Below are 57671 nucleotides of genomic sequence, written 5' to 3' on the forward strand. Positions count from 1 at the left end.
CGCCTTGCCCAGCTCGGTGACGAAGTCGCTGAACACCTGCCGGTCGCCGGCGCGCAGGTTCTCGTAGTCGATGTCGATGCCCGCGTAGTCCTCGCGCTTGACGAGCTCGACGATCTGGGCGATGTGGTCGCGCCGCTTCGCCGGGTCGTGCAGCATCCGGGCGACCGGCTCGTATGCCCAGATGCCGTCGGTGATGTTGGCGATCGACGGCACGATCGGGACGTCGGCCTCGCGCAGCTGCTCGATCCGCCTGGCGACCTCGGCGGTCTGCTCCGGCGGGTACTGGTTGGTCAGCCCGCCGTCCTGCCCCACCCCGTACATCCAGGGCGAGACCTCGTTGACCGCCTTCTGGTTCTGCACCACCATCGACGTGCCGTTGTCGAAGTTCCAGAACGGCAGCGACGCGACGACCAGCGAGCCGGCCGTCGGCGGCGCGCCGCGCGGCGTCACCGTCACCACGACCACCAGCACCGCCACCGCGATCAGCGCCAGGAACCACAGGGAGCCGCCGAGGTTCCTGAAGGTCCGGGTGCGGCGACCCGCGGCCGGAGGGTCCGAAGTGGACTTCCTGCGCTCGTCGCCGCGCTGCCGCGCGTTCCCCGCGGGCCGGACCCACTCGACGAGCCAGTGCTTCTTCTCAGTGCTCTGCTTCATCACGTTCTCGCCTCAAGCAGTCACGGCCTGTCCGGCCCGCATCTGTTCGTCGATCACATCTCGGACGATGTCGTCCAGCGTGCGCTGCGGCTGGAAGCCGATCAGCTCCAGCGCGCGGGTGCAGTCCGGCACCCGTCGCTGCATGTCCTCGTGGTCCGGCCCGTACGCCACCTCGTAGGGCACGTGGACGGTGCCGCTGGACGAGCCGGTCATCGCGATGATCCGGTCCGCGAGCTCCTCGATGGTCACCTGCTCGGTGCTGCCGAGGTTGATCGCCATGCCCTCCGCGCCGTCCAGCTGCACCAGCCGCACCAGCGCGGGCACCACGTCGGCCACGTGGCAGAAGCAGCGGATCTGCTTGCCGGTGCCGAAGATCGTCACCGGCCGCCCCTGCAACGCCTGCGCGACCAGCCGCGGGATGACCATGCCGTAGCGGCCGCTCTGCCGCGGCCCGACGGTGTTGAACAGCCGCACGATCACCGCCCGCAACCCGAGCTCCCGCACGTAGTTGAAGGTGATGCTCTCGTCGATGGCCTTGGCCTCGGAGTAGGTCCAGCGGGCCTTCAGCGGCGAGCCGATGATCCGGTCGTCGCCCTCGGACAGCCCGATCTTGCCGTTCTTGCCGTAGATCTCGCTGGTGGAGGCGACCAGCACCCGCGCGCCGTGCCGCAGGGCGGCGTCCAGCACGTTCTCGGTGCCGTGGACGTTGGTCAGCAGCCCCTGCAGGGTGCGTTCCTGGATGACGAACGCGCCGACCGCGGCGGCCAGGTGAAACACCACGTCGGCGCCGGCCATCGCCTCGTCCACCAGGGAGGCGTCCAGGATGGTGCCCGGGATCATCCGCAGGTTCGGGTCGCCGACCGGCAGGTTCGTGGTCCGGCCGGTGCTGAGGTCGTCGAGCCCGACCACCTCGTGGCCGTCCGCGAGCAGCCGTTCGACCAGGTGCGAGCCGATGAAACCGGCGGCGCCGGTGACCAGTGCGCGCATCACGGCCTCCCCGCGGGCACCGCGTGGCCGCGCCGCTGCCACAGCCTGCTGTACAGGTCGTCGATGCGGTCGGTGACGGCCTCGATGCCGTAGGCCCGGCGGATCGCGGGCTCGTCGGCGCGTGGCCGGGCCGCCAGGATCTCGGAGGCGATCTCCGCGCGCATCCGCTCCGCGTTGCCGGGCACCTGGCGGGCCCGGTCCGTCTCGATGCCTTCCAGGGCCGGGCAGGTGGTGTAGAGCACCGGGATGCCGTTGGCCATCGCCTCCAGCACCGACAGGCCGAAGGTCTCCTGCTCGGAGGAGGCGATGAACAGGTCCAGCGCGGACAGCATCGCGGCGACGTCGTGCCGCTGCCCGGCGAAGATCACGTGCTCGTCGACGCCGTGCTCGCGGGCCAGCGCCTCCAGCCGCGGCCGGTCCGGCCCGTCGCCGACGATCAGCAGCTTGGTCTCCTGGCCCAGCATCGGGGCCATCGCGTCGATCACCAGGTTGAAGCGCTTGTTCGGGTCCAGGCGGCCGAGCACGCCGACCACGTAGGCGCCGTCGCCGATCCCGTGCTCGAGGCGCACCCGGGCGCGCGCGGCCCCGTCGAACTCGACCCGGCCGAAGTCGACGCCGTTGGGGATGACGGTGATCTTGCGCGCCGGCATGCCCCAGTTGCGCAGCCGCTCGGCGACGGTGTCGGACACCGCGATCGTGGCGTCCGAGCACAGGTCGGTGCCCAGGTAGAGCGCCCGCACCCCGAGCGTCATGCGGCGGCGTTCCAGGTGGGTCTCGCCGATGGAGTGCTCGGTGGAGACCACCACCTTGGTGCCGGCCAGCCGGGCCGCGAGCCGCCCGTACACGCACGCCCGGTACAGGTGGGTGTGCACCACGTCGTAGCCGCCGTCGCGGATCACCTCGCGCAGCCGCAGGACGGCGCCGATCTGCGTGTTGCGGGTCATGCCGAGATCGCGCACCCGCACCCCGTCGCCGGTGATCATCCCGGCCACGTCGCCCGGGTTGTACAGCGAGACCACGTCGGCGTCGTGCCTGGTGTGCTGCAGGATCGACCGCAGCTGCAGCTCGGCTCCGCCGACGCCGAGCCCGGTGATCACGTGCAATACCTTCATCACGTTCCCCTCTTCGGATTTCCAGGTCATTTCCCGCACCGGTGCGCGCGCCGGAGGCCGGCCCGCAGGACGATCCCGGCCGTCCGGGCCACGATCACCGCGTCCCACCACGGCGACCAGTACTCGATGTACTGGTTGTCGAACCGCGCCCGGTCCGGGATGGAGGTGTCCCCGTGCAGGCCCTGCACCTGCGCCCAGCCGGTCATGCCGCCACGCGCCCGGTGCCGGTCCGCGTAGCGCGGGATCTCGCGGCCGAAGCGCACCGCGTAGTACGGCCGCTCCGGGCGCGGCCCGACCAGCGACATGTCGCCGCGCAGGACGTTGATCAGCTGCGGCAGCTCGTCGAGGTGCGTGCCGCGCAGCCAACGGCCGAGCGCGGTGCACTGGTCGGCGGTCACCGCCCAGGTCTCCCCGAGATCGCCGTCGACGGTGCGGAGCTTGATGACTTCGCTGATCCGGCCGGCCCGCGTCACCCGGAGCTGGCGGAAGAACGCCCGGTCCCGGCCGCCGAGCGCGACCAGCGCGGTCAGCACCAGCAGCAGCGGCCCGAACACCAGCAGCATCAGTCCACTGAGGACGAAGTCGGTGCCGCGCTTGACCAGCTCGCCCGCCCGGCCGTGGCCGAAGCGGCGCAACGGGATCAGCGGCACGCCCCAGATCTCGTCCAGCCCGGCGCGCGGCAGCGCCATGCCCAGCTCGTGCAGGCGCGGCACGACGCACACGTCCGCGGGCAGCGGGCGGGCGGCCCGGATCGCGGTGACCAGATCCGGGCCGTCGCCGCACACCAGCACCCGCGTGATGCGTTGCGCGGCAACGGCTTCCGCCAGCTCACCGGGCCGTTCCAGCAGTCGCGTCCGCAGCCCGAACTCCGGGTGCTCCGCGGCCATCTCGGCGATCTCCCCGGCCACCGGGTCCGATCCGACGATCAGCGTCGGCTCGCCCAGGATTCCGCGCTGGTACCCGCCGCGCAGCAGCGCGTACAGGCCGCCGCGCGCCACGGCCAGGCCCGCGAACGCCGAGGCGCCGGTCAGGAACACAGCGCCACCGGGCAGCCACGGCAGCAGCACCACCAATGGCGCCGCCGCCGCGACCGCGAGCTGCGGCAGCTGGTCCGACACCCGCAGGCAGATCCGCAGCCGGTGCTGGCCCTGCGCGGCCAGCCCGGCGAACGCCGCCAGCGCGTATCCCGCGTCGAGCAGCCAGTTCGCCCCGGCGACCGGGATCAGCAGCACCAGCGCGACGAGGTCGACCGCGGGCAGCACCCAGCCCCCGACCTGCCGCCGCACCCGCAGCCCGGGATTGCCGGCCGCGAGCGGCCACGGCTGCGCGACGGCGGGGTCGGTCATGCTCATCCGGCACCTCCGACGGCGATCGGGCGAGCCGTGGTCGCGACGAGCCGGTCGGTGATCATCCGCACCGCGTAGTCGGCGCCGTAGACGAACCGCATGACCGGACCGTGGCTCGGCGCCACCAGCGGCCCGGCGAAGTACAGGCCCGGCACCGACGACTCGAAGTCGCGGCCGACGCGCGGCGTGGCGTCGATGGTGCGGATCGCCGCGCGCAGCCCGGGCGAGAGCATCGGCAGCCTGCTGAGGTCCGGCGGATAACCGGTGGCGCTGATGACGTGGTCCGCGGTGAACTCGCGCACCCCGCCGCCGACCCGCACCCCGATCCGGACCTGGTCCCCGGTGGCCTTGGCCCAGTCCAGCCGGTGCCCGACGTGCACCGGGAAGCGGCCTTCGACCCGCTCCCGCAGCCACCAGCCGCCGGCCGGCCCGAGCGCGGTGCGCGCCCGGTAGATCCGGGTCGAGCGCGGCAGGTGCCGGAACAGCTTCGGGTGCTCGGAGTAGAACCAGGTCGACAGGCCCGAGCCCAGCCCGGCCTCCGGCTCGCGCATCCGGTTCAACAGTGGACGATCGGGCAGCAGCGGCTTGCCGTTCCACGCGATGCCCGGCGCGCGCGCCACCAGCCGCGCGTTGGCACCGCTTTCGTGCAGCAGCGCCGCGGTCTCCAGCGCCGACTGCCCGGCGCCCAGGACGATCACGTCCTGGCCGTCGAAGCCGCTCAGGTCGTCGTGCACCGAGCTGTGCGTGGAAATCTCGGCGGGCAGGTCCGCGAGCACGCCCGGAACCCGCGCGAAGTACTCCACGCCGACCGCGACGACCACCTGGCTCGCCTCGACGCGCTCCCCGTCGGCCAGCGTCAGCTCGAAGCGCCCCGGCCGCTGCTCGATGCCGGCGACCAGCTGCTCCTCCACGTCCAGGCCGCGGCCCTGCTGGAACCACTCGCCGTACTCGACGAAGTTCTCCAGCGACACCGGGATGCCGTAGTCCGCGTAGCGGCGCCCGGACTCCAGGCAGAAGTTGCGCAGCGTGTGGGTGCCGTCCGGGTCGGACAGGTTCGACGCGAAGCCCTGCGACTTCAGGTACATGCCGCGCGGCATGTGCGCGCGCCACAGGTTCATCGGCAACCCGAACTGCCGGAAGGACAGGCCGGTCCGACGCAGGTGTGCGGCCAGCGACAGGCCGTACGGCCCGGCGCCGACGATGGCCACATCGACGAGATCGCTCATCTGTACTCCTCGAACAGCCGCTTCTGGCGGCGTCTTGTCGATTTGCCCGGTGCGCAGTTGCGCCCGGGGACGTACTCGGGCCGGTGCAGCTCCGGATGGCGGGTCCGGCGGCGCCACGGCCGGGCCACCACCCGGCAGGCCATCCAGAGCCACATCAGCAAGAACGGCAGCAGGTCGTCGCGTGCGAACCAGGCGGTCTCGTCCACCCCGCGCACCGATGACGCCCACGACCGCAACCCGAGCTCGCCGCGCCGCCAGTACCGCACCGCGGCGATCGGGTCGTAGTTCTCCACCAGGAAGCGGCGGCCGACCGGCTGCCGGCCTGCCGGGATCCGCTGCCCGGAGAGGTCCAGGTAGGACGCGAGCGCGACGTCCATCCCCGCGCTGTCGCGGAAGAGCCGGAACTGGGCGCCCAGCCGCGGGTTGAAGTCCAGCAGCTTGTAGCGCCGGTCGCGGGCGTCCCAACGGAAGTCCAGGTCCACGATGCCGTTGAACGCCAACCGCTCCAGCAGCTTCGTGGCCTCCCCCTGCAGCTCCTCGTTCTCGGCGCAGGCGCCGAGGCTGGTCAGCCCGGCGTGCGCCGGGTAGGAGCGCTCCTTGACGCCGGTGAAGGCCGGCAGGCACACCGCGGCGGCGTCGCAGTAGCCGTGGAAGAACCAGTCATCGCCGGGCCCGCCCGGGATGAACTCCTGCAGCATCAGCCCGCCGACCGCGGCCTCCCCGCAGCGCTCGTAGAGCGCGGCCAGCTCGTCGGCGTCGCCCACGATCGTGGTGCTGCGCACCTTGCCCTTCGTCGTGACCCACGGCTCGGCGAGCTTCGCCACCAGCGGATATCCCACCCGGGCGGCGAAATCCTGCGCCTCGTCCCAGCTGCCGACCAGGCACGCGGCCGCGCACGGCACGTCCAGCTGCCTGCACAGCTCGTACATCGAGTACTTCCCGGCCAGCCGGCGCGGCAGATCCCGCGGCGGCTGGGCGAACCGGAAGTACGGCCGCAGCGGATCGCCGTGCTCGGCCAGGAAGATCGCGCCCGCGTCGTCGGTGGGGATCAGCACCGACGGCCGGCCGATCCGGTCGGCGAGCTCCACCAGCCCGGTGAGCAGCTCGTCGGTGTCCGCCGGGTCCGGGCTCCACAGCCAGCGCCCGCGCAGGTAGCGGGAATGCGCCGCCGGGGCGAGGGAATCCTCCTGCACCGCGTACACCGGGACCCCGACCCGGCCGAGGCTGCGGATCACCCCGAGCCCGCCGTGGTGCAGGACGTTCGGGTCGAGCTTGAAGACGACCGCGGGCATGGACGTGTCGAACACCGGCGCCGACCCCCTCACAGCACGCGCCGGTGCGGCACGGCGTCGAACTGGTAGGTCGCGTCGAGCACCTGCGGGCACTCCCGCGCCCAGCCGTAGTCGACGCCGGGGTGCACGGTGTGCAGCACCGCGACGTCCCAGTCGCGGCCGTGCGGCGCCGGCTCGCTGGTCATCCGGGTGCCGTCCGGCAGGGTGATCTCCGGCAGCAGCGGGTCGAAGTAGTGCACGTCGATCCCGATCCGCCGCAGCCCGGCGAGGATCGGCAGCGCGGGCGACTCGCGCAGGTCCCGCACGCCCGCCTTGTAGCTGACCCCGGCGACCAGCACCCGGGCGCCCGCGTGGTCGAGGCCCGCCTCGGCGAGCAGCTCCACCACCCGCTGCACCACCTGGCCCGGCCGCTGGTCGATCGACCGCATCGCCTGCTCGATGACCGGCGTCGAAAGCCCTTGCTGCCCCAGCTGCCACAGCAGGTAGTGCGGGTCGCACGGGATGCAGTGCCCGCCGACGCCCGGCCCCGGGAAGCTGCCCAGGAACCCGTACGGCTTGGTGCCGGCGGCGATGGTCACCTCGATCGGGTCCAGGCCCAGCACCGCGCACGCGTCGGCCATCTCGTTGGCCAGCGCCAGGTTCACGGCGCGGAAGATGTTCTCGTAGAGCTTGGTCAGCTCGGCGGCCTCCGGCGAACTCACCAGGTACACCGAATCGGTCATCCGCCGGACGACCTCGGCGGCCCGCTCGGCGCACTCCGCCGTGGCACCGCCGACGACGCGCGGCGTTTCCCGCTGCACGTGGTCGAAGTTGCCGGGGTCGATGCGCTCCGGGCTGAACGCCACGTGCACGTCGGTGCCCACCCGCAGGCCCCGCTGCGCCAGCGGCTCGACCAGCAGCTGCCGGGTGGTGCCGGCGAACGTCGTCGAGGTCAGGATGATCACCTGGCCGCGGCGCGCGAACGACACCACGGTCTCGCACGCCGCCCGCAAGGCGGCCAGGTCCGGCTTGTGCGCGGCGTCCACCGGCGTCGGCACGCACACGATCACGGCGTCCGCGTCGGCGAGCACCGACGGATCGCAGGACAGCTCCAGCATGCCCGCGGCCAGCGACGCCGACAGCGCGCGCCGCTCCGGCTCGGGCAGGTCCACCTCGCCGGTCTTGATGGCCCGCAGCCGGTCCTCGCTGATGTCGAAGCCGGTGACCTGCGCGGTCGGTGATTGCAGGGCGCACGCGGTGGGCAGGCCGACGTAGCCCAGCCCGACGACGACCACCGACTCGGCTCGTTCGGGCCGCCGCGGTTCGAACGCGATCAGCCGGTTCGCCAACAGGCGCTCGCGGCCGTTGACCGCCAATGCGAGCGGATGTTCAGTCACGGTTCCTCCCCCAGTTCGCCGTGCTGCTGGAAGAACCCTCGCATCCGATTACCGACGGGTTCTCCTACAGCGGGGGGAGCGCGCTTACCGAATCCGGACGAGCCCGCGCGATCTTTTCCGGCGAAACCCCTTTCGCCCCAACGAAACCTGCACGATCGGGGGCGTCACCCGTTCGCGGGGCGGGGTGGAGTCAACGGCCTGATCGCTGCGCTAGACGGGACGAACGGGCCGTTCACCTCGCCCGCTCGACCGGGGCCAGGCGCAGGCGGTCGCACCTCGACAGCGGAGGTCGCGCCAAGAGGAGGAATTCGGCTGGGGTCAGCGGTTGGCCGTCAGCGCGTGGCGCAGGCGCTTGGCCAGCAATCGCAGCCCACCGTCCCGGTCACCCACGTAGGTGCGCGGCAGGGCGTGCCGGCCGGAGATCGGGGAACGCCAGATGGCGCAGGCGTAGTCGTAACCGGCCGCCTCGACCGTGTTCCGCACCCGCAGGTCGACGTCGCCGTACGGGTAGCAGAACCCACCGACGTCCTGGCCGGTGAGGTCGCGCAGCCGCTCCCTGCTCTCGGCGATCTCGACGAGCAGCTCGTCATCGTCCAATTCGGACATCTGCTGGTGCAGCATCCCGTGCGAACCGACCTCCAGGCCGGCCGACACGATCCCGCGGACCTCCTCCGCGGTCACCAGCCGCTTGCGCGGTCCATCGGCGTCCCAGGCGTTGTGCCCGCCGAGCCGCCCGGCGATCACGAAGACGGTCGCGGTGCAGCCGTACTTCTCCAGCGACGGCCGTACATTGTGGACGAAGTCGGCGTAGCCGTCGTCGAAGGTCAACCCGACCAGGCCGCCGGCGTCCCCCTCCTGGCGCGCCTGCATCAGCTCGCGCATCGACACCCCGCGCAGCCCGTTGCGGCGCAGCCAGCGCAACTGCCGGTCGAAGCGCTGCGGATCGACCGTCACCAGGTACGGATCGCGGGAGTACGTGGCCACCGAGTGGTACATCAGGACGTACGGGAACGGGCGCTCGGTCTCGCTCCGGGCCCACCTGGTAACGGTCTGCGTCATGGCGTCGCCGCTTTCCTCGGCAGCAGTTCCTGCCAACGTAAGGACGCCGTACCCCATCCGGATCCGTCCGCTGCGGTAAGCCTGCTACCCCACTCGTACGATCCTCACCCGAAGGGCCCGCGATTCCGCGAGAAATTCACCGCCATCCGGGTGAACACCGCTTTCTCGCGAGATCACGCGCCACCCGCGCCTGGCGACAACGGAGCGTCACTACGTCCGCCACCCGGGTGAATGCGGCCTCACAGCGATCCGTACTCGCCGACGCGGCGGCCCGCCACCCAGGTCTGCAGGGTCCCGGTCTGCCAGCGAGCCCGGCCGGGCGGTGGCTCCAGCGGGTCCTGGTCGAGGATGACGAAGTCCGCCCACTTGCCCGGCTCCAGGCTGCCGAGCACCCGCTCCTGGTGCGCGGCGAACGCGGCGTCGAGGGTGAACGAGCGCAGCGCCTCGTGCGGGCTCATCGCCTGGTCCGGGTACCACCCGCCGACCGGCTGCCCGTCCCGGTCCGTGCGGGTCACCGCGGCGTGCAGGCCGTCGAAGGGATTCTCCGACGACACCGGGAAGTCCGAGCCGGAGGCGATGGTGATGCCCTGGTCGAGCATGGTCCGCCACGCGTACGCGCCCGCGATGCGCCGGTGCCCGACCCGCTTCTCGGCCATGTTCATGTCGTCGGTGGCGTGCACCGGTTGCATCGACGCGATGATGCCGTGCGCGCGCAGCCGCGGGATGTCCTCCACCGCGAGGACCTGCGCGTGCTCGATGCGGTGCCGCATGCCGCTTGCGGACTCCGCCGCGGCGGCCTCGTATGCGTCGAGCACCATCCGGTTCCCGGCGTCGCCGATGGCGTGCGTGGCGACCTGGAAGCCCTCCCGCATGACCTGCGAGACCCGGTTCCGCAGCTCGGCGGCGTCCAGCTGCGGCAGCCCCGAGTTGCCCGGATCGTCCTCGTAGGGCTGCAGCATCGCGGCGCCGTGGCTGCCGAGGGCGCCGTCGATGTAGAGCTTCACGGTGCGCACCCGGAGCATGTCGCCCGCCACCGAGTCGGTGCGGGCCTTCGCGCCGAGCTCGCGGAACGCGTCGTAGGTCAGGAACGAGTTGGTGCGGATGGTCAGCTCGCCGGAGCCCGCGAGCTGGTGCAGCACCGCGAGTTCGGCGGCGCTGGTGCCCGCGTCGCTGACCGAGGTGAGCCCGACCTCGTTGAGCTTGCGCTGCGCGGCGAGGAAGTTCTGCTTGAGGTCGTCGACCGTCGGCTTCGGCAGGTGCTGCTCGACGAGGTCCTGCGCCGCGTCGACGAAAGCACCGGTCGGCGCGCCGTCCGCGCCGCGCACGATCTCGCCGCCCGAGGGCGTCGGGGTGTCGCGGGTGACGCCGACCTGCCGCAGCGCGGCCGAGTTCGCCACCCCGGCATGCCCGTCGACCCGCACCAGCCACACCGGCCGGTCGGGCACCACCGCGTCCAGGTCGGCGGCCGAGGGCAACCGCCCGAGCCCCCAGATCACGTCGTTCCAGCCGCGCCCGAGGATCCACTGGCGCTCCGGGTGCTGCGCGGCGAAGGTCTTGAGCGCCTGCATCGCCTCCTGCAGGGACTTCGTCCCGGCGAGGTTGAGCTGCGAGACGTTGGCGCCGAGCTGCCCGAAGTGCCCGTGCGCGTCGTGCAGCCCGGGGATCAGCACCCGGCCCCGCCCGTCGATGCGCTCCGCGCCGCCGGCGCTGCCGACGTCGAGCCCGCCGACGCGGCCGTCCGCCTCGACCAGCAGGCTGCCGAACTCGCGCGGCCCGTCGGCGGTCAGCGTGAAGCCCCGCACGTTGTCGATCAGCTTCCGCCCGCCCGACTGCCCGGCTCCGGTGTCACCGCTCGCGCAACCGGCGGAGAAGGCCGCGCCCGCGGTGGCCAGCCCGACCAGCTTCAGGAACTGCGCCCGGGACATCCGAGGCTGCGGGGAAGGACGACAGCACTCCTGACACATCGCGGACCTCCGGTGGTCGCGCTCGGTTGATCATCTGTCAGGCAACGTAATTCGAAGTCCTTGATCGGTCAATCAACTGCCAGTGGGTAATGCGACCCCGATCCGCACACCTCCTTGCGCCGAGCCACAGCCCTGGTGCGCCTCGGAGATCACCGCCCTTGCGACCAATGCCGACCGAGGCTGGAGCATTCGGCGCAACTTCCGCCGAGGGGTAAACCGTTCCCGGTTCCGGCGGGTAACTGGCGTGAATCTTTTCTCCAAGGAGGCATTGGGTGAAGCATCTGGCAATCGCCGGGGCGGTGGGCGCCACCGCGCTGCTGCTCGGGCAGTCCGCGTCGGCCGCGGGGACCTGGGCGGAGGAGCCAATTCCGCCGCAGCAGTACCAGTCGTCCCTGCACACCGCCGCCGGCGGTGATGGCGTCACGTGGTCCTTCGGCATCGACTTCGACGGGCAGGAGTTCCGCACGCAGGCCTTCCGCCGCGGTCAGCAGGGGTGGGAGCAGGTGCCGGCACCCAACATCGGCCGGGTGAACACCGCCGCCGTGGTGAACCGTGACGACGTGTGGTCGGTCGGCGACGGCAGGTCGATGCACTGGAACGGCAAGCAGTGGCAGGAAGTGCCGCTCACGTCCCCACCGGGGACCTACACCCAGTACCACGGGACGAAGGTGTTCGGCGCCGCTGACGTGTGGGCCGCCGGATCGGCGACCGAGGCGACCGAAGCCTGGCGGCGGGGCTCGATCCAGCACTGGGATGGCAAGGCGTGGAACGAGGTTCCACTGCCGCTCGATCTCGGGGACTGGTGGAAGGTGTCCACGATCGACGGCAGTTCACCGAACGACCTGTGGGCGGTGGGCAGCAAGCACGTCACGGTCGACGGCAAGGGCAAGGTGGCCGGGCTGATCCTGCATTGGGACGGCGCGCAGTGGCAGGAACAGCCGCAGGTCGACGTGCCGGACTGGAGCGTGAGCCTGGAGGACGCGCTCGTGCTGGCGCCCGACGACGTGTGGGCGGTCGGCTTCCGGGACCAGGGCACCGTCGCCCGGCGTCCGGTCGCGCTGCATTGGGACGGCGAGCAGTGGTCGCCCGGGCAAGTGCCGGATGAACTGGGTGAGATCGACGACGTCGTCGCCGGCGAAGGCATGCTCTGGGCCGTCGGGTACGACTCGAACAGCCCGTACGTGCTGCGGTATGACGGCCGGAACTGGCAGAACGTGCCGGATCCGGTCCCGCCGCAGGGCAGGTCGGTGGTCACCTTCAGCGGGGTCGTGCTGGACGACGGAAAGCTGCTCGCCGTCGGTGCGGCGAACGCCGGCCAGGACGACGCGAAGCCCTACGCCGCGGTCTACGCCGGCTGAGGCCCGCGTGCGAAGCGCCATCCGAGTTCCGGGTGGCGCTTCGCGCACCTGGCGGAAACCCGGGTGCGCGCCGGGCGACCGCCGCGATAGGGTGACGGCACTCTGATCAGGTTCCCCAGGAGTGCGCCGCAGAACGGGAACCCGCTTGCGCGAAACGAGGGGGCGGCACAGGTGTTCACCCTGCCCTTTTCTGGAGGCGCAAGTCATGAAGATCGGTCTAGGCCTGCCCATCGCCGACCCCACCGCCCTGCTGACGTGGGCGCGACGGGCGGATGACGGCCCGTTCAGCACGCTCGGCCTGCTGGACCGCCTGGTGTACGACAACCCCGAACCCCTGGTGACCCTCGCGACGCTCGCCGGCGCGACGCGGCGCATCCGGGTCCAGACCGAGGTCCTGCTCGCCCCGCTGCGCCACGCCCCGCTGCTGGCCAAGCAGAGCGCGACGCTGGCCCAGCTGAGCGGAAACCGCTTCACGCTCGGCATCGGCGTCGGCGGCCGCGAGGACGACCACGTGGCCGCCGGCACGGACATCAAGCGCCGCGGCCGGATCCTCGACGAGCAGATGCAGCTCATGCACCGGCTCTGGGCCGGCGAGCCCTACGGCGACCAGGCGGGCCCGATCGGCCCGGCGGTCCGCCCGGAGGTCGTGTTCGGCGGCTTCGTCCCGGCGGCGATCGACCGGGTCGGCCGCTGGGGTGACGGTTTTCTGGCTGCGGGCCCGCTGGAGTACATGGAAACGACCTTCGGCCTGGCCGAGAAGTCCTGGCAGGCCCACGACCGGCCGGGCAGGCCTCGCCTGATCGGCCAGCTGAACGCGGCGATCGGCCCGGATGCGGTGGCCGACGAAGCGCGGGCGGAAATGACGGAGTACTACGGGAATCCGGGCTTCGCCAACGCCATGGTCACCACCACCGCCGACCTGAAGGCCCAGCTGCGGCACCTCGAAGACATCGGAGCCGACGAGGCGATCCTCTACTGCTGGTCCCCCGACCCGGACCAAGTCCACCGCCTGGCCGACGTCGTGGCAACCCGCTGAACCGGGAGACCGGCGGATGCAGGCACGACGTTTCTAGCTGGGAGATCGACCCGGCCCAGGAGATCGGCGAGCGCGATCGCAAGGGGCCGAGGAGCACACCAAGGTCCTTCTAAGATCTCGTTCACGAGGCCAGGTTTACAGTGGGTCGATGTATGTCTTCCCGCTCCTGGTCGTGGCACTGGCGCTTCTGCTGTTGCTCGCGCTGGTGATCTACGGGCGGCTCGTGGTCCGCAACCAACGCAGGGCCTTGGTAGTGCTGCGTCAGAACAGCCTCGCGTTTCTGTGCCGTCCAACGCTGGGCATGCAGAGCTTGGCTGGATTCATCCTCAGCGTTGACCAAGACGCGGTCTCGCTGTGGAAAGTTGGCCTCGGCCAACCGGTGCGGAAGCAAACCTTTCCCAGCCCTGGTGCCAGAGTTGCCCCAACCACGGTGAAGATCAACGTTGCGCGCAGGTCGTCCGGGCTGTCTGTGATCTCCCCCGCCGCAGAACGAGTGGACGTCGTCATCTACCCGGATCCGACGATGTCGTACTCGGCCCCCGCCAACGGTGCTTTTCTCGACCTAGTGTGCGAAAAGATCCGGGAGAACCTTGCGCGCACTCCCCGGGCCTCCGAATGACCGTCGGATGCGCCCACCGCACGAAGGTCACCAAGGGACCGGGCTCACGCGCCGCCGGGCTGGTGTCCGGGACTCCAAGTAGTGCGGTCGCGGGCCGATCCTCGCGTTCGACCAGGAGTTATGGAACGGCTTCATCGGTGGACTCAAGGCCGGGCGCTTCGACCGGCCGCAGCGTCCCCGTCTCGTGAGTGTTTTGGGGTGCTACAGCGCCCCAAAACACTCACGGGCCTGGGCGGAAGGCGCTTGCCTCCGGGCGGATTAGGGTCACGAACAGAAGTTGCTAGTGCCCGAAGGCAGTGTGCTTGACGTTCACCACGGACACTCCTGCGGAGGGCCGCCGTTCTCCATGTAGACGCAGCTCGACTGCTTCTCGCGATGGAAATTGTCGTAAGCTTTCCAGGCACTCCAGGCCAGGAAGCCGAAGATCACGATGAACACGATGCCGTAGAGAATTGCGCACCCCCCCAACCGCCGGCTTGTTCTCGGCGTCCCTCTTCGCCTTCTCCTGCGCGTCCCACTCTTCCTGCATCTTCTTCATGTAGCGCGCGCGGAACGCCGCCTCTTCAGGACTTCTCGGGGGATTCAAGTGCACGTCGCCGTGGACGAAGCCGAACTGCCCCACAGGACCGTTGAAATTCCCGCCCGAGATCGTGTTGTCGATATCGGGCTCAACGGCATCGGGGTCGCGGCCTTCTCCCATTCGGGAAGGCTATCGCAGCAATCCGGACGAGATCTCGACTTCCTAAGCAACCGGCCACTGCCCGGGCATCCGCAGTCTCACGACGGCGGATGCCCGGGCAGTGCGAACGATGCCCCGACCGGTCAGATCGTCCAGGTGTCGTTGCCCGTCAGGAGCTTCTGGAGGTCTGCCGGCTTCGCCTGCTGGGCCTCCGCGACCTGGGCTCGGGCCAGGTCGTCGTAGGTCGGGCGCTGGACCGCCCGGAAGATGCCCGTCACCGCCGGGTTCAGGTCCTGGCCGCCGAGGCGGGACAGGGCGAAGGCGTAGGACGGGTCCTCCCGGTTCGCGTCGTGGACCACGACCTCGGCTTCGTCCACTTCGGACAGCTTCGAGACGCGGAAGCCGTCGCGGTCCTGGACCACCCCGAAGCGCTCGTCCTCCGGGCCGAACACGATCGGCTCGCCGTGCTTGAGCGGGACGATCCGGCGCTGCTTCTCGTCGTTGTCCTTCAGCACGTCGAACGCGCCGTCGTTGAAGATCGGGCAGTTCTGGTAGATCTCCACCAGCGCGCTGCCGCGGTGCTCCGCCGCCGCCTTCAGCGTCTCCGTCACACTCGCGCGATCCGAGTCGATCACCCGCGCCACGAACGACGCCTCCGCGCCCAGGGCCAGCGACACCGGGTTGAACGGGTGGTCCAGCGAGCCGGCCGGGGTCGACTTGGTGACCTTGCCGACCTCGCTGGTCGGCGAGTACTGGCCCTTGGTCAGCCCGTAGATCCGGTTGTTGAACAGCAGGATCTTGAGGTTCACGTTGCGGCGCAGGGCGTGGATCAGGTGGTTGCCGCCGATGGACAGCGCGTCGCCGTCACCGGTCACCACCCACACCGACAGGTCCGGCCGGCTGGTGGCCAGGCCGGTGGCGATCGCCGGGGCGCGGCCGTGGATGGAGTGCATCCCGTAGGTGTTCATGTAGTACGGGAACCGGGACGAGCACCCGATGCCCGAGATGAACACGATGTTCTCCCGCTTGAGCCCCAGCGACGGCAGGAAGCTCTGCACCGCGTTGAGCACGACGTAGTCGCCGCACCCCGGACACCAGCGGACCTCCTGGTCGGACTTGAAGTCCTTGGCCTTCTGCGGTTCGTCAGCGGTCGGCACGCCGGCCAACCCGCCGAGGACCGGGATTCCCAGATCGGTCGTGGTCACGCGGGCACCCCCTGCACAACATCGGTGAGCACGTTCTGCAGCTCCTCGGCCCGGAACGGGAGTCCGGCGACCTTCGTGTAGGACTGCACGTCAATCAGGTAGCGGGCGCGCAGCAGCATCGCCAGCTGGCCGAGGTTCATCTCCGGGACGATCACCTTGTCGTAGCCGCGCAGCACCTCGCCGAGGTTGCCCGGCATCGGGTTGAGGTGGCGCAGGTGGGCCTGGGCGATCGACATGCCCTGGGCGCGCACCCGGCGGCAGGCGGCGCCGATCGGCCCGAACGACGAGCCCCAGCCGAGCACCAGCACGCGGGCGTCGCCGTCGGGGTCGTCGACGGTGAGGTCCGGGACCCGCACGCCGTCGATCTTGGCCTGGCGCAGCCGGACCATCTTGTCGTGGTTGTCCGGGTCGTAGGAGATGTTGCCCTTGCCGTCGGCCTTCTCCAGGCCGCCGACGCGGTGCTCCAGCCCCGGCGTGCCCGGCACCGCCCAGTCGCGGGCCAGGGTTTCCGGATCGCGCACGTACGGCCAGAACTCGCCGGATCCGTCCGGGGCGTTGGGTTCGGTGGCGAACTCGACGCCCAGGTCGGGCAGCTGGTCGACCTGCGGGATCAGCCACGGCTCGGAGCCGTTGGCGATCGCGCCGTCGGACAGCAGCAGCACCGGGGTCCGGTAGGCCAGCGCGATCCGCGCGGCTTCCAGCGCGGCGTCGAAGCAGTCCGCCGGCGAGCGCGGGGCGATCACCGGCACCGGCGATTCGCCGTTGCGGCCGTAGAGCGCCTGCAGCAGGTCCGCCTGCTCGGTCTTGGTCGGCAGCCCGGTGGACGGCCCGCCGCGCTGGACGTCGCACACCAGCAGCGGCAGTTCCAGCGTCACGGCCAGGCCGATCGTCTCGGACTTCAGCGCCAGCCCCGGCCCGGACGTGGTGGTCACGCCCAGCGCGCCGCCGAAGGAGGCGCCCAGCGCGGCGCCGACACCGGCGATCTCGTCCTCCGCCTGGAAGGTCGTGACGCCGAAGTTCTTGTGCTTGGCCAGTTCGTGCAGCACGTCCGAGGCCGGCGTGATCGGGTACGTGCCGAGGAACACCGGCAGCCCGCTGCACTGCCCGGCGGCGACGATGCCGTAGGCGAGCGCGGTGTTGCCGGTGATCTGCCGGTAGGTGCCCGCCGGCAGCTTCGCGGGCGCGACCTCGTAGGTGACCGCGAACGCCTCGGTGGTCTCGCCGTAGTTCCAGCCCGCCCGGAAGGCCAGGATGTTGGCCTCCGCGATCTGCGGCTTCTTCGCGAACTTCTCCCGCAGGAACCGCTCGGTGCCCTCGGTGGGCCGGTGGTACATCCACGACAGCAGGCCGAGGGCGAACATGTTCTTGCAGCGCTCGGCGTCCTTCTTGCCCAGCCCGGTGCCCTCGAGCGCGCCCTGCGTCAGGGTGGCCATCGCGACCTGGTGCACGGCGTAGTGCTCCAGGTCGCCGGTCTCCAGCGGGTTGGCGTCGTAGCCGACCTTCGTGAGGTTGCGCTTGCTGAACTCGTCGGTGTTGACGATGAGGATGCCGCCGTGCGGCAGGTCGCCGATGTTGGCCTTCAGCGCCGCCGGGTTCATCGCCACCAGCACGTCCGGGCGATCGCCGGGGGTGAGGATGTCGTAGTCGGCGAAGTGCAGCTGGAAGCTGGAGACGCCGGGCAGGGTGCCGGCGGGGGCCCGGATCTCGGCCGGGAAGTTCGGCAACGTCGCCAGGTCGTTCCCGAAGGCCGCCGCCTCCGAGGTGAACCGGTCGCCGGTCAGCTGCATCCCGTCGCCGGAGTCACCCGCGAACCGGATCACGACCCGGTTCAGCTTCCGGGTTCCGTTGGACCGGTGCCCGTTCGTCGTACTCAATTGACCCGTTCCCCTTCACCTACAGGCAACGCTCATCCTGTGGCGAACGATACAGCCCCGGTTTTTATTCCGATCACAACCGGGCCCACGCCGTCACGGTCCGCACGCGCCCGCACACAATCCCCCCGGCCACCGCGATCTTCACCGGAACGATCGAGTTCCAGATTCGGCCGCAGGTGACGGCCCCTGTATCGAAGTACCCGGTGTCCGACCAGGACAACCGGCCGCGGAACCGAAATCGGGCCGTGTGACCTCGGCCATACCCCATCCGCCGAGCGTCGTGTGATCCGCGCCACTTCGCCGCGTTTCCCATGATGCGGGAGCACGTTCGCCGGAACGGCCGATACCTTCGGCGCCTCGCCGTCGGTTTACATCACTGCGACGCTCCATCCGCGCTGGAGGAAAACAATGCCGTTGCATCCGGACGCCGAACCGTTCGTCGCGCTCATGCAGGAGTACTTCCCCGATCTCGGCGGCGCGGTCACCGACGCCGCCGAGGCCCGCGCGATGATGAACGCGGGCGCCGCGGAGCGGCCGCGCCAGCCGGTGGCAAGGGTCGAGGACCGGCTCGTCCCCGGACCGCCCGGCGTCGAGATCCCGGTGCGCATCTACTGGCCGCGCGTCGACGGCGAGCCGCTGCCGGTGGTCGTGTACTGCCACGGCGGCGGCTGGGTGCTGGGCGACCTGGAGAGCCACGACGGCGTCTGCCGCGCGATGGCCAACGGCGTCGGCGCGATCGTCATCGCCGTGCACTACCGGCTCGCACCGGAACACCGCTACCCGGCGGCCGCCGACGACGCCTTCGCCGCAACGCGGTGGGCCGCCGAGCACGCCGCGGAGCTCGGCGGCGACCCGGCGCGCCTCGCCGTCGCCGGGGACAGCGCCGGTGGCAACCTGGCCGCGGTGACGGCGTTGCGGGCGCGCGAGACCGGCGGCCCGGACATCGCCTTCCAGATGCTGGTCTACCCGGTCACCGACCACGACTTCACCACTGAATCCTATGTGGACAGCGGGCCGGACTGCCTGCTGACCGCGCGGCACATGATGTGGTTCTGGGACCAGTACGTGCCCGACACCGCCGATCGCGACCACCCGCACGTCTCGCCGCTGCGCGCCGCCGACCTCGCCGGGCTCCCGCCCGCGCACGTCCTCACCGCGGGCCGCGACCCGCTGCGCACCGAAGGCCAGCGCTACGCCGAGCGGCTGAAGGCGGCAGGCGTGCCCACCAGCGTCCAGCACTGCCCGGGGCTGTTCCACGGCTTCGCCGGCGGCGCCGAACTGCTGCCGATCGCAGGCGCTGCGATGGCCGAGGTGCACCGCGTGTTGCGGGAAGCTCTTATACCGGAGGAGAAATGACCGCACCGTCGCCGCGCCCGCACTCCCATCCGTTCGTGCCCTACAGCCCGGAACGACTACCGCTCGCGGACGGCCTGCGCCGCGGGCAGGAGCTCTTCGAGCACCTGGACGCCCGGCGCAGCGTGCGGTTCTTCAGCCCCGATCCGGTGCCGCGCGAGGCGATCGAACTGGCCGTGCGCGTCGCCAACACCGCGCCCAGCGGGGCGCACCAGCAGCCGTGGACGTTCGTCGCGGTGCAGGACCCGGGCCTCAAGCACCAGATCCGGTTGGCCGCCGAGGCCGAGGAGAAGTCGTTCTACGAACGCGAGGACATCCCGCAGTGGCACGGCGCGCTGTCGCGGCTGGAGACCGATGCGAACAAGGACTACCTCGACGTGGTGCCGTGGATCGTCGTCGCGTTCGCCCAGAAGTACGGCGTGGCCGGCGCCGGGCGGCAGAAGCACTACTACGTCAACGAAAGCGTCGGGATCGCCTGCGGGCTGTTCATCACCGCGCTGCACACCATGGGCCTGGCGACCCTGACGCACACGCCGAACCCGATGGGGTTCCTGACCAAGATCCTCGACCGGCCCACCAACGAGCGCCCGTACATCGTGTTCCCGATCGGCTACCCGGCCGCCGACTGCGAGGTGCCCGACCTGACCCGCAAGCCGCTCGACGAGGCCCTGATCTGGCGCTGACACCCGGAAGCCGCGCGATTTCACCGATCCCACCCGCCCGCTGGGCAGAGCTCCCAGCTGCGCAAGAGGGCCGTGCGTACCTTTTGTCGCTCTGGCAACAGAAAACACGCACGGTCCCTGACCAGTGGAAACCGTCGGGCACTGGGCAGGTGCACCGCGGATGTGGTTCGTGCCGATGCGCTTGCGGAACACCCCGTGCGCGCTCGTGAACGGCAGCGGTCGTCAAACCATCACCGCTCACGGGACAAGACGGTCGTGAGTGATCGTGGTCGCCGGAGCGGCCATGATCACTCACCGCATTCGACGTGCGCGGGCGGGGCTGCGGTGTTGGGCTGGAACCGACACCGGAAGCTGAAAAGGGGTGGGTGCGGTGCCCGAAGAGGTCGACGTCGTCGTCATCGGCATGGGCCCGGGCGGCGAGGACGTGGCGGCCCGGCTGGCGAACGCGGGCCTGGACGTGATCGCGGTCGAGTCGCGGCTGGTCGGCGGCGAGTGCCCGTACTTCGCCTGCGTCCCGACCAAGATGATGGTGCGGGCCGCCGACGCCCTCGGCGAGGCGTGGCGGGTGCCCGAGCTCGCCGGTCAGGCCACCGTTCGGCCGGACTGGACGCCGGTCGCGAACCGCATCCGCGACGAGGCGACCACCGACTGGAACGACGAGATCGCGGTGCGGCGCTTCGAGGACACCGGCGGCAGGCTGGTGCGCGGCGTCGGGCGGATCAGCGCGCCCGGCGAGGTCACCGTCGGCGATCAGGTGTTCCGGGCCCGCCGCGGCATCGTGCTCAACCCCGGCACCGACCCGCTGGTCCCGCCGATCGACGGCCTCGCCGAGAGCCCCTACTGGACCAATCGCGACGCGGTGCCCGCGACCCGGGTGCCGGAGTCGCTGCTGGTGCTCGGCGGCGGGCCGGTCGGCGTGGAGTTCGCGCAGGTCTTCGCCCGCTTCGGCGCCTCGGTGACGGTGCTGGAGTCGCGGCCGCGGCTGCTGGCGATGGCCGAACCGGAGGCCTCCGAAGTGCTGGCCGGGGCGTTCCACGCCTGCGGCATCGAGGTCCGCACCGGCTGCGCCGTGGACCGCGTCAAGCACGACGACCAGTTCCAGGTGCACCTGGAGTCCGGCGAGGTGTTCACCGGCGAAAGCCTGCTGGTCGCCACCGGGCGGCGCACCGACCTGCGCGCGCTGGGCGTCGCGGCCGTCGGGCTGGACGAGCAGGCGCGGACCATCCCGGTCGACGGGCGGATGCGGGCCACCGACGGCGTCTGGGCCATCGGCGACATCACCGGCCACGGGGCCTTCACGCACACCTCGGTCTACCAGGCGCGGATCGCGGCCGCCGACGTCCTCGGCCAGGGCACCGAGGTCGCCGACTACCGCGCGATGCCCTCGGTCATCTTCACCGACCCCGAGGTCGCCACCGTCGGGCTGACCGAATCCCGGGCCCGGGACGCCGGGATCCAGGCGCGCACCGCGATCACCCAGATCCCCGCGTCGACGCGCGGCTGGATCCACAAGGTCGGCAACGAGGGCATCATCAAGCTCGTCGCGGACGCCGACCGGGGCGTCCTGGTCGGCGCCACCGTGGTCGCGCCGGCGGGCGGCGAGATCATCGGGGCGCTCGCGGTGGCGGTGCACGCGGAGGTACCGGTGCAGCGGCTGCGGGAGATGATCTTCGCCTACCCGACGTTCCACCGGGCGATCGAAGCGGCCCTGGTCGAGCTGGACGCCTGACGCGCCGGTCAGCGGCCTCCGCCGTGCGACTCCCGGCGGCGCCGCTTGCTGGCGTACATGTCCCGGTCGGCGTCGTGCAGCAGCATGTCCGGTGCGATCGCGGGGTCGGCGGTCGCGGTGTAGCCGACGCTGGCGCGCAGCCGGATCCGGACCCCGTGCACCGACACATCGGTGTTCAGGTGCCGCTCGACGCGATCCCGCAGCGCCCGCGCGGCGTCCTCGTCCGGCAGCAGGCTGACCACGACGAACTCGTCGCCGCCCATGCGGGCGACGGTGTCGCCGGCGCGCACCGCCAGCTGCAGCTCCCGCGCGGCGGCGATCAGCAGCTGATCCCCCAGCGCGTGCCCGAAGCGGTCGTTGACCGGCTTGAGCTGGTCCAGGTCCGCCAGCACCACCGCCAGCACGCCGTTGCCGCGCGCCAGCTGCTGCAGGCCGTGGTCGAGCCGGTCGGACAGCAGCGCTCGGTTCGCGAGCCCGGTCAGCGGGTCGTGCAGCGCCAGGTGCGCGAGGCGGGCGTCCACCAGGCGCTGCTCACCGATGTCCTCGTACTGGCTGACCACGTACGCCGGGGTTCCATCGGCACCCGGCACCGTGGTCGCCCGGATCAGGATCCAGATCGGATGGCCCTGCTTGTGCCGGTAGCGCTTCTCCACGCTGGCGCTGTCCACGTGGCCCTCGACCAGTTCGGACAGCACCGCCATGCCCTGCTCTTCGTCTTCCTCGTAGGTGATGTCGGTGAACGACATCGAGAGCATCTCTTCGCGCGTGTAGCCGAGCATGGTGCAGAGCGTGTCGTTGACCGCGGTCCACGCGCCCTTGAGGTCCAGCAGCGCCATGCCGATCGGGGCGTTGGCGAAGCTGCGCTGCCACAGCAGCTCCGCCTCCCGGCGCCGCGTGATGTCCTGGATCTGGGACAGGAAGTGGATCGCCCGCCCGTGGCTGTCCCGGATGAACGACCGCGCCACCAGGGCCCAGATGACGCTGCCGTCGGAGCGGATGTAGCGCTTCTCCAGCAGGTCCGGGGACTCCATCGGCCCCTCCGGGTCGATGTCGTCGGGGTGCGTCACCGCCCGGTAGTCCAGGCCCTCCAGCTCCTCCCGCCGGTAGCCGAGCATCCGGCACATGGCCTCGTTGACGTACAGGTACCGGCCCTGCAAGTCGAGGATCGCCATCGCGGACGCCGCCTGGTCGAAGACGCGCTGCCACGGCACGCCAGCGGCGAAATTCGGCTCCGAGGGGGACATGAGAACCGAACCATAGCGGGCGCGACCGCGGCACGCATCGGCGTGGTGGCCCACCGTGCGTGTCAGGCGTCGCCGCGGTTCATCGCCAGCAACCGGTCCAGCACGGTCGGTGACGCCTTGACCCCGTCATGCTCGTACTCGTTGGTCACCCACACCCGCGCGCCGCGCACCTGCTGCGCCGACTCCAGCGCCTGGTCGCGGTCGACGAACATGTCGTCGTGGTAGACCGCCGCGGCGACCGGCACGTCGTTGCGGGCCAGCCGGTCGAGGTCGTAGAGGTGCGGCCAGTCGGACTTGGTCGCCAGCAGCTCGGCGGCGTCCCGCAGGGGCACCAGCGCCGGGTCCTGCTCGAACATCCAGGGGTAGATCATCTCGCCGGTGAAGTTGACGCGGCCGCCCCGGGACCAGTCGAACTCGTCGAACTCCGCGCGCACCCGCTGCGCCGACCACTTCGAGGCGGTGCCCTGGCAGTAGATGGATTCGTGCAGCGCCGCGTACAGCGGGCGCTCGGCGAAGGAGAGCGCCGCGTCGACGCCGCGCAGGAAGGTGTCCGACAGGACGTCGCCGGCGAACGCCTCCTCCAGGTGGTAGTGCAGCGCGTCGAACCGGGACGCCTGGCCGAACTGGATGCCCAGGGCCTGGAAGCGCTCCGGGGTCAGCCGCTCCCCCGTCGGCATGATCACCTCGTGCTCGGCGAGGTGATCGACGACGCGGCGCGCGATGGCGGCGTCCTCCGGGTAGCGGGCGAAGTAGGCGTCGTTCTTGCGCAACGTGCGCGGATACGCGGCTCGGTAGACGTCGTCCGCGTGCCCGGTCAGCGTCGGGATGCCGCCAGTGATCATCACCTGGCGCAGCCCCTCCGGCGCCAGCGAGAGGTAGGTCAGCGCGCAGAAGCCGCCGAAGCTCTGCCCCAGCACCGACCACGGCTCGTCGCCGATCAGCTGCTCGCGCAGCACCTCGGCGTCCCGGACGATCGAATCGGCGCGCAGCAGGCTCAAGTGCTCGGCCTGCTCGGCCGTCGACAGGCCCGCCAGCGTCTGGCGGTTGGCGGGCGTGCTGCGCCCGGTGCCGCGCTGGTCCAGCAACAGCACGCGGTAGTCCTGGAGGGCGCGGCCCAGCCATGCGCTGGTGCTCAGCGGCCGTTCCGCCTTGCCGCCCGGTCCGCCCTGGAAGTAGACCAGCCACGGCAGCGCCTGGTCCTGCTTGCCGGGGGCCACCACCTCCCTGCCGAAGACCTCGATCTCCCCGGCGCCCGGGTCGTCGTGGCGCAACGGCACCCGGAAGACGTGGTCCCGGGCCACCAGGCCCGGACGGCGGTACGTGACATCGGACATCGCGATTCCTCCACAGTGGACCGATATTCCAGGGACGGCACGGGAACGGACCCGAGGATCTCTCGGCGAGGCCGGTCCGACACCGCGCGTCGGACCGGGGTCCGCAATTTCCATTGAAACCGAAGGTTCGATTTCAATGGAAATTGCGGAGGACTCGGGAACCGCTCCCGCGCCGTCGTGCGGGCCGGCCGCGGATCAGTAGCCGGGGGCGCCGATCTCGCGGCAGATCCGCACCAGTTCCGGGTGCACGTAACGACCCTCGAGCTCGATGGCCTCGCCGTCGAGGTAGATCGACGGGCCGAGCACGCTGCCGTCGGTGTGCGCAGCCGCCACCCACGGCTCGCCACCGATCCACGCGCCCTTGGTGCCGATGCCGATCTCCACGCAGCCGAACACCCGCTCGTCCTCCACGATGCGGCCGGTGGGCACCAGCACGCCCGGGTTGAAGCCCAGCGACCAGTGCGCCAGCCGGAACATGTTCGGGTCGTCGAAGGACTCCATCCAGTTCCGGAACACCTCGGCGTCGCGGTCACCGGTGATCTCGGTGACCACGCCGTTCTCCACCTTGCAGCGCACCGGGGAGCGCAGCAGCCCGATCTCGGCCGGCGGCCACAGCGCGCCGTCGAACACGAGGGTGCCGTTCTGGGTCTCCTCGATCGGGTTCCAGGAGATCTGGCCGGAGAGCATCACGGTCTCGCCCGGCTTCTCGGCGGGCTTGCCGCGCAGGTTGATCGGGCGGCCCTGGTTGCGGCCGACCAGATCGGTGCCGTTGGCGGCGGTGATGCGCACCTCGTCGGCCTGCTCCAGCAGCGCGACCAGCGCGCGGCCCAGCCGCATGACGCCCTCGAAGTCGGGCTTGCCGACGGTGTCGACCAGCATCGGGATGTCCATGCCGGTCAGGTTGGTGTAGCGGGCGCCGTTCGCGATGGCCGCGCGGAAGGCGTCGCTGTGCATGATGTAGGCGACGCTGAACTCGATCCACACGTCGGCCTTGGCGATCGCGCCGGCCACCGGGGCCGGCGGTTCCATCGCCGAACTCGGCCGCGTCTCGTACCAGATCACGGTGGGCGTGGCCCCGGCCGCGGCGACCGCCTGCGCGGTGAGCTCCACGACGCGCCGGTCGGTCGAGGTGTCACCGGTGAGCACCACCTCTTCCCCCGGCTTGACCAGCATGACCTGCTCGACGAGCTTGCGGGCGCCGATCGCGGCCTCCCACGACAGGTACTCCGGCCGGGATTCGACTCGGCTCACAACCTCCACGACAACTCCTCAAATTTGTTCGACGAACTCATCTTGCGTAGCGGCGCCGGTAGCGGAAACCTCAGACGCCGCCTGGACTCCGGGATCCCAGACTTGTGTATGGCCAGGATCTGCCCGACGCCGATCTGCATGACGACTCACTTGGACTCGAAGATCCGGCTGGTCGAATAGAGCGCGTCGCCCGCGATGAGGCCCGCGCCGACGAGGTTGAGGTCCTCGTCCGCCTTGTCGCCGCGCCGCCAGCGGTAGACGATCCGCACCACGAGGGCGCCGAAGACCAGCCAGCAGGCCTGCGGGGTGGCGATCAGCAGGCCGGTGGCCAACAGCACGCCCATCTGCCGGTTCGCGCCGCCGAGCAGCTGGATCAGCGCGCCGGGAATCGCCCACAGCAGCAGCGTCATCAGCACGTTCGGGTCGGACAGCCCGGCGTGGATGGTGGCGGCGTAGACCTTGGCGACCGGCGGCAGCAGCCCGTCTCCGAAGAAGGCCTGCCAGGACACGGCGACCGCGACGGTCGCCACCGCGAAGCCCACCAGCGAGGAGAGGTACTGCTGGAACCGGCCGGCGCGCTCGAAGGCGTCGTAGGGCCGGTGTTCCTTGCGCAGCAGCCAACCCGCCTTGAAGTCGTAGCCCATGTCGGCGAACGCGGGCCCGGTCGCGGAGGTGTAACCGACGAACAGCGCCAGGGCCACCGGCGGCACCCCGAGGATCAGGCCGAGCACCAGGAAGATGAGCGTCACGGCGAACGCCGGGAACCAGCCGGAGTGCATCGCGGCGAGGCCCACGATGATCTCGTGGATGATCGCGGCCAGCGCGGCGGCCAGGACCCAGAGGATCAGCCCCGGCACCGACAGCTCCGAGATCAGCCCGCCGGCCAGGGCGACGACGGCGGAACCGACCACGAACAGCACGTAGCCCTGCAGGACTCCCTTGCGCAGCGCCTTCTCGTCGACCTGCGGCACCTCGCTCGGATCGATGGAGGTGGTGCGCTCGGCCTTCCCGTCCTTCTTCCGGAACATCAGGTAGGCGGCCTGCCCGAGGGCGACCAGGCCGGCGCCGATCATCACGCCGTGCGGGATGTAGAGGCTGCCGATGTTGATGTGGAACCAGGTCGGGCTGTACTGGCTGAACAGCAGCCCGATGCCGAACATGGCGAGCGCCCAGACGTTGCCGATGAAGGCCACGCCCGCCGCCGAGACCGGCAGCTTGAAGAACGCGCCGATGAACCCGAGGACGGCACCGCCGGCCAGCACGGCGGCCCGCCGGCCGCCCTTGTCCCCGGCGATGATGGTGTCGGCGGCGGCGATGCCGGGCGGCCAGGCGGCCTGCGCGGGCAGCAACCGCGAGTTGAAAAGCCGGTACAGCACGAAGGAATCCGCGAACAACCCGATCGCGACGCCGACGAAGACCGGCCACACGAGGTCGGCGCGGCCGAACGCGAAGGGCACCGCGATGGGCGCCAGCAGCGAGTTCGCGGCGGCGAAGGTTGAGCCGGAAACGGCGCTCTGCACCAGGTTCTGGCGGTGCACGGAGCGCATCTTGCGCAGCGCGGCGACGTTGATCCGGCCGATGATCATCGCGATCAGCGCGCCGATGACGGAGGTGTTGGCCGAGATCCCGAGCGTGGTGATCAGGTGCAGGCCGATTATCGCCCCGACCACGGAGAGCACGATGGTGATCACCAGCACGGTGGGCTCGAATGCCCGCGGATGCGCGCGTTCGGCGCCGGCCACGGGGTCGCTGATGGTCATGAGCAGCCTTTCCGGAAAGCGGTCGGTCAGCTGGGCGACCCGGCATCGCCGGGCGCGAGTCGGCTGGACAGGTCGGCGCCCGCGGCGCGCAGTGGGGCGGTCAGCTCGTCGATCCGGCCGGTCACGCGTTCGGCCGGTCCGATCAGCGTCAGGGAGGCGACGGTCGCGCCGGCGAGCAGCAGCGGCACCGCGACGGCGCCGACGTTGGCGTCGAACTCGCCGTCGGAGACAGACATCCCGGTGTCGGCGACCTCCTGCCACCGCTGCGCCAGCTCGGCGTAGGTGGTGGGGGTGTTCGGGGTGAACCGGGTGAGCGGCTCGGGGCCGAAGAGCTCGCGGACCTCCTCCAGCGGCTGCCCGGCGAACAACGCGTGCCCCGAACACCCAGCGTGACCGGGCATCACGTGCCCGACGATCGCCGAGTAGCTCAACGGCCCGCGCGCGTCCACCGCGGCCACCGTGCGGTAGGAGCCGCCGTGCGCGACGTTGAGCACGGCGCTCTCCCCCGTCTCCCGGGCCAGCTTCGCGAGCACCGGCCTGGCGATCAGGCTCAGCGCGCCGCTGCGCTCGGCGACCCGGGCGAGCTGCGAAATCGCCGGCCCGAGGCGGTACCGCCGGGTTTCGGGGTCGGCGAGGACGAAGCCGCGATTGGCGAGCGTGGCCAGCAACCGCTGGACGACGGACTTGTCGAGCCCGAGCTCGCGCCCGAGCTCGCTGACTCCCCACTCCGGCCGCTGGTCGGAGAAGGAGAGCAGCACCTGCATGGCCCGATCCGCGGTCTGCAGGAGTCCCGAGCTCGCCAAACCGGCCTCCAAACCTATAGTGTTGCGATATGCACAACGCTGTCGCTATTTGCGCACCGCGTTGGGGGATACGGTGCGCCCGGCCAGCGGGTTTGTCAATACGTTGCGCCCGAAGTCGGATCACCACGGTGCGTTACTCTCGCGAGCACCGATCCAGCGGAGCGTGAGGTGAGGGCATGGCGGAGACTTCGGTGGGCCGCGCCGTCGAACTGATCCGGCAGATGATGCGCAGCCAGGAGCTGCTGCCGGGGCAGCCGCTGCGCCAGGAGGCGCTCGCCGAACGCCTAGGCGTCAGCCGCGTGCCGGTCCGCGAGGCGCTGAAGGCGCTCGAAGCGGAGGGCGTGGTGCGCCACCAGCCGAACGTCGGCTACACGGTGGCCCGGCTTTCGGCGGAGGAACTGCGCCAGGCGTACCTGATGCGCGCCGCGCTGGAGGCGGTCGTGCTGCGCGAGCTGCCGCGCCTGAGCACGGCGCAGATCATCGAGCTGACCGAGATCAACGAGCGCATCGCGGAGGCCGCCGAAGCGGTCGACGTCCTGCGGATCATCGAGCTCAACCACGACTTCCACTTCGTCATCTTCCGCAGTTCGGGGCTGAACCTGATCGTCGACGAGATCGAACGCATCTGGAAGATGACGGAGGCGTACCGCGCGGTGTACATCTACGACGAGTCGGCGCGCCGCCGGATCGTCCGCGAGCACCGGCAGCTGATCAACGCGCTGCGCCGCGGGCAGACCGAGCGAGCGATCCAGATCATGGACTCGCACCGCGACGCCACCCCGGCCCAGCTCGCCCCCGCTCTCGGCGTCAGCCTGCCGCTGCCGGGGTGAGTCGGAGGTCGCTCCAAAGGGGCTCCGGGCAAAGCTCATCCCGAAGGCGCCCGGCGCCTGACAGCGCCCTGCGTTCCTGACGGCCACATCTCGCGCGCGCCCCCGTTTCGGAACGACTCCTCGGTCCCCGTGGACGAACCCGATACGTCCACTTAGGACTGACGGACGGACGGTCGAGGCAGGGGCAGCGTCGGCTCGGCGGCCGCAGGTCCTCGGGGGCTTCCTGCGGCAGGCCGATGCGCATCACCCGGATCGAACCGTCCGCGAGGCCGATGACGAGCCGGCGACCACGCCATGCCGCTGAAGTGGTCACCGAGGAAGTGGCGCATAGGATCCGGCCGTCGGCGATCCGGCGAATGCACAGATCGCTGCCAGGCTCGCCCCAGGGGTTTCCCTTCGGGAATCCGGCGATGGCCCCGGAGTTCGCCGGAATCCTCGCTAGCACCTTCCGGGTCCTTCGGTTCTGTGGGCGACGCCGGTCCCGGGCGATCGTGGCGGTATGAGCACTCCGGTGGGTGGTGCGGAATTCGGCGTGCGCGCGGGATGGGGTGTCTTGTCCACCGCGTGCCTGTCCACGTTCGTCGTCAACGCCAACACCTCCGCGGTGAGCATCCTGATCCCCTCGATCAGCGCGCACCTGGGAACCCCGATCAACGTGCTGCAGTGGGCGGTGACCGGCTACCTCCTGGTCGGGGCCGCCGTGATCGTCACCTCCGGTGCGCTGGGCGACATCTTCGGCCGACGGCGCCTGTTCCTGGCCGGTCTCGCGCTGTTCGTGGTGTCGTGCGTGCTCATCGCCCTCGCCGGAACCGGGGTGCTGGTCGTGCTGGGGCGCCTGATCCAGGGCGCGGCCGGCGCGACGATCCTGGCCAGCGGGCTGAGCCTGCTCGCGGTGAACTCGTCAGGGGCGGCGCAGATGAAGGCCGTCGCCCTGTGGGGCGCTGCCGCCGCGGCCGGGCCGCTGCGGGGCCGGTGGTCGGCGGCGTGCTCAACGAGCTCACCGGCTGGCAGGGATTGTTCTGGATCGACGCGGCGATCGCGCTGGTGTGCATCCCGTTCGCGCTGCGCGCGGTGCCGGAATCCCGCGACCCGAACCGCGCCCGCACGATCGACCTAGCGGGCACCGGGCTGGTCGCCGCCGCGCTCGTGCCGTTCGTGTTCGCCATGACCGAGGGCTCGTCCTGGGGATGGCTGTCGCCGCCCACCTTGCTGTGCCTGGTCCTGTCCGCGCTGGCCGTGGTCGGGTTCGTGGTGGTCGAGCGCCGGGTGGCCGCCCCGCTGGTCGACCTGGGCCTGCTGCGCAACGCCCTGCTGGTGGGTTCCACCGGCGCGATCCTGATCGGGGCCGGGGCGATCGCCGCGCTCAGCTTCCTGGTGAGCCTGTACTTCCAGGCCCCGCAAACCCTCGGGATGACGAGCCTGCAAGCGGGTCTGGCGACGTTGCCGGTCGCCGCGGTGGTGGTCCTCGTGGCGCCGGTGGTCGCGCCGTTGGCCTACTACTTCGGCGCGCGCCCGGTCGTCGTGGCCGGTTTCGCGATCCTCACGGCGGCGTTCGTGGCACTCGCGGCGGTTCGGCCGTCGTGGTATTACGGCGCGTTCGTCCTCCCGCTGCTCGGCATCGCCGTGGGGCTGGCCCTTTCCAACAGCCCGGCGTCGTCGGTCGCCACCGCGTCCGTGTCGCGCGAGCAGGTGGGTGCGGCGTCCGGGATCTCGAACATGGCGCGCTACGTGGGTGGCGCGGTCATGACGGCCGTCGTCGCCGGGATCTACGCGCAGGTCGCAGTGAAGAGCGCAACCGGGGGCGAGCCGCTCGCGGACTCCCTCGCGACCGGCCTGTCGCGAGCGTCGATCGCGCTCGCGGCCTTCTCCGCAGCGGGCGTGCTGCTCGCGCTGCTGGTCGCTCGCCGCCCGGAAAAGCCGCGGCTCGGCGACTACGCCGCCGCCGCGACCGCGACGACGCACACCCTGCCCACCACCTGACCACGCCGATGCCCGCGCGCATCGCGGGCGGGCGCAACCGGTTCCTCATCGGGCTAGGTGATCGCAGAAATTGAATACAATTTTGTATGGACTCCGTGCGCGTCGAGTGCTTAACTCGGGCCCGACGCAGGCGACGGGAAGGGACGGACATGGCGGATCTCGAGTACCAGGTCAGCGACGGGATCGGGACGATCCTGCTCAACCGCCCGAAGCGCAAGAACGCCTTCACCATGGAGATGATCGACGAGTGGGCCGCGGCCATCCGCTCCGCTCGCTTCGACCCCGAGGTGCGGGTCCTGGTGCTCACCGGCGCCGGCGACGCGTTCTGCTCGGGCGTCGACCTGGACGCCTTCACCTCGGGCGAGAAGTCCGTGCTGGACCACAAGACCGTCCTCACCGACCGGATCCACCAGGTCGCCCTCGCCCTGGAGGACCTGGACAAGCCGGTCATCGCGGCGGTCAACGGCGTCGCGGTCGGCGCCGGCATGGACATGGCCCTGATGTGCGACATCCGGTTCGTCGGCGAGTCGGCCAGGCTCTCCGAGGGCTACGTCCGCGTCGGCCTGGTCCCCGGCGACGGCGGCTGCTACTACCTGCCGCGGCTGGTGGGCACCGCGAAGGCGCTGGAGCTGCTGTGGACCGGCGACTTCGTGGACGCCGAGACCGCGGTGGACATCGGCATCGCCAGCCGGTGCGTGCCCGACGCCGAACTGATGGACGAGACCTACGCGTTCGCCCGGCGCCTGGCCGACGGCCCGCCGGTGGCCATCCGGGCCATCAAGCGGACCGTGTACCAGTCGGCGCGCACCGACCTGCGCACCTCGCTGGACCTGATCTCCTCGCACATGGCCGTCGTGCAGTCCACTGAGGACTCCGCCGAGGCGATGCAGGCCTTCAAGGAGAAGCGCAAGCCCGAGTTCCGGGGCCGGTGACCACTGTGGATGGACTGCTGCGGCCGCGGTCGGTGGCGATCGTCGGCGCCTCGGAGCGCTCCGCGATGGCCGGGCGGCTCACCCGCTACCTGCGGGACTTCGACGGCGCCGTCTACCCGATCAACCCGAACCACCGCGAGATCCACGGGCTGCCCTGCTACCCGTCGCTGCTGGAACTGCCCGGCCCGGTGGACCTGGTGCTGGTGCTGGTTCCAGCGTCGCGCGTGCTGCCGGTGGTCGAGGAAGCGGGCCGCGCGGGTGCGTCCTGCGTGGTGGTGCTGTCGTCCGGGTTCGCCGAGATCGGCGCGGACGGCCGGGAACTCCAGGACCGGCTGGTGGCGGCGGCGAAGCGGCACGGGCTGCGGGTGATCGGCCCGAACTGCCAGGGCCTGATCTACCGGCCCACCGGGCTGACCGCCACGTTCACCGCCGCCGCCGACGGGGAGCAGCCGGGCGAATCCGGCATCGCCTACGTGGGCCAGAGCGGCGCGCTCGGCGGCAGCTTCCTCGGGCTGGCGCGGGATCGCGGGATCGGGCTCACCGCCTGGATCAGCGTCGGCAACCAGGCCGACCTGACCGCGACCGACGCCGCCGAGCTGCTGGTGGCCGACCCGAACGTCCGGGTGCTGGCCTGCTACCTGGAGGAACTGCCCGACGGGGCGCGGTGGGCCCGGCTCTCGGCGCGCGCCGCCGAACTCGGCAAGCACATCGTCGTGCTGCGCTCGGGCCGCTCCTCGGCGGGTGAACGCGCCATCGCCTCGCACACCGGCGCGCTGGTGCGCTCCGGGGCCGCTTTCGACCTGCTCACCCGGGAATCCGGCGCGATCCAGGTCGACGACCTCGACGAACTGCTGGACGTCTCGGTCGCGTTGACCGGCGCCCCGAGCCTGCGGGCGGGCCGCATCGGCGTCATCACCAGTTCCGGCGGGGCGGGCGGGCTGGCCGCCGACCAGGCCGAGGGCAACGGCCTGGCGCTGCCCGAGCTCGACACCGCGACGCAGGCCGCCCTGGCGCCGCTCGTCCCGTCGTTCGGCAGCGTCGTCAACCCGGTGGACGTCACCGCGCAGGTCATCAACGACCACGCGCAGCTGGGCGCGGTGTGCGAGGCCGTCGCGGAGTCCGCCGAGGTGGACGCCGTGCTGGTGGCGCTGACGACCATCGGCGGCGAGCCCGCGGTGGCGGTGGCCGAGTCGATCCTGCGAGCCGCGAAGCGCTCCGCCAAGCCCTTCGTCGTGGCCTGGATCTACTCCCACGACCAGATCGCCGAGGCGGCCTCGTTGTTGCGCCGCAACGGTGTTTCCGTGCTGGGCACGACGACCGCCGCGCTGCGCCTCATCGCGCACCTGGTGCCCCACGACGAGCGGCGCGCCGCCGTCGCCGCGCCGCGCGGCCTGGTCGGCTTCCTGGACCGGCCGGCGCTCACCGAGGCCGACGGCGCGGAGCTGCTCGACGCGATGCGGATCGCCCGGCCGCGGGGACGGCTGGCGGCCGGTCCGGCCGAGGCCGCCGCGATCGCCGGGGAACTCGGCGACCGGGTCGTGCTGAAGGTCCAATCCCCCGATCTGGCGCACAAAAGCGATGTCGGCGGCGTCGTGGTCGGCGTTCCGGCGGAGCAGGTTCGCGACGCCACCGAGGAGATGCTCGAAACCGTCGCCGCGAACGCGCCCCAGGCCCGCATCGACGGCGTTCTGGTGCAGGAACTCCTGCCCGGCGGCGTCGAGTTGCTGGTCGGCGTGCAGGGCGGCGAGGACGGCTATCCGCCGGTGCTGACCGTCGGCATGGGCGGCACGACGACCGAGCTGTACCGGGACGTCGTCTCCGCCCTCGGTCCGGTGGACGCCGAACAGGCCACCGCGTTGTTGCGGCGGCTGCGCGGCTGGCCACTGCTGGACGGCTTCCGCGGCCGTCCGCGCTGCGATGTGGCGGCGGCCGCCGCCGCGATCGCGTCGATTTCTCAGGCGGCCGTGGAACTCGGCGACCGGCTGGGCGAACTGGAGATCAACCCGCTCGTGGTCCACGGGTCCGGCGCCGTCGCCGCCGACCTCGTCGTGACCGGACGAACCCGGAGGTAGCAGATGAGCGGGTCGACGAAGCCCCGCCGGTTCACCCACGCCCGCGCGGTGCTCAGCGGGTCGATCGGCAACACCGTCGAGTGGTACGACTGGTTCGTCTACGCGAACTTCGCGCTGTACTTCGCCGGGCAGTTCTTCCCGAAGGGCAATCCCACCGCGCAGCTGATGAACACCGCCGCGGTGTTCGCGGTGGGATTCCTGGCCCGCCCGCTGGGCGGCTGGGTGCTCGGCCGGATCGCCGACCGGCGGGGCCGCAAGTTCGGCCTGACCCTGTCGGTGACGATGATGTCGTTCAGCGCGCTGCTGATCGCCATCGCCCCGCCCCACCAGCACGCCGGCTACCTCGGCGCGGTGCTGCTGCTGATCGCGCGGATCATGCAGGGCATCAGCGTCGGCGGCGAGTACGCGGCCAGCGCCGCCTACCTCACCGAGGTGTCGCAGCGGGGCCGGCGCGGCCTGGGTTCGAGCTTCCAGTACGTGTCGGTGACGATCGGGCAGCTGCTCGGGCTCGTCGTGCTGATGGTGCTGCAGGCCGTCATGACCGAGGATCAGCTCACCTCGTGGGGCTGGCGCATCCCGTTCGTCATCGGGGCGGTCGCCGCGCTCGTGGTGTTCTACCTGCGGCGCCGGATGCACGAGACGTCGGCTTACGCCGAAGAGGAGTCGCACGACGCGCAGATGCGCCGGGGCACGCTGCGCGAGGTGTGGAAGCACCGCCGCGCCGCGGTGCTGGTGTTCGCGCTGACCCTCGGCGGCAGCGTGGCGTTCTACACCTACACCACGTACCTGACGAAGTACCTGAGCAATTCCGTGGGGCTGAGCAAGCCCGACGCGGCCCGGGTCATGTTCATCGCGTTGTGCGTGTTCACGGTCCTGCTGCCGCTGGGCGGGGCGATCTCGGACAAGATCGGCCGCCGGCCGGTGCTGATCTTCTTCGGCGTCGGCACCACGCTGGGCACCTACCCCATCATGACGTCGATGCAGCGCTGGCCGAGCTTCGGCGTCGCGCTGGCGCTGACCATGCTGGCGTTGACGATCGTGGCCGGGTACTCGTCGGTGAACGCCTGCGTGAAGGCCGAGCTGTTCCCGACCGGCATCCGCACGGTCGGCGTCGCGATCCCCTACGCGCTGGCACAAGCGATCTTCGGCGGCACCGCGGAGTACGTGGCGCTGGCGTTCCGCGACGCGGGCGTCGAGAACTACTTCTTCTTCTACGTCTCGGCCTGCGGCCTGGTGTCGCTGCTGACCTACCTGCTGATGCCAGAGACCAGGACCGCAGCGCTGAGCCGCGCCGAGCAGGAGCTGCAGAGCAGCGGAAAGGAGACCGTCGCATGAGTCCGCTGTCCGACCTGCGCCGGGAAGTGCGGGACCTGTGCCGGAGTTGGCGAGCCGACGGCCGGTACCGGCCGCGGCCGGACGCCTGGCTGCGGTCCTTCGACCTCGACTTCAGCAAGGAGCTCGCCGAGCGCGGCTTGCTGGGCATGACCTGGCCGCGTTCGGTGGGCGGCGCCGAGCGGTCCAACCTGGCGCGGCTGGTGGTCACCGAGGAACTGCTGCGGGCGGGCGCGCCGGTGGCCGCGCACTGGATCGGCGACCGGCAGATCGGCCCGTCGATCCTGCGGCACGGCACGTCGCGGCTGCAGCAGGAGATCCTGCCCGGCATCGCCGCGGGCGAGTTCGTGTTCTGCCTGGGCATGAGCGAACCCGATGCCGGCTCGGACCTGGCCGCGGTGCGCACCACCGGCACCCGCGTCGCGGGCGGCTGGCGCATCGACGGCCGGAAGATCTGGACCAGCCACGCGCACCGCGCCACGCACGCCTACCTGCTGGCGCGCACCGAGAAGTCCGAGGTGAAGCACGCCGGGCTGACCGAGTTCGTGCTGGACATGAGCGATCCCGGGGTGTCGGTGTCGCCGATCGTCGACATGGCCGGTTCGCACCACTTCAACGAGGTGGTGTTCGAGAACGTCTTCGTGCCCGAGGAGCGGGTGATCGGCGTCGAGGGCAACGCCTGGCGGCAGGTCACCGAGCAGCTCGCCTACGAGCGCGGCGGGCCGGAGCGGGTGCTGTCCACGTATCCGGTGCTGGAAGAGCTGCTGGGCGGCGGCAACGAAGACATGGCGGCCGAGGTCGGCGAGCTGGTGGCCCGGCTGGCGACGCTGCGGGCGTTGTGCGCGCAGGTCGCCGCGGCGGTCGACGCGGGCGAGGCTCCGGTGCAGGCCGCCGCGACGTTGAAGTACCTCGGCACCGCGTTCGAACGCGACGTGCTCGAATGCGCCCGCCGGGCAATGGATTCCGGGATCGTCTCGCCCGAGAGCACGCTGGGCGAGGCCATCCTCGCCTCGCCCGGCTTCAGCATCCGCGGCGGTTCCTCGGAGGTGCTGCTGTCCATCCTCGCCAAGCAGGAGGCCCGACGTTGAGCAACTCGCTGATCACCGAGGTCGCCGCGGACGTGCTGTCCGGGGCGTCGCCGGAGGCGCCGGAGGGTGCGCTGTGGCCGACGCTGGTCGAACTGGGCTGGCCGCAGGTCGGCATCCCCGAAGAGCGCGGCGGAGCAGGTGGGACGCTGGGCGACCTGGCGGAGCTGATCGCCGCGACGGCGGCGAGCGGCGTCAGCGTGCCGCTGCTGGAAACGTCGTTGGCGCAGTGGATTCTCGGCGAGCAGCTCCCGGCGGGGCTGGTCGTCGCGGCCACCGGCCTCGACAACGTCCCGTGGGCCAGGCACGCCGACCACGTCGTGGTGTGCCCCGAGCGGGAATCCGCCTACCTGGTCGAACCGAACGGCGACGTCGAGCACGGGCAGAACCTCGCCGGTGAACCGCGCGACACGATCCGGGCTTCGGGGGCCACGACTCCCCTGCCCGACGCTCCCCCGCACGACGCCGTGCTCGCCCGCGCCGCTGTGCTCAACGCGTCCGCGCTGCTCGGCGCCGCGCGCGGCGCGTACGCGCGCACCCGCGAGCACGTCACGCAGCGGGAGCAGTTCGGTCGCCCGCTCGTCGCGCTCAAGGCGGTGGCCAACGGGCTGGCCGAGATGAGCACCCACCTGGTCGCCACCGAAGCCGCAGTGGCGCGGGCGGTGCGGATCCACGAGGAGGACTCCGCGGAACGCGCCTTCGCCGCCTCGGCTGCCGCGAAGATCACCGCAGCCCGGACGGCCACCAGCATCGCCCGTGCCGCGCACCAGCTGCACGGGGCGATGGGCGTGACCCGCGAGCACTCGCTGCACCACGTCACGCGGAAGTTGTGGGCGTGGCGCGACGAATACGGCAGCGAGCGCCGCTGGTCGGCGGAGCTGGGACGGGCGGCGCTCGCGACGGGCGAGACCGGCCTGTGGGAGCAGTTCACCGCCTGAGCCGCCGTCACCCGCCCTTCGAGCTCATCGGCACCGCCGAGTCGAGCGCCACGCTGGTGTCGCGCAGCTCTTCGGGAAACGCCGCCACCGCGCCGATGCCGCGGCCGTGGTCCAGGCGCTGGCGAACGGTCGGCCGGACCTCCAGCTCCAGGTCGGCGGATTGAGCGAGGCCGCACAACAGCAGCATGCGCTCGTCGTACCGGTCCTGGCCGATGGCCGACTGGACCGCGGCGAGCAGCACGCCGCGCGCCGCGGGGTCCGGGCAATGGCGTTCGCCGCAGAAGATCCCGGCGAGGCCCTTGCCCGGCTCGTGGCGCAACAAGCCGCGCTCGACCAGCGCGAACCGGTGCAGGGCCAAGGCGGCGCGGCCCCGCCGCCGGACCCAGCGGCGCAGGCGGACCGACCCGCCTTCGGCGGCGCTGCCTTGCGCCAGCTCGGCCAGCAGCGCATCCGCCCAGCCCAGGCCGGTGCGGGAGGCGTCGAGCAACCGGATCGCGGCATCCGACGGGAAGTAGACGTCGAAGCCGAACTTCTTGCTCTTCCGGATCCGGACCAGCAGCCTGCGGCGCACTGCGAGCTCGGCGAGTTCGGCTGCGGCGCAACCGGCCACGACTTGGCTGGCGTCGTGCACCGTGCCGTTGCCGTGGTGCGCGAGCACGACGAATTCCTCGGGCAGGGAAAGGCGCGCTGGCAGGGCCATGCGCACGACCGTGCCAGAACCGCGCCTGCCCGGGTTCGGACCGGCCCGAAGGGGCAAGCCGGACTGCCCGCCCCCGCACCATGTCCGATGCCGGGCCGCAGCCCGTATTCTGATGGCGTGACGGCGGCATCCGAATCCTCTGCCCACAACGGCTCCGCCATCCCGCGCGGCCAGGGCGGCGACGCGCTTTCCGTCGCGGCGCGCGAGATCTTCGCCGAACGCGGGTACCACGGCGCGTCCATCCGGGACATCGCCAAGCGGGCCGGGCTGAGCCTGTCCGCGCTGTACTACTGGCATTCCAGCAAGCAGGAGCTGTTCGCCGGGCTGCTGGAGGACAGCGTCAACGACTACGTGCAGGCCTGCGACGCGGCCCTGCGCGACTGCGGCGACGATCCGGCCGAGCGGCTGAGCGCGATCGTGCGCGCCACCGTGGACTACCGGGTGCGGCGGCGGGTGGAAAGCACCATCGCGGTGCGGGAGATCCGCAATCTGGAGGACGAGCACGCGCGTCGGCTCGGCGCGCTGCGCGAGTCGGCGACCCGGCTGTTCCAGGACATCATCGACGACGGCGTGCGGCGCGGGGAATTCCGCTGCGAGCACCCCGCCGAGGCCCGCCGCGCGATCCAGGCCGCCTGCAACGCGATCCCGCAGTGGTACGACCCGGAAAGCGATGTGGGCGCGGCCGAACTCGCCGACCGCTACGTGGCGATCGCGCTGCGCGTCGTCGGCGCCTGACGGCTCAGAGCTCGCGGACGAAAGCCGCGCAGTCCGGGCAGTCGTCCAGGTACCGGTGCCGGCAGTCGGCGGTGTGCCGGAGGTACGTGATGGCCTGCTGCGTGCGGCGGACTTCGCTTTCGAGGGCGGCGATCTTCTCCCGCACGACCGCCTGCGCCGCCGACTTCTTCGGCGCCATGGCGGCGGTGACCTCCGGCAACGAGAGTCCCACGCGCCGTAGCTTCAGCACGGTGCGCGCCTGTTCCAGGGCGGCGTCGTCGAAGATGCGGTAGCCGTTGCCGTCGCGGGGCACGGCGAGTGCGCCGGCCTGTTCCCAGTGCCGCAGCACGTGGGCCTCGATGCCGAGCTCCGCGGCCGCTTCCCCGATGGTCCTCACCACGCGCACCTTGCCTTCATGTCGACCTGAACCCCTAGTGTCCGCGGCATGTCTGGAACCATTCTCCCCGCGGTCGGCGAGCGGACCTCATCGATCCTGGTCACCGGCGCCACCGGCAACCTCGGCCGGGAAGTCGTCGACCGGTTGCGAACCCGCGGTGTGCGGGTTCGCTGCATCTCGCGCCGCCCGCTGCCAGGAGTCGAGTCGGTGCGCGGCGACCTCACCGACCCCGCCGTCGTCCGCTCCGCGCTCGCAGGCGTGGACGCCGTGCTCCTCATGTGGCCGCTGCTCGACGCGGCCCCTGCCCACGACCTGGTCGCCGAGCTCACCGCGGCGGCGCCTCGCGTCGTCTACGTGTCCTCGACGGCCATCGACGACGAGGCCGCCCGCCAGAGCGATCCCATCGTTCAGGTGCATGCGGACGTGGAAGCCCTGCTCGGAGATTCGGGCCTGCGGTGGGTGGCGTTGCGCAGCGACACGTTGGCGTCCAACGCCCGGGGCTGGGCGGCTCAGTTGAAGGCGGGCGATGTGGTATCCGGCCCGGACATCGCGCGGACGGCCGTCGTGGACGAGCGCGACGTGGCCGATGCGGCCGCGGCCGTGCTGCTCGGGGACGACGACCAACGTGGACCGTACGTGTTGACCGGCCCCGAGATCCTCGGTCGTGCCGATCAGGTCGCCTTGCTCGGTGCCGCGCTGGGACGCCGCCTGCGCTTCGAGGCCGTTCCCCCGGATCTGGCGCGATCCCGGATGCTCGCGGACGGCCGTCCCGAGCACCTGGTGGAGGCGCTGGTCGCCGCTTCGGCGCACCGCCCGGAGTCGGGCCTCATCACCGACCACGTGGAGCGCCTGACCGGCCACCCGCCCGGCACCTTCGGGCGCTGGGCCCTCGACCACGCGGCCGATTTCGCGTGAAATCGCCGCCTCTCCCGCCACCGGGAAGCAATTTCCGGGCCGCGAAGTTGACCTCCAGCATTGTCGAGGTTCTAGCCTCGAGCGCATGATCGAGAACTTATCCGCGGACTCCCGGAGTCGTGAGCGGCAATGACGACAAACGACACCGCGGCCGACACGCCGGTACCGCCTGGATTTCCCCGCGTGCTGCTGCCCTTCCGCCGTTCCTCCTACCGCAGGCTCGCCGCCGCCCTGTTCTTCGCGCTGTGCACGAGCGGCCTGTGGGTGGTCGCGCAGGTCTGGGAAGTGGTGCGGATCGGCGGCGGCGCCAGCGAATTGTCCTTCGTCGCGGCGGCGGCGTCGCTCGGCGCGCTGCTGCCCCTCCTGCTCGGCGGCGCGGTCGCCGACCGGGTGGCGCAGAAGACGATCCTGATCGTCGTCCAGGGCGCCCACACGCTCGTCCTGACCACCGCGGCCGTGCTGGCGCTGACCGACCAGCTTCGGTTGTGGCACCTCGTCGTGGTCGCGTTCCTGGGCGGCACCGCCACGGCGTTCTACTTCCCCGCGTACTCCGCGTGGTTGCCCGCCTTGCTGGCCGAGGACGAGCTCATGGCGGTCAACGGGTTCGAGGGAATGCTGCGGCCGACCATCCAGCAGGCCGCCGGGCCCGCGGTCGGCAGCGTCATCATCGCCGCCGCCTCCCCCGGCGCGGCGATGGCCGTGGCCGCGGCGACGGCCTTCGCCGCCTTCTGCGCGTTCCTGGCGGTTCCGCGCACTCCGGTGCGCAGACGGGACGATGCGCGCAGCGTCGTCGCCGACATCGCCGAGGGATTCCGCTACATGGTGGCCACGCGGTGGCTGCTCGCGTCGCTGCTCTTCGCCTCGCTCATGGTGATGATGCTGATGGGCCCGCTGCAGGTGGTGCTGCCGTTCCTCATCAAGGACCGGCTCGGCGGCGGGGCGGAGCAGCACGCGTTGGTGCTGGCCGCGTGGGGGATCGGCGGCGCCGTCGGCTCGCTGGTCATGGGCTCGCTGCGGATGCCCCGCCGCTACCTGACGGTGCTGATCGGGCTGTGGGGCGTGAGTTGCCTGCCGCTCGTGGCCATCGCGTTCGCGGGCGAGCTCTGGATCATCGTCGCGGCCGCGTTCGCCGTCGGTGCGATGTTCTCCAGCCCGATGGTCCTGTGGGGAACGCTGCTCCAGCGCCGGGTTCCGCCGCACCTGCTGGGCCGGATCACCAGCCTCGACTTCTTCGTGTCGATCGCGTTCCTGCCCGTCTCGATGGCGGTGGCGGGCCCGGTCGCGGAGCTGATCGGGACGCCGACGACCTTCTTGGTCGCCGGAACGGTGCCGGCGATCGCGGCCGTGGCGGCGATCGTCTTGGGCAGGCTGCCCGCCGACGAGCTCGCGCATCCGCTCGCCCCGGAGCGCTCCGCCTAGCCGCGCGCACCAACGCTGGGCGGATCGAGCGAACGGCCTGTTCACCTCACCTACCGAGACGAACAGGCCGTTCACTCCACACCAACAACACCAAATGGACGGAGCGAACGGACCATTCACTCCACCCACCGAAACGAACAGGCCGTTCACTCCACACCTGGGTTGCGGACAGGCTCTGCGGCTGTCAGGCCGTCGGGAGCGTTCGCGGTGCTCCTGTCACTGTCCGTCCAGCAGGGCCACCGGGACTTCTACGTGGCGGGCTCGGAGGAATTCGCCGACCGCCTTGCCGATCGGGTCGACCCGCAGGTTGCTGGAACCGCCGGTGCCCAGCAGTCCACGCAGGACGAAGTGCACCGCGCGGAGGTTGGGGAACTCGTGCCGGATGATCTCCAGGTCCTTCGCCTCCGGCATGAGCCGTCGCAGCTCTTCCGTGCTCAGCAGGCCGCGCAGCCACGGCCAGGCCTTCGGGTCGTCGACCCACAGGCCCACGTTGCTGTTGCCGCCCTTGTCGCCACTGCGCGCGTGCGCGATCCGGCCGAGCGGGACGCGGCGCGTTTCGCCCGCCGGGTTCGGCTCGGGCTCGGGATGCGCGGGCTGGACAGGTTGTTCGGTGGCCGGCGGCGGAGCGATCTGGATCCGGGTGCCGTCGTCGAGCACTACCTCGTGCGGCACGGCGTCCATCGCCAGCAGCGACGGCCAGTAGTCGATGCGCGGCTTGGGCGTCCCGGACTGGCGGGCGGCGCTGTCGGTGTAGAAGCCGGGGATGCTCGACAGGAACAGGCCGCCGAGTCCTTCCGCCAGCTCCTGCAGCGGTGCCCGCTCCGCGGCGGTGGCCATGATGCGCACCTGGACCGTGGCGTCCCACTGCCGTTCCGGGTCCTCCGCCGCGGTGCCGAGGGCACTCACGTCGAGCTCCGCTTCCGCGCCGTCGAGCAGCGCCTCGGCCTGGGCTCGGATCAGCGCGACCTTCTCGTCGATGTCCAGCCCGGTGGCGTAGAGCGTCGAGACGAGCTGGTGGCCGATCGGGGCGAACACCGCGACCTTGGTCGTGGGCGGTGGCGGCGATCCGGTGGTGCCGGAGAGCTCCACCCGGTCCGGGCCGATCTGCCGCAGCCGCACGGTGTCCAGGTGCGCGGTGACGTCCGGGTTCAGGTAGCGCGGGCCCTGGATCTCGTACACCAGCTGCGCGGTCACGGTGTCCACTGTGACCGTTCCGCCGTCGCGGGCGTGCTTGGTGATGATCGCGGTGCCGTCGGCGGCGATCTCGGCGACCGGGAATCCCGGCGCGACCATGCCGGGCACCTGGGTGAACCCGGAGAAGTTGCCGCCGACCGCCTGCGGGCCGCACTCGATGATGTGCCCGGCCACCACCGCGGCGGCGAGTTCGTCCCAGTCGGTGTTGCGCCAGCCGTGCCACCAGGCGGCCGGGCCGACGGTCAGCGAGGCGTCGGTGACGCGCCCGCAGACCACGATGTCGGCGCCTTCGCGCAGCGCGGCCGCGATGCCCCAGCCGCCCAAGTAGGCGTTGGCCGCGATCGGCCGGACTCCCCAGTCCGACAGCGGCGCGCCGCTGTCGAGGCTCTGCAACGGGTGCCCGGCCGCCTGCAGGTCGTCCAATGCGGACAGCACGTTGTCGCCTTCGACGTGCGCGACGCGCAGCCGCACGCCCGCCTCGGCGATCAGCGCCCGCACGGCGTCGGCCAGGCCCGCCGGGTTGAAGCCGCCGGCGTTGACCACGACCCGCGTGCCACGTTCGGCCAGCGTCGCCAGGTGCGGGCGCAGCTGGTCGAGGAAGTACTCGACGAAGCCCTTCGACGGGTCGCTGCGGTGCCGGGCCGCCAGCATGGCCAGCGTGAACTCGGCGAGGTAGTCGCCGATCAGCACGTCGCACGGATCGCCGGCCACGGCCTCCGCGAAGGCGCTGCGCCGGTCACCGAGGTAGCCGGAGAAGCCGGCGATGCGGATCGCCCGGGTCATGAGTTCCTCCTCTTCCGCGGTCGTGGGCGTTCGTTCCGGTAAGAACCGGCATGAACGCTCACGAGAGCTCTTGCACCGCTTGCCAGGCTGCTTCGGCCTGGCGCAGTTCGTTCTTCGCGCGGGCTTCGGCGACGTAGCCGTCGTCGCCCATCACACCTGCCAGGTAGCGGGCCCGCACACCGGCGCTGATGCAGCACGACCGCCACCGCTGGAACGCCACGTAGTACGGCAGGTCCGAAACGTCGCGGCCGGCGAGCGCGACGTAGCGGTCGATCAGCTCCGCGCGGGTGGGGAAGCCCGGTTCGGCGGTGGGTCCGAGAGCGGTCGCGGGAGGCAGTTCGTCGCCCGGCTCCACCCAGGTCGCCAGCAGCCAGCCCAGGTCGGCGAGCGGCTCGCCGAGGGTGGCCAGCTCCCAGTCGAAGACCGCCAGCACCTCGCCGTCCGGCGAGAACGACAGGTTGCCCGGCCGGAAGTCGCCGTGCACGATGCCGGTCTCTTGCCTCGGCACCTTCGCCAGCAGCGCGTCGTGCACCGCGTCCAGCAGCGGCAGGTCCGGCGCGCCGGACTGGTGCACCTGCCGCTGCCAGCGGCGGAGCTGCCGCTCCAGGTAGCCGTCGCGGCGCGCGACGTCGCCCAGCCCGACCGAGTCCGGGTCGACGCCGTGCAATGCCGCCATGCACTCCACCGTCGCCAGGCCCGCGCGCCGCCGCGCCGCAGCCGAGAACGACTCCGCCGAATCCGGACCGGCGAGCACGTGGCCGTCGACGAAGCCCATCACGTAGAACTCGGCGCCGGTCACCGACTCGTCGGCGCAGTACGCGAGCGGATCGGGAACCGGCACGCTGGTGCCGTGCAGGGCGGAGATGAACCGCCACTCGCGGCTCATGTCGTGCGCCGTCGTGAGCACGCCGCCGGTGGGCGGGCGGCGCAGGGCGCGCACCTCGCCGTCGGCGTCGACGACGCGGTAGGTCAGGTTCGACCGCCCGCCGGAGACGACCGAGAACGTCACCGGCGGGCGCAGCCCCGGCACGTTCTCGGCCAGCCAGCGCTCGGTGTTCTCCGGCTCGATGCCACGCAGTTCCACGTCAACCTCGCACTACCTAGGCGTTCCAGTGACAGCCGCTTCGAATCAGTCCTTCACGGCGATCTGCTCGCGCAGTTGGCGTTTGAGGACCTTGCCGGTCGGCGTCCGCGGCAGCGCTTCCGCCCGCACCACCACGTGCGCCGGGACCTTGAAGGCCGCGAGCCGCGCCGCCACGTGCGACCGGAGTTCCTCCGGGGACACCGGGGAATGCAGGTTCACCACCGCCGCGACCTCTTCGCCGAGCGTCGGGTGCGGCAGGCCGATGACCGCGACGTCGGCCACCTCCGGGTGCTCGTGGAGGGCCGCTTCGACCTCCGCGCAGTACACGTTCTCGCCGCCGCGGATCACGACGTCCTTGAGCCGGTCCACCACGTACACCCAGTCGTCCTCGACGTAGCCGAGGTCGCCGGTGCGGAACCAGCCGTCGATGAAGGATTCCGCGGTGGCCTGCGGGTTGTTCCAGTAGCCGCGCACGATGTTCGGCCCGCGGAACCACAGCTCGCCGATCTCGCCGGGCGCCGCGTCCTCTGCGGTGGCCGGGTCCACGACGCGCAGGTCCGTGCCCGGCATGCAGCGGCCGACGCTGTTGGAGCGGGCGAGGTAGTCCGCGCCCGCGTTGCCGACCACCGCCGAGGTCGTCTCGGTGAGGCCGTAGCCGTTGGAGGGCGCCACGCCGGTGCCGAAGGCGCCGATGCGCTGCACGAGGTCGGGCGGGATCGGTGCGCCGCCCATGTTCACGCCGTCCAGCCCGGCCACCGCGTCGCCCTGCTCGACCAGGTCCCGCATCACGGTCGGGACGCCGGCCGCGCTGGTCAGCCCCTCGGTCTTGATCAGCCGCGCCGCGGCCTCCCGGTCCCACCGGTACATGGTGGCCAGCTTCGCCCCGGCCAGCGTGCCGAAGTACAGCGTGGTGAGGCCGGCGATGTGGAACATCGGGAAGGTCAGCAGCACGCCGGGCTGCGGTCCCTCGCCCAGCGGCGGGAACTCGCCGCCGTTGGCCAGCGCCGCCTGCACGCGCCGGTTCACCACCGTGTTCAGCAGGTTCGTGCAGTGGTTGCGGTGCGTGCCGATCGCGCCCTTGGGGCGGCCGGTGGTGCCGGAGGTGTAGAGGATCGTGGCGTCGTCGTCGGGTCCGATCGACACGTCCGGCAGGTCCGCGTCCGCGGGCAGCGATGCCAGCAGCTCCGCCCACTCCCGCACGCCCGGCGCCGGATCATCGCCGCGGACCTCGATGACCGGGATGTCGCGGTCCAGCAGGGCGGTTCGCTGCGAGTCGGCGAACACCAGCTTCGCGCCGCAGTCGGTCAGGCCGAAGCGCAGTTCCGCGTCGGTCCACCAGGCGTTGAGCGGCACCGCGACGAGCCCGGCCGCCTGGATCGCCCAGAAGATCGGCACCCATTCCGGGTAGTTGCGCATCGCGATCGCCACGCGGTCGCCGGAGACCAGGCCGTACTCCTCGCGCAGGCTGCGCGCCAAGCCCGCCACCAGCCGGTAGTGCTCCGCGTAGGTGCACCGGTAACCGTCGTAGACGAGGAAGTCGCGCGCGCCGTAGCCCTGGCTGAACAGCGCCACGTCGCGCAGCGTCGTCGGCCCCTTGGCGTACACACGCATCGGGATGCCGCCGACGTCCTGCGGCACGATCTCGAACTCACCGCCCGGACCGGTGAGCTCCGCGAGCAACCGCCGTCGCTGGTCCTCCGGCACGTCCCCTCCTCGAGTGTCCACAGTGGTTGATCAAGCTTCGTAGTTGAGGCGTAGTCCTGGGCAATGCCACTCTGTGGCGTAGAGGATGCCCCAGCCGGACGAGGTGATGTACGCGGTTCGCAGGTCCGGGCCGCCGAAGCAGATGTTGGTGACGTGGAAGTCGTGCTTCGGCGGCTTGATCACGTCCTTGAGCTCGCCGTCCGGCGACACCACGCTGATCCCGCCGGTCACCAGCGTCGCCACGCACACGTTGCCCTCGGAGTCCACGGCAAGCGAGTCCAGCAGCTGGTAGCCCTCGAAGCCGTGCAGCAGCTTGGCTCCTGCCGGTCCCTTGCCGCCCCGGCCCAGCTTCCCCGGACCCTCGACGTCCCAGTACCAGACTCGGCCGGTCGACGTTTCCGCCACGTAGACCCGCGAACCGTCCGGCGACAACCCGACCCCGTTGGCGTCGGCCAGCGGGTAGGCGATCTCCTCGATGCGGCTGCCGTCGGCGGTGGCGTAGTACAGTCCGCCGCGGTCGGTCTCGCGCGGGCGGCGCTTGCCGAGATCGGTGAAGTAGAAGCCGCCCTCGGCGTCGAAGACGATGTCGTTGGGGCCGCGCAGGCCGTGGCCGTCCACGGCGGTGTAGAGGTCGGTGACCCCACCGTCCGTGGTGACCCGCTGGATGCGGCCGCCGATGTAGTCGTCGGGCTGCATGCCGGGAACGTCCCGGCCGCCGACGTCGTGCCACTCGAACCCGCCGTTGTTGCAGACGTACACCGCGCCGTCGGGCCCGATCGCCGCCCCGTTGGGTCCGCCGCCGCAGTCGGCGACCACCGAAACGGCGCCGTCCGGCGCGACCCGCGACAGCGTGCCGCGCTTGATCTCCACCAGCAGCACGGAGCCGTCGGCGAGGGCCACCGGCCCCTCCGGGAACTGCAGGCCCGATGCGATCGTCGTCAGCTCGGTCATGAGATTCCTCTCGGATGCCGCGGATTGGCCACCGCGAGCCGGTCGAGCACCTGCTCCCACACGGCGGCGGCCGTTTCCGGTTTCCAGGGATCGAGTTCGCCGTCGCGGATCGCGCAGGCCAGCGCCGCCCGGTCGGCGAGCCCCAGATCCGCGAGCCGGCCTCGGTGCCGCTGTTCCTGCCGCTCCCCCAACGCCAGTTCACGCTCCACAATGGACAGGGCGTTCGCGGCGACCCGGGACTGGAACCGCATCCTCCCGGTGCTGCCCGGCACGACCTCGTCGCGCAGGAAGTCCGCCACCGCCGCGACGAGTTCCGCCGCCGAAGGCCGCCCGTGCAGATCCGACACCGGCGCCCGGCGTTCCTGCCCGGGACCGGCCGGGCGCGGCACGCCGAGCTCGGCCAGCAGGTCGTGCTCCTGCTCGCAGACGCGCCGGCCGATCGCGGCCAGCTCCATCGACGGCCGCTCACCGCTGAGGTGCCGTTGCGCCTGCGAGCGGCAGATCACGCCCCACCGCGCGGTGCCGAGGATCTCCCACCAGCGCACCGCATCCGGGTCCGGCCGCCGCCCGGCGATCTCCGCGTAGCCGTCGAAGAGCTCCTCCCTGGTACCGAAACCGCCGACCGGCAGCGGCGAGCCGAACCGCCAGGCGTTGACGCACAGCCAGCCCAGGTCCTCCATCGGATCGCCGAGGTGCACCAGCTCCCAGTCCAGCACCGCCCGCAGCCCGTCCGGGCCGACGATCAGGTTCCCGTTGCGGAAATCGCCGTGCACCAACGTTCTTCCGGTGTCGGGCGGCCGGTTCGCGCGCAGCCAGCGGAACGCGATCTCGACCGCAGGCAGCGGTTCGCCGAGCTCCTCGTAGGTCGCCACGAGCTGGTCGAGCGGGTCGGCCGACGGCAGGTCCGGCGCGGGGACGCGGTGGATCAGCGCCGCCGCCCGGCCTAGTTCGCGAGCCAGTTTCCCGCGCGCCGCGGCGAATTCCGGCTCGCGCAGCAGGCGCCGGGGAATCGACTCGCCGTCGACGTGCTCGGTGAGCACGTACGGCGAGCCGAGGATCGAGGCATCGGTGCTGTGGTCCACCAGCAGCGGCACCGGAACGCCGGCGGCCCGCGCCGCTTCCAGCACCACCGCCTCGCGCGCCATGCCCTCCGGGCGCGCCGCGCCGACCGGGTCGCGCCGCAGCACCAGCCGCCGGGATCCCCCGTCGAGCTCGACGAACCACGTCTCGCGGCTCGCCCCGCCGCTGGCCTGCGCCAGCCCGGTCACCTCGACCGGCCGGCCGAGCACTGCGGGCAGGCGACGCGCGAGCCCGTCCAGCGGCTCCGCCGCGCTCACCGGCGCCGCCCCGGCCCGGCGAAGCCGAACAGGTAACCGGCGACCTTCCGCTTCTGCACCTCTTCGGAACCTTCGGTGATCCGGTAGCGGCGGTGGTGCCGGTAGATGTGCTCGAACGGGGTGTGCCGGGTGTAGCCGAGCCCGCCGTGCACCTGCATCGCCTGGTCGGCCGCCTCGCACACCAGCCGGTTGGCGCGGAAGTTGCACATCGACACCCGGTCGCTGATCTCGAAGTGCGGCCTGCGGTCCAGCTCCCAGGCGGTCTTGCGCACCAGCCCGCGCAGCAGCTCGGCGTCGGTCTGCAGCTCCACCAGCGGCCACTGGATGGCCTGCCGGTTGGCCAGCGGCTGCCCGAAGGTGATCCGCTCGCGGGCGTATTCGACGCTGCGGTCGATGCAGTACTGGGCCGCGCCGACGCCCGAGGCCGCCTGCCTGATCCGGTTCTCGTGCACGAAGTGCTGCGCCAGCGCGAGCCCGCCGCCGACCTCGCCGAACACCGCCGAATCCGGCACCCGCACGTCGCGCAGGGTCACCTCGGCGTGGTCGGTGGGCATGTTGAAGGTCCACCAGTGGAAGTCGACGGAGAAGCCCGGCGCGTCGGTGGGCACGATGAACGCGGTGATGCCGGTGGCCTGGCCGGGCTCGCCGGACGTGCGGGCGAAGACGATGTCGTGGGTCGCGGAGTGCATCCCGGAGTTGAACCGCTTGGCGCCGTTGATGATCCAGTCGCCGCCCGAGCGGACCGCGGTGGTCTCCAGCCAGGTGGCGTCGCTGCCGTGGTCCGGTTCGGTGAGGCCGAACGCGAGCCGCTTGCGGCGCGCCAGCACGGGTTGGAGGAATTCCTCGCGCTGCTCCGGGGTTCCGAACGCCAGCAGCATGTGCACGACCGGGAAGTTGCCCACCACCGACGACTCGTTCTGCAGGTCGTTGTGCAGGCCGAGGCCCTTCGCGGCGAGGTGCTCGCGGATCACCGCCATGTCGAAGTTGGTGCCGCCCGAACCACCCACCTCCGCGGGCAGCCCGTAGCGCAGCCAGCCCGCCCGGTCGGCGCGGCGGAACATCTCGCCGAGCAGTTCCTCCCACTCCCGGCGCGGCGTGCCGCCCGCCTCGAAGTCGGTGCGGGCGAATTCCCGGCGGTGGTCGAAGAACCGCTCGTTGTCGTCCTGCTCCTGCAGCGGGCGGATCTCGGAGTCGATGAACGCGTCGAGCGCGGCGAGACGGCTGACCAGCTCGGCCGGGAGAGCGAAGTCCATGCGTTCTCCTCATGTGTCCCATCGGAATGCGGCGGGGATCACCCCGCACCGCCGCCGGTTCTCGCGGCGTCGTCCGGTGAGGACGGCCCCGATGCCGCGGACGTGCACAGGCCGGGGATCCCGCAGGGGCCGCAAGCCCGTCCTGAAATCACCTCTTTAACGCTCGTTCAGTGACCCTAGACACGGCGCGGCCGGTAGCACAAGAGGACGAACGAGGGCGTTCTTGACGTCCCGCTCGACCGCGCCATAGCGTGCGGAAATCCCTGGTGCGCAAGGCGTAGTGCCCGCACCGGTTCCAGTGCTCTCAGGAGGGTTCGTGACGACAACGGCCGAGCAACGGGTCAGCTGCACCATCACCGACGGCGTGGCGGACGTGCGGCTGAACCGACCGGACAAGCTCAACGCGCTCGACCAGGCCATGTTCGACGCTCTGGTCGCGACCGGGCTGCGGCTGCGCGACGACGACGGCGTGCGGGCCGTGGTGCTCTCCGGCGAGGGCCGGGCCTTCTGCGCCGGCCTGGACTTCGCCAACTTCCAGCAGATGGCCGACGGCAGCGGCCGACTGCCCGACCGCAAGCCCGTCACCACCGAGCCGATCGGCCCGGCGAAGGCGCGCGGTCAGCAGGCGGCGCACGTGTGGGCGACGCTGCCGGTGCCGGTGATCGCGGCGGTGCACGGCGTGGCCTTCGGCGGCGGCCTGCAGGTGACGCTGGGCGCGGACATCCGGCTCGTGGCGCCGGATGCGAAGCTGTCGGTGATGGAGATCAAGTGGGGAATCGCGCCGGACATGACCGGCACCCAGCTGCTCCCGGAGCTCGTGGGCCGCGACGTCGCCAAGGAGCTGACCTACACCGGCCGCGTCATCAGCGGCGAGGAAGCCGCCGCCCTGGGCCTGTGCACCCGCGTCGAAGCCGACCCGCTGACCGCGGCTCTCGCCCTGGCGGCCGAGATCGCCACCAAGAGCCCGGAAGCGATCCGCTACTCCAAGCAGCTCCTCGACATGGCGGGCCACGTGAGCCTCGCCGAGGGCTTCGAGGCGGAGCAGGCCGCGATCAAGGCCCTGATCGGCAGCCCGAACCAGGTCGAAGCGGTCAAGTCGAACCTCGAGAAGCGCGCCCCGAACTTCGCCGACCCCACCACCTGACACCCGACGTGCCAGTCGCGGCGGTCCGCGGTTTCAATTGAAACTGTGCCTGAGCACGGGAGACCGGACCACAGTTTCAATTGAAACTGTGGTCCGGTGTCCGGGACCGCTGGGAGGGACAGTTTCAATTGAAACTGCGGCGAGGGGTCAGACGCCGTCGGGGCGTTGGGGCCAGGGCGGGATGAAGTCCGGGTAGTCCTGGCTGACCTTGAGCGGGAACTCGGCCGGGCGCTTGGCCAGGAACGACGCCACGCCCTCGGCCGCGTCGGCGCCCGCGCCGAGGTGGTTGATGCCCTTGGAATCCAGGCGGTGCGCCTCCCACGGCGAATCCGCGCTGAGCATGCCCCACAGCAACTGGCGGGCCACCGCGACCGAAACACCCGAGGTGTTGTCGGCGATCTCGCGGGCGATCGCCCGGGCCGCCGGGAGCAGCTCGTCGTCGGGGACCACGCGGGAGACCAGGCGACCCGCCAGCGCCTCCTCGGCGCCGAAGACCCGGCCGGTGGCCACCCACTCCATCGCCTGCGAGATGCCGACGACGCGCGGCAGGAACCACGTGGATGCCGCCTCCGGCAGGATGCCGCGGCGGGCGAAGACCAGGCCGAACTTCGCCGACTCGGCGGCCAGCCGGATGTCCATCGGCAGCGTCATGGTCACGCCCACCCCGACCGCCGGGCCGTTGAAGGCCGCGATCACCGGCTTGCGCGACGCCGCGATGCGCAGCGCCACCGTGCCGCCGCCGTCGCGCGGCACACCGCCGATCTCCCCGGCCGCCCACCGGTCCTTCGCGCGTTCGGCGTCGGCATCGGCGTTGAAGGTGTCCGAGCCGGAGCTGAGGTCCGCACCGGCGCAGAAGCCGCGGCCCGCGCCCGTGACGATCACCGCGCGCACCGAGTCGTCGGCGTCGGTGGTGTCGAAGGCGTCGATCAGCTCGGCGCGCATGACGTGCGTGAAGGCGTTGAGCTTGTCCGGCCGGTTCAGCGTGATGGTCGCGATGCCGTCGGCGGCCTCGTAGGCGATCTGCTGGTAGCTCATCGCACCATCCACTCGCCGGTGAACACCGCTTCCACCTTGTTCACGAACGCCTCCCGCGCGGCCGGGCCGTCCGCGGTGGCGAAGTTGACGACCTGCGCGCGGGCCTCGTTCTCCAGCGCCTCCCGGAAGCTCTGGTGCGCGCCGGCGTGCAGCATGTCCTTGCTCTGCGCCATCGCGATCGGCGGGCCCTGCGCCAGCCGCCCGGCGACGTCGGCGACGAACTCGTCGAGCTCGTGGTCCTCCTTGATCCAGGTGACCAGCCCGAGTTCCAGGGCTTCCTTCGCGCCGATGATCTCGCCGAGCAGCGCGAGCCGCTTCGCCTGCTGCATCCCGACGATCCGCGGCAGCAGCCAGGAGCCGCCGAAGTCCAGCGACAGGCCGCGCTTGGAGAAGATCTGCGAGAACCGCGCATCCGGCGTGGACACCACCAGGTCGCAGCCCAGCGCCAGGTTCCAGCCCGCTCCGACGGCGACGCCGCGCACCTTCGCCACCACCGGCTTGGGCAGTTCGTACAACGCCAGCGCGACATCGTTGATGCCGTGCATCCGGTGGAGCGGGTGCTGCGAGCCGCGGTCGGTGCTGAGGTCCGCGCCGGCGCAGAAGTCACCGCCCTCGCCGGTGAGCACCACGGCTCGCACGCTGTCCTCGGTCGCCGCGTGCTCGAGCGCCTTCTGCAACGCCAGCCAGGTCTGCCCGTCGATGGCGTTCTTCCGGCGCGGCCGGTTGATCGTCACCGTCAGCACGGGGCCGTCCTGGGCCAGCAGAACCGTGTCACCGTCCATTGTGCTCACACGTTCCCATCGTTTCGCGTGCGGCGGCGCGACCCGCCAGCCGTGTATCGTTCGTTAAGTTAGCATCCGGTGGCATCACCTCCCAAGCATCGATCGGCGCTTGAAAACCACGCGGCGCAATGGAAAAGTCGAGGCTCGGGCGCCTCGGCGCGCGCCGAGATCCGACCCCGGCGGGGAAGGGGAACGATGGCCATCAACGACGATGACGACTTCCTGCGCGCGGCGATAGACGAGGCCGAAATTCCGGCGCTGCTGCCCGCGCTGGCCCAGCTGACCGGAGACCTGTCGCTGCTGCGCGACGACCTGCGACCCGACCCGACCGACCGGTTCAGCCCGCAGGGCGCGCTCGGCGACGAGCAGCTGGCCGCCGCCCGGGAGCTCGCGCTACGCGCGCTGGCCGGGTGGCGCGACCGGGGCTGCCCGGCGGCTCCGGAACTCTCCGACGACCAGGTCCGCCGGCTCATCGAGTTCTCCACCAGCGGCGCATTGGACGGCTATCTGCCGCTGCTGGTGGAGGAACTGGCCCACGACGGCGACCCGGGCCGGCCCGACTGGACGAAGGCCGAGCTCGCCGCCGACGCGCCGCTGCACGTGGTGATCATCGGCGCCGGGATGTCCGGACTGGCCGCCGCGCACCGGCTGCAGCAGGCCGGGGTGCCGTTCGAGATCCTCGAGAAGAACTCCGACGTCGGCGGCACCTGGCTGGAGAACACCTACCCGGGTTGCCGGGTCGACGTCACCAACCACCTCTACAGCTTCTCCTTCACCGACAACCACGACTGGCCGGGGCACTTCTCCACCCAGCGGGCGCTGCTGGACTACTTCCGGGACTTCGCCGACGAGCAGGACCTCAAGCGGCACATCCGGTTCGGCACCGAGGTCGTGGCGGCGGAGTACGTCGAGGCCGAGCACTGCTGGGAGCTGGAAGTCCGCGACGCCGGGGGCTCGCGGCGGCTGCGGGCGCAGGCGGTGATCAGCGCCGTCGGCCAGCTCAACCGGCCCAGCTACCCCAAGATCAGCGGCCTGGCCGACTTCGCCGGGCCCAGCTTCCACTCCGCCCGCTGGGACCACGACGTCGACCTGACCGGCAAGCGCGTCGCGGTGATCGGCACGGGTGCCAGCGCCGTGCAGTTCGTGCCGATCATCGCCGAGCAGGCCGCCGAGGTGCACCTCTTCCAGCGCACCCCGCCGTGGCTGGTGCCCACCCCGGACTACCACGACCCGGTGCAGCCGGGCCTGCGATGGCTGTTGCGCAACGTGCCGCACTACGCCCGGTGGTACAGGTTCTGGCTGTTCTGCCGCTCCGCGGAGGGCGTCCTCCCGGCCGTCGCGGTCGATCCGGACTGGACCGGCGATGCGCGCTCGGTGTCCGCGCGCAACGAGGAACTCCGGCAACTCCTGGTCGCCTACCTCGAGATGAGCCTGCCCGACGATCCCGAACTGGTCCGCAAGGTCACCCCGCAGTACCCGCCGGCGGCGAAGCGGATGCTGCGCGACAACGGCACCTGGCCGGCGACGCTGCGGCGGGAGGACGTGCACCTGGTGACCGAGCCGATCCAGGAGGTGACCGCGACGGGCGTGCGCACCGCCGACGGGCGCCAGCACGACGCCGACGTGCTGATCCTGGCCACCGGATTCCAGGCTTCGAACTTCCTGACGCCGATGCGGGTCACCGGCCGCGACGGCGTCGACCTGCACCAACGGTGGGGCGGCGACGCCCGCGCCTACCTGGGGATCACGGTGCCGGAGTTCCCGAACTTCTTCATGATCTACGGGCCGAACACCAACATCGTGGTCAACGGCAGCATCATCTTCTTCTCCGAATGCGCGGTGAACTACATCGTCGGCTGCCTGCGCCTGCTGCTGGAGCGCGGCTCGGCGGCGCTCGAATGCCGCGCGGAGGTGCACGACGGGTTCAACGCCGACGTCGACCGCGCCAACCTGCTGATGAGCTGGGGCAAGTCCACAGTGCACAGCTGGTACAAGAACGAGCACGGCCGGGTGGCGCAGAACTGGCCGTTCTCCCTGATGGAGTACTGGAAGCGCACGAAGCGGCCCGATCCGGCCGACTTCCTGCTGCGCGGCGGAGAAAGCGAGTGAGCATGTCCGAAGTGGAGTACCGGCAGGCGCGGTTCTCGGCACCGGCCGGATCCACCGATGTCCTGCTGATCCGGCACGGCGAATCCGAACCGGCGCGACCGGGCCGGTCGTTCCCGCTGGTCGACGGCCAGGGCGACCCGGAGCTGGCGCCGGCGGGCCGGGAGCACGCCGAGCGGGTCGCGCGGCGCCTGACCGGCGAGGACCTCGACGCGATCTACGTGACCACGCTGCGGCGAACGGCCCAGACGGCGGCGCCGCTGGCCGCCCGCCTCGGCCTGACGCCGCGGGTCGAGCCCGGCCTGCGCGAAGTGCACCTGGGCGACTGGGAGGGCGGGCTGTTCCGGCAGAAGGTCGCGCAGAACGACCCGGTGATCCAGAAGATGCACGCCGAGCAGCGCTGGGACGTCATCCCGGGCGCGGAATCCACCGAGGACCTGACCACCCGGGTGCGCGAGGCGATCGAACGCCTCGCCGCCGCGCACCCGGACCAGCGCATCGCGGTGTTCACCCACGGCGGCGTCATCGGCCAGGTGATGGCCATGGCGGCGGGCTCCCGCCCGATGGCGTTCCTGGGCGCGAACAACGGCTCGATCTCGCAGATCGTGGTGACCGGGGACCACTGGATCATCCGCCGCTTCAACGACTCGGCCCACCTCGACGAAGGCCTCACCTCCTCCGCCTCCGCCCTGAGCTGACCACGCGGCACCGGTTGCCGGAGCTGCGCCTCCCCGCGCACGTGGGCGGGCAGAACGGGCCATCTCGGGTCACAAACGGGAGTGCAGTGGACCAGGACCACGACCGTGCCCCGTTGTGGGCCGGTCCCGGTGTGGGGCGGAAGTGCTTGCTCGGGTGACTGTCGAGATCGTCGAGTTCCGCGGCACCTCGCACCGCACCGGGGAATGGCTGTTCGCCATCGACCCGGAGGAGGGATCGTCGTCATGCGCCTCGCCTTGCGCATGCCAGGAGGAACGCGGGCGAGCGCCACGTGACGGCCCCGCACAGATTGAGGGCCCCCGCACCTGCGGAGACCCTCAACGAAACGCTGCTCGAGTCAAACGAGCGTCTTTCGCACTTCTGAACTCCACTGATCCCCTCACCATGGGGCTCAGGACTACGAACGTCCTTGCCGTTGGACCATGCGTTCCTCTCGGGGCTGTCGTGACGTCGCCCCTACGGTTTCCTGATCCTTCCAATCGCTCAACCGCACCTTCAGTACACACCTGAACAGGGCAAACGTCAATGTTCGCGCCTCGATGGTCTTGGCGAACTCCTCGGACCGCCCCGCTCCCGGCACGCTGGCGCGCCGGGAGCGGGCCTTTCGGTTCCGCCCGAAATCGCGACTACTTCAGGCCGAGAGCCCGGACGGCCGCGGCGGGATCTCCTTGCGTCATCAGGGCGATCGCCGGGGTGGTGACCCCGTGGGCCATGTACTGCTGGATCCGCTCCCGGCAGTGCGCCGCCGGCCCGTGGACCACCAGGTCGTCGACCACGCTGTCCGGGATCGCCGCCAGCGCCGCCTTACGGTCTCCCGACTCCCACGCCTGCCACATCGGCTTGAGCTCCTCGCGCCCCAGCCACTCGTGGAACGCCCGGTACACCGGCACGTTCATGTACGCCGCGATCTGCCGCCGGGCCACGCCGCGCGCCGTGTCCGCGTCGGTGTCGGGCATGACGAAGATCCGCGCCACGATCTCCTTGTCCGGCCCGCCCTCGTGCACGTGCGGGACCACGGTGCGCACGTCCTCCGCGGACAGCCAGTTGATGATCGCCCCGTCCGCCTCCCGGCCCGCCAGCCGCAGCATGCCCGGCCGCAGCGCGGCGACCAGCAGCGGCGGCGGCGGATCGGCGACGACGCCCGCGGTGAAGCCCTGCACCTGGAACGTGTCGTAGTTCTCGGTGACCTTCTCGCCGCGCAGCGCCTTGCGCAGGAACCGCAGCGTGTCGCGCACCCGTTTGTAGGGCTCCTCGAACGGAATCCCGTTCCAGCGCTGCACGATCACGTTCGACGACGTGCCGATGCCCAGCGCGAACCGGCCCGGCGCGGCCGCCGCCAGCGTCGCCGCGCTCATCGCCAGCGTCGCCGGGCCGCGGGTGTAGACCGGGACGATCGCGGTGCCCAGTCGCAGCTCCGGCGCCCACGCGCTGGCCAGCGCCAGCGGGGTGAACGCGTCGGCTCCGTTGGCTTCCGCCGACCACACGTCGGTGTAGCCCAGGTCCGGGAGTTCGGTGATCAGCTCCCGCTGGTCGGCCAGCGGCAGCCCCTGGAACGGGACCGTGATGCCCCAACGTCGTTCCACGACAATCCCTTTCGTCGTTGCGTCACGGACGCGCGTAGCGCGCCTTGAGCTTTCCCTTGACCAGCTTCCCCGTCGGGGTTCGCGGGAGCTCGTCGAGGAAGTCCACGCTGCGCGGCGCCTTGTAGTGCGCCACCCGCTCCCGGGCGTAGGCGAGGATCTCCCGCTCCAGCTCCGGTCCGGGCTCGGCGCCCGGAGCCGGTTGCACCACCGCCTTGACCGACTCGCCCATCTCGTCGTCGGGCACCCCGAACACCGCGACGTCGAGGATGGCCGGGTGCAGCGCCAGCACGTTCTCCACCTCCTGCGGGTAGATGTTCACCCCGCCGGAGATGATCATGAACGCCTTGCGGTCGGTGAGGAACAGGAAGCCGTCCTCGTCGAGGTAGCCGAGATCGCCCATGGTGGCCCAGTTCTCGTGCTCGGCGTGCTTCACCGACCGGGTCTTCTCCCGGTCTCCCAGGTATTCGAAGGTGATCTCGTCCCGCTGGAAGTAGATGCCGCCGACCTCGCCTGGCGGCAGCAGCCGGCCGTCGTCGTCGCAGATCCGGACCTCGCCGAGCACCGCGACGCCCACCGAGCCGGGTTTCTCCAGCCACCGCGCGGAATCGATCATCGTCATGCCGATGCCCTCGGTGGAGGCGTAGTACTCGACGAGGACCGGGCCCCACCAGTCGATCATCTGCCGCTTGACGTCGACCGGGCACGGCGCGGCGGCGTGCACCGCGACCCGGTGCGTGGAG

47 protein-coding genes and 1 pseudogene (2 of these 48 only partly in view) are annotated in these 57671 nt (G+C 71.2%); 19 read left to right on the top strand and 29 right to left on the bottom strand.

Annotated features, from left to right (window positions below; all coding sequences use genetic code 11):
* The 9 genes from AB0H93_RS07725 to AB0H93_RS07765 all read right to left on the bottom strand — a co-directional run.
* Window positions 1-654, bottom strand: partial view of a glycosyl hydrolase family 18 protein gene (locus AB0H93_RS07725; RefSeq protein ID WP_358569071.1) — the 5' portion only. 555 nt of this gene lie to the left of the window's left edge; only the first 654 of its 1209 coding nucleotides appear in the window; its start codon is at window positions 652-654; the stop codon falls past the left edge of the window.
* Between the two features lie 12 nt (window positions 655-666).
* Window positions 667-1641: an NAD-dependent epimerase/dehydratase family protein gene (locus AB0H93_RS07730; protein ID WP_358569074.1), complete on the bottom strand. Its 975-nt coding sequence runs from the start codon at window positions 1639-1641 to the stop codon at window positions 667-669.
* Window positions 1641-2753 (bottom strand): glycosyltransferase, encoded by a 1113-nt coding sequence (locus AB0H93_RS07735; RefSeq protein ID WP_358569077.1) that lies wholly within the window; start codon window positions 2751-2753, stop codon window positions 1641-1643. Before AB0H93_RS07735 ends, AB0H93_RS07730 begins: the two co-directional genes overlap by 1 nt.
* Before the next feature lie 26 nt (window positions 2754-2779).
* Window positions 2780-4105 carry a sugar transferase gene (locus tag AB0H93_RS07740; RefSeq protein WP_358569080.1) on the bottom strand — a complete coding sequence of 442 codons (1326 nt, stop codon included), beginning with the start codon at window positions 4103-4105 and terminating at the stop codon, window positions 2780-2782.
* Window positions 4102-5325, bottom strand: coding sequence for an NAD(P)-binding domain-containing protein (locus AB0H93_RS07745; RefSeq protein WP_358569083.1), 1224 nt, complete (start codon window positions 5323-5325; stop codon window positions 4102-4104). The genes AB0H93_RS07740 and AB0H93_RS07745 overlap by 4 nt, the downstream gene beginning before the upstream one ends.
* Window positions 5322-6632 (bottom strand): carboxylate--amine ligase, encoded by a 1311-nt coding sequence (locus AB0H93_RS07750; RefSeq protein ID WP_358569085.1) that lies wholly within the window; start codon window positions 6630-6632, stop codon window positions 5322-5324. Before AB0H93_RS07750 ends, AB0H93_RS07745 begins: the two co-directional genes overlap by 4 nt.
* Window positions 6633-6646: 14 nt before the next feature.
* Window positions 6647-7993, bottom strand: a complete 1347-nt coding sequence (locus AB0H93_RS07755; protein WP_358569088.1) for a nucleotide sugar dehydrogenase — start codon at window positions 7991-7993, stop codon at window positions 6647-6649.
* Window positions 7994-8311: 318 nt separating this feature from the next.
* The gene (locus AB0H93_RS07760) at window positions 8312-9052 is read right to left on the bottom strand and encodes a polysaccharide deacetylase family protein (RefSeq protein WP_358569091.1); all 741 of its coding nucleotides are present in this window, start codon (window positions 9050-9052) and stop codon (window positions 8312-8314) included.
* A gap of 239 nt (window positions 9053-9291) precedes the next feature.
* A complete protein-coding gene (locus AB0H93_RS07765; protein ID WP_358569094.1) occupies window positions 9292-10977 on the bottom strand; it encodes an amidohydrolase in 1686 nt (561 codons plus the stop codon).
* Window positions 10978-11288: 311 nt separating this feature from the next.
* Between AB0H93_RS07765 and AB0H93_RS07770 the strand changes: the two genes are divergently transcribed.
* The 3 genes from AB0H93_RS07770 (at window position 11289) to AB0H93_RS07780 (ending at window position 14029) form a co-directional block, all read left to right on the top strand.
* On the top strand, window positions 11289-12374 hold the full coding sequence (locus AB0H93_RS07770; RefSeq protein WP_358569097.1) for a hypothetical protein: 1086 nt from the start codon (window positions 11289-11291) through the stop codon (window positions 12372-12374).
* A gap of 205 nt (window positions 12375-12579) precedes the next feature.
* The gene (locus tag AB0H93_RS07775; RefSeq protein ID WP_358569100.1) at window positions 12580-13410 is read left to right on the top strand and encodes an LLM class flavin-dependent oxidoreductase; all 831 of its coding nucleotides are present in this window, start codon (window positions 12580-12582) and stop codon (window positions 13408-13410) included.
* Between the two features lie 148 nt (window positions 13411-13558).
* On the top strand, window positions 13559-14029 hold the full coding sequence (locus AB0H93_RS07780; protein WP_358569103.1) for a hypothetical protein: 471 nt from the start codon (window positions 13559-13561) through the stop codon (window positions 14027-14029).
* A gap of 280 nt (window positions 14030-14309) precedes the next feature.
* Here the strand turns inward: AB0H93_RS07780 and AB0H93_RS07785 are convergent, their stop codons facing one another.
* From AB0H93_RS07785 to AB0H93_RS07795, 3 genes are all read right to left on the bottom strand, one after another.
* The gene (locus AB0H93_RS07785) at window positions 14310-14729 is read right to left on the bottom strand and encodes a hypothetical protein (RefSeq protein ID WP_358569106.1); all 420 of its coding nucleotides are present in this window, start codon (window positions 14727-14729) and stop codon (window positions 14310-14312) included.
* A gap of 122 nt (window positions 14730-14851) precedes the next feature.
* A complete protein-coding gene (locus AB0H93_RS07790) occupies window positions 14852-15913 on the bottom strand; it encodes a 2-oxoacid:ferredoxin oxidoreductase subunit beta (protein ID WP_358569109.1) in 1062 nt (353 codons plus the stop codon).
* Window positions 15910-17787 (bottom strand): 2-oxoacid:acceptor oxidoreductase subunit alpha, encoded by a 1878-nt coding sequence (locus AB0H93_RS07795; protein ID WP_358569112.1) that lies wholly within the window; start codon window positions 17785-17787, stop codon window positions 15910-15912. The genes AB0H93_RS07790 and AB0H93_RS07795 overlap by 4 nt, the downstream gene beginning before the upstream one ends.
* Before the next feature lie 408 nt (window positions 17788-18195).
* Between AB0H93_RS07795 and AB0H93_RS07800 the strand changes: the two genes are divergently transcribed.
* The 3 genes from AB0H93_RS07800 (at window position 18196) to AB0H93_RS07810 (ending at window position 21552) form a co-directional block, all read left to right on the top strand.
* The gene (locus AB0H93_RS07800; RefSeq protein WP_358569115.1) at window positions 18196-19143 is read left to right on the top strand and encodes an alpha/beta hydrolase; all 948 of its coding nucleotides are present in this window, start codon (window positions 18196-18198) and stop codon (window positions 19141-19143) included.
* The gene (locus AB0H93_RS07805) at window positions 19140-19823 is read left to right on the top strand and encodes a nitroreductase family protein (protein ID WP_358569118.1); all 684 of its coding nucleotides are present in this window, start codon (window positions 19140-19142) and stop codon (window positions 19821-19823) included. Before AB0H93_RS07800 ends, AB0H93_RS07805 begins: the two co-directional genes overlap by 4 nt.
* 361 nt (window positions 19824-20184) lie before the next feature.
* On the top strand, window positions 20185-21552 hold the full coding sequence (locus AB0H93_RS07810) for an NAD(P)/FAD-dependent oxidoreductase (RefSeq protein WP_358569121.1): 1368 nt from the start codon (window positions 20185-20187) through the stop codon (window positions 21550-21552).
* Window positions 21553-21560: 8 nt separating this feature from the next.
* Here the strand turns inward: AB0H93_RS07810 and AB0H93_RS07815 are convergent, their stop codons facing one another.
* The 5 genes from AB0H93_RS07815 to AB0H93_RS07835 all read right to left on the bottom strand — a co-directional run bounded on the left by AB0H93_RS07815 (window position 21561) and on the right by AB0H93_RS07835 (window position 27944).
* A complete protein-coding gene (locus AB0H93_RS07815; RefSeq protein WP_358569124.1) occupies window positions 21561-22796 on the bottom strand; it encodes a PAS domain S-box protein in 1236 nt (411 codons plus the stop codon).
* 62 nt (window positions 22797-22858) lie between these two features.
* On the bottom strand, window positions 22859-24130 hold the full coding sequence (locus AB0H93_RS07820; RefSeq protein WP_358569126.1) for an alpha/beta fold hydrolase: 1272 nt from the start codon (window positions 24128-24130) through the stop codon (window positions 22859-22861).
* A gap of 195 nt (window positions 24131-24325) precedes the next feature.
* Window positions 24326-25390 (bottom strand): hypothetical protein, encoded by a 1065-nt coding sequence (locus tag AB0H93_RS07825; RefSeq protein ID WP_358569129.1) that lies wholly within the window; start codon window positions 25388-25390, stop codon window positions 24326-24328.
* 137 nt (window positions 25391-25527) lie between these two features.
* The gene (locus tag AB0H93_RS07830) at window positions 25528-27141 is read right to left on the bottom strand and encodes an OPT/YSL family transporter (protein WP_358569132.1); all 1614 of its coding nucleotides are present in this window, start codon (window positions 27139-27141) and stop codon (window positions 25528-25530) included.
* 26 nt (window positions 27142-27167) lie between these two features.
* Window positions 27168-27944: an IclR family transcriptional regulator gene (locus AB0H93_RS07835; protein ID WP_358569135.1), complete on the bottom strand. Its 777-nt coding sequence runs from the start codon at window positions 27942-27944 to the stop codon at window positions 27168-27170.
* 176 nt (window positions 27945-28120) lie between these two features.
* Between AB0H93_RS07835 and AB0H93_RS07840 the strand changes: the two genes are divergently transcribed.
* The 7 genes and pseudogenes from AB0H93_RS07840 to AB0H93_RS07870 all read left to right on the top strand — a co-directional run bounded on the left by AB0H93_RS07840 (window position 28121) and on the right by AB0H93_RS07870 (window position 37113).
* Window positions 28121-28774 (top strand): GntR family transcriptional regulator, encoded by a 654-nt coding sequence (locus tag AB0H93_RS07840; protein WP_358569137.1) that lies wholly within the window; start codon window positions 28121-28123, stop codon window positions 28772-28774.
* A gap of 499 nt (window positions 28775-29273) precedes the next feature.
* Window positions 29274-30754 (top strand): annotated as a pseudogene (locus AB0H93_RS07845) (MFS transporter).
* A 149-nt stretch (window positions 30755-30903) separates the two neighbouring features.
* Window positions 30904-31686: an enoyl-CoA hydratase-related protein gene (locus tag AB0H93_RS07850; RefSeq protein ID WP_358569140.1), complete on the top strand. Its 783-nt coding sequence runs from the start codon at window positions 30904-30906 to the stop codon at window positions 31684-31686.
* Window positions 31683-33758 (top strand): acetate--CoA ligase family protein, encoded by a 2076-nt coding sequence (locus AB0H93_RS07855; RefSeq protein ID WP_358569143.1) that lies wholly within the window; start codon window positions 31683-31685, stop codon window positions 33756-33758. Before AB0H93_RS07850 ends, AB0H93_RS07855 begins: the two co-directional genes overlap by 4 nt.
* A gap of 3 nt (window positions 33759-33761) precedes the next feature.
* On the top strand, window positions 33762-35093 hold the full coding sequence (locus AB0H93_RS07860) for an MFS transporter (protein WP_358569146.1): 1332 nt from the start codon (window positions 33762-33764) through the stop codon (window positions 35091-35093).
* The gene (locus tag AB0H93_RS07865; RefSeq protein WP_358569149.1) at window positions 35090-36178 is read left to right on the top strand and encodes an acyl-CoA dehydrogenase family protein; all 1089 of its coding nucleotides are present in this window, start codon (window positions 35090-35092) and stop codon (window positions 36176-36178) included. Before AB0H93_RS07860 ends, AB0H93_RS07865 begins: the two co-directional genes overlap by 4 nt.
* Complete coding sequence (locus tag AB0H93_RS07870) at window positions 36175-37113, top strand: acyl-CoA dehydrogenase (protein ID WP_358569152.1); 939 nt, start codon at window positions 36175-36177, stop codon at window positions 37111-37113. Before AB0H93_RS07865 ends, AB0H93_RS07870 begins: the two co-directional genes overlap by 4 nt.
* A gap of 7 nt (window positions 37114-37120) precedes the next feature.
* Here AB0H93_RS07870 and AB0H93_RS07875 read toward each other — a convergent pair whose 3' ends face one another.
* Window positions 37121-37813, bottom strand: a complete 693-nt coding sequence (locus AB0H93_RS07875; protein ID WP_358569155.1) for a GPP34 family phosphoprotein — start codon at window positions 37811-37813, stop codon at window positions 37121-37123.
* Between the two features lie 117 nt (window positions 37814-37930).
* On the opposite strand from AB0H93_RS07875, the gene AB0H93_RS07880 reads away from it, so the two are divergent.
* Window positions 37931-38548 carry a TetR/AcrR family transcriptional regulator gene (locus tag AB0H93_RS07880; protein ID WP_358569158.1) on the top strand — a complete coding sequence of 206 codons (618 nt, stop codon included), beginning with the start codon at window positions 37931-37933 and terminating at the stop codon, window positions 38546-38548.
* A gap of 4 nt (window positions 38549-38552) precedes the next feature.
* On the opposite strand, the gene AB0H93_RS07885 is transcribed toward AB0H93_RS07880, so the two are convergent.
* On the bottom strand, window positions 38553-38924 hold the full coding sequence (locus AB0H93_RS07885; RefSeq protein ID WP_358569161.1) for a MerR family transcriptional regulator: 372 nt from the start codon (window positions 38922-38924) through the stop codon (window positions 38553-38555).
* A gap of 48 nt (window positions 38925-38972) precedes the next feature.
* Here AB0H93_RS07885 and AB0H93_RS07890 point away from each other — a divergent pair, with 48 nt between their 5' ends.
* On the top strand, window positions 38973-39839 hold the full coding sequence (locus tag AB0H93_RS07890; protein ID WP_358569164.1) for an NAD(P)H-binding protein: 867 nt from the start codon (window positions 38973-38975) through the stop codon (window positions 39837-39839).
* 129 nt (window positions 39840-39968) lie between these two features.
* A complete protein-coding gene (locus AB0H93_RS07895; RefSeq protein ID WP_358569167.1) occupies window positions 39969-41258 on the top strand; it encodes an MFS transporter in 1290 nt (429 codons plus the stop codon).
* A gap of 216 nt (window positions 41259-41474) precedes the next feature.
* Here the strand turns inward: AB0H93_RS07895 and AB0H93_RS07900 are convergent, their stop codons facing one another.
* From AB0H93_RS07900 to AB0H93_RS07925, 6 genes are read right to left on the bottom strand one after another with little or no spacing between them, the layout of a single operon-like run.
* Window positions 41475-43235: an acyclic terpene utilization AtuA family protein gene (locus AB0H93_RS07900; RefSeq protein ID WP_358569170.1), complete on the bottom strand. Its 1761-nt coding sequence runs from the start codon at window positions 43233-43235 to the stop codon at window positions 41475-41477.
* A 58-nt stretch (window positions 43236-43293) separates the two neighbouring features.
* Complete coding sequence (locus tag AB0H93_RS07905) at window positions 43294-44319, bottom strand: phosphotransferase (protein ID WP_358569173.1); 1026 nt, start codon at window positions 44317-44319, stop codon at window positions 43294-43296.
* A gap of 45 nt (window positions 44320-44364) precedes the next feature.
* Window positions 44365-46023 (bottom strand): class I adenylate-forming enzyme family protein, encoded by a 1659-nt coding sequence (locus AB0H93_RS07910; protein ID WP_358569176.1) that lies wholly within the window; start codon window positions 46021-46023, stop codon window positions 44365-44367.
* A gap of 30 nt (window positions 46024-46053) precedes the next feature.
* Window positions 46054-46974 (bottom strand): SMP-30/gluconolactonase/LRE family protein, encoded by a 921-nt coding sequence (locus AB0H93_RS07915; protein WP_358569179.1) that lies wholly within the window; start codon window positions 46972-46974, stop codon window positions 46054-46056.
* A complete protein-coding gene (locus tag AB0H93_RS07920) occupies window positions 46971-48311 on the bottom strand; it encodes a phosphotransferase family protein (protein WP_358569182.1) in 1341 nt (446 codons plus the stop codon). The genes AB0H93_RS07915 and AB0H93_RS07920 overlap by 4 nt, the downstream gene beginning before the upstream one ends.
* Window positions 48308-49564 carry an acyl-CoA dehydrogenase family protein gene (locus tag AB0H93_RS07925; protein WP_358569185.1) on the bottom strand — a complete coding sequence of 419 codons (1257 nt, stop codon included), beginning with the start codon at window positions 49562-49564 and terminating at the stop codon, window positions 48308-48310. The genes AB0H93_RS07920 and AB0H93_RS07925 overlap by 4 nt, the downstream gene beginning before the upstream one ends.
* 316 nt (window positions 49565-49880) lie before the next feature.
* Here AB0H93_RS07925 and AB0H93_RS07930 point away from each other — a divergent pair, with 316 nt between their 5' ends.
* On the top strand, window positions 49881-50708 hold the full coding sequence (locus AB0H93_RS07930; protein WP_358569188.1) for a crotonase/enoyl-CoA hydratase family protein: 828 nt from the start codon (window positions 49881-49883) through the stop codon (window positions 50706-50708).
* 147 nt (window positions 50709-50855) lie between these two features.
* Here AB0H93_RS07930 and AB0H93_RS07935 read toward each other — a convergent pair whose 3' ends face one another.
* Window positions 50856-51743: an enoyl-CoA hydratase-related protein gene (locus AB0H93_RS07935; RefSeq protein WP_358569191.1), complete on the bottom strand. Its 888-nt coding sequence runs from the start codon at window positions 51741-51743 to the stop codon at window positions 50856-50858.
* Entirely contained in the window at window positions 51740-52525 is a 786-nt protein-coding gene (locus AB0H93_RS07940; protein WP_132494302.1) for an enoyl-CoA hydratase-related protein, read from the bottom strand. Before AB0H93_RS07940 ends, AB0H93_RS07935 begins: the two co-directional genes overlap by 4 nt.
* A 195-nt stretch (window positions 52526-52720) precedes the next feature.
* Between AB0H93_RS07940 and AB0H93_RS07945 the strand changes: the two genes are divergently transcribed.
* Both AB0H93_RS07945 and AB0H93_RS07950 read left to right on the top strand, forming a co-directional pair.
* Window positions 52721-54634 (top strand): NAD(P)/FAD-dependent oxidoreductase, encoded by a 1914-nt coding sequence (locus AB0H93_RS07945; protein WP_358569194.1) that lies wholly within the window; start codon window positions 52721-52723, stop codon window positions 54632-54634.
* A gap of 2 nt (window positions 54635-54636) precedes the next feature.
* On the top strand, window positions 54637-55329 hold the full coding sequence (locus AB0H93_RS07950; RefSeq protein WP_358569197.1) for a histidine phosphatase family protein: 693 nt from the start codon (window positions 54637-54639) through the stop codon (window positions 55327-55329).
* A 645-nt stretch (window positions 55330-55974) separates the two neighbouring features.
* Here the strand turns inward: AB0H93_RS07950 and AB0H93_RS07955 are convergent.
* Entirely contained in the window at window positions 55975-56931 is a 957-nt protein-coding gene (locus tag AB0H93_RS07955) for an LLM class F420-dependent oxidoreductase (protein WP_358569200.1), read from the bottom strand.
* Window positions 56932-56953: 22 nt separating this feature from the next.
* On the bottom strand, window positions 56954-57671 hold the 3' end of the coding sequence (locus AB0H93_RS07960; protein WP_358569203.1) for an acyl-CoA synthetase. The gene runs 818 nt beyond the window's last position; 718 of the gene's 1536 nt are visible here — the last part of the coding sequence; its start codon lies beyond the right edge, outside the window — the gene reads right to left on this strand; the stop codon is at window positions 56954-56956.

Origin of the sequence: Saccharopolyspora sp. NPDC050642 (assembly GCF_040654735.1) — a bacterium.
In the GTDB taxonomy this organism is placed as follows: Bacteria; Actinomycetota; Actinomycetes; order Mycobacteriales; family Pseudonocardiaceae; genus Saccharopolyspora; species Saccharopolyspora elongata.

Bases quoted from the DNA above. Each gene is read 5' to 3' on its own strand.
- AB0H93_RS07765 (WP_358569094.1), bottom strand. From the start codon at position 10,977: ATGTCCCGGGCGCAGTTCCTGAAGCTGGTCGGGCTGGCCACCGCGGGC.
- AB0H93_RS07785 (WP_358569106.1), bottom strand. From the start codon at position 14,729: ATGGGAGAAGGCCGCGACCCCGATGCCGTTGAGCCCGATATCGACAAC.
- AB0H93_RS07925 (WP_358569185.1), bottom strand. From the start codon at position 49,564: ATGGACTTCGCTCTCCCGGCCGAGCTGGTCAGCCGTCTCGCCGCGCTC.
- AB0H93_RS07815 (WP_358569124.1), bottom strand. From the start codon at position 22,796: ATGTCCCCCTCGGAGCCGAATTTCGCCGCTGGCGTGCCGTGGCAGCGC.
- AB0H93_RS07745 (WP_358569083.1), bottom strand. From the start codon at position 5,325: ATGAGCGATCTCGTCGATGTGGCCATCGTCGGCGCCGGGCCGTACGGC.
- AB0H93_RS07740 (WP_358569080.1), bottom strand. From the start codon at position 4,105: ATGAGCATGACCGACCCCGCCGTCGCGCAGCCGTGGCCGCTCGCGGCC.
- AB0H93_RS07945 (WP_358569194.1), top strand. From the start codon at position 52,721: ATGGCCATCAACGACGATGACGACTTCCTGCGCGCGGCGATAGACGAG.
- AB0H93_RS07895 (WP_358569167.1), top strand. From the start codon at position 39,969: ATGACGACAAACGACACCGCGGCCGACACGCCGGTACCGCCTGGATTT.
- AB0H93_RS07805 (WP_358569118.1), top strand. From the start codon at position 19,140: ATGACCGCACCGTCGCCGCGCCCGCACTCCCATCCGTTCGTGCCCTAC.
- AB0H93_RS07850 (WP_358569140.1), top strand. From the start codon at position 30,904: ATGGCGGATCTCGAGTACCAGGTCAGCGACGGGATCGGGACGATCCTG.
- AB0H93_RS07865 (WP_358569149.1), top strand. From the start codon at position 35,090: ATGAGTCCGCTGTCCGACCTGCGCCGGGAAGTGCGGGACCTGTGCCGG.
- AB0H93_RS07875 (WP_358569155.1), bottom strand. From the start codon at position 37,813: ATGGCCCTGCCAGCGCGCCTTTCCCTGCCCGAGGAATTCGTCGTGCTC.
- AB0H93_RS07730 (WP_358569074.1), bottom strand. From the start codon at position 1,641: ATGCGCGCACTGGTCACCGGCGCCGCCGGTTTCATCGGCTCGCACCTG.
- AB0H93_RS07735 (WP_358569077.1), bottom strand. From the start codon at position 2,753: ATGAAGGTATTGCACGTGATCACCGGGCTCGGCGTCGGCGGAGCCGAG.
- AB0H93_RS07830 (WP_358569132.1), bottom strand. From the start codon at position 27,141: ATGACCATCAGCGACCCCGTGGCCGGCGCCGAACGCGCGCATCCGCGG.
- AB0H93_RS07760 (WP_358569091.1), bottom strand. From the start codon at position 9,052: ATGACGCAGACCGTTACCAGGTGGGCCCGGAGCGAGACCGAGCGCCCG.
- AB0H93_RS07950 (WP_358569197.1), top strand. From the start codon at position 54,637: ATGTCCGAAGTGGAGTACCGGCAGGCGCGGTTCTCGGCACCGGCCGGA.
- AB0H93_RS07800 (WP_358569115.1), top strand. From the start codon at position 18,196: ATGCCGTTGCATCCGGACGCCGAACCGTTCGTCGCGCTCATGCAGGAG.
- AB0H93_RS07860 (WP_358569146.1), top strand. From the start codon at position 33,762: ATGAGCGGGTCGACGAAGCCCCGCCGGTTCACCCACGCCCGCGCGGTG.
- AB0H93_RS07900 (WP_358569170.1), bottom strand. From the start codon at position 43,235: ATGACCCGGGCGATCCGCATCGCCGGCTTCTCCGGCTACCTCGGTGAC.
- AB0H93_RS07940 (WP_132494302.1), bottom strand. From the start codon at position 52,525: ATGGACGGTGACACGGTTCTGCTGGCCCAGGACGGCCCCGTGCTGACG.
- AB0H93_RS07890 (WP_358569164.1), top strand. From the start codon at position 38,973: ATGTCTGGAACCATTCTCCCCGCGGTCGGCGAGCGGACCTCATCGATC.
- AB0H93_RS07840 (WP_358569137.1), top strand. From the start codon at position 28,121: ATGGCGGAGACTTCGGTGGGCCGCGCCGTCGAACTGATCCGGCAGATG.
- AB0H93_RS07935 (WP_358569191.1), bottom strand. From the start codon at position 51,743: ATGAGCTACCAGCAGATCGCCTACGAGGCCGCCGACGGCATCGCGACC.
- AB0H93_RS07780 (WP_358569103.1), top strand. From the start codon at position 13,559: ATGTATGTCTTCCCGCTCCTGGTCGTGGCACTGGCGCTTCTGCTGTTG.
- AB0H93_RS07915 (WP_358569179.1), bottom strand. From the start codon at position 46,974: ATGACCGAGCTGACGACGATCGCATCGGGCCTGCAGTTCCCGGAGGGG.
- AB0H93_RS07820 (WP_358569126.1), bottom strand. From the start codon at position 24,130: ATGTCCGATGTCACGTACCGCCGTCCGGGCCTGGTGGCCCGGGACCAC.
- AB0H93_RS07775 (WP_358569100.1), top strand. From the start codon at position 12,580: ATGAAGATCGGTCTAGGCCTGCCCATCGCCGACCCCACCGCCCTGCTG.